The sequence below is a fragment of the Martelella sp. K41-7 genome (assembly GCF_055808365.1).
In genome coordinates this window covers 1,209,757-1,266,179 of sequence record NZ_CM147867.1, presented here as the reverse complement: position 1 = coordinate 1,266,179, position 56,423 = coordinate 1,209,757, and the positions used below count along the sequence as shown (strand labels likewise).

Annotated in this window: 55 protein-coding genes and 5 pseudogenes (2 of these 60 only partly in view); 34 read left to right on the top strand and 26 right to left on the bottom strand. The window is 58.6% G+C overall.

Annotated features, from left to right (window positions below; all coding sequences use genetic code 11):
- Positions 1-493, top strand: the 3' portion of a protein-coding gene (locus AC0L7L_RS06080) for a Crp/Fnr family transcriptional regulator (RefSeq protein ID WP_473512739.1). It extends 236 nt beyond the left edge of the window; only the last 493 of its 729 coding nucleotides appear in the window; its start codon lies beyond the left edge, outside the window; its stop codon occupies positions 491-493.
- 53 nt (positions 494-546) lie between these two features.
- Here AC0L7L_RS06080 and AC0L7L_RS06075 read toward each other — a convergent pair whose 3' ends face one another.
- Complete coding sequence (locus AC0L7L_RS06075; protein ID WP_473513795.1) at positions 547-1,170, bottom strand: LOG family protein; 624 nt, start codon at positions 1,168-1,170, stop codon at positions 547-549.
- A 182-nt stretch (positions 1,171-1,352) separates the two neighbouring features.
- On the opposite strand from AC0L7L_RS06075, the gene AC0L7L_RS06070 reads away from it, so the two are divergent.
- The 4 genes and pseudogenes from AC0L7L_RS06070 to pssA all read left to right on the top strand — a co-directional run bounded on the left by AC0L7L_RS06070 (position 1,353) and on the right by pssA (position 6,510).
- Positions 1,353-2,774, top strand: coding sequence for a LysM peptidoglycan-binding domain-containing protein (locus AC0L7L_RS06070; protein ID WP_473512735.1), 1,422 nt, complete (start codon positions 1,353-1,355; stop codon positions 2,772-2,774).
- Positions 2,775-2,926: 152 nt separating this feature from the next.
- Positions 2,927-4,814: pseudogene (locus AC0L7L_RS06065) on the top strand (ABCB family ABC transporter ATP-binding protein/permease).
- Positions 4,815-4,926: 112 nt separating this feature from the next.
- A complete protein-coding gene (locus tag AC0L7L_RS06060; RefSeq protein ID WP_473512731.1) occupies positions 4,927-5,625 on the top strand; it encodes a phosphatidylserine decarboxylase in 699 nt (232 codons plus the stop codon).
- Positions 5,625-6,510: pseudogene (gene pssA / locus AC0L7L_RS06055) on the top strand (CDP-diacylglycerol--serine O-phosphatidyltransferase). Before AC0L7L_RS06060 ends, pssA begins: the two are co-directional and overlap by 1 nt.
- A 13-nt stretch (positions 6,511-6,523) precedes the next feature.
- Here the strand turns inward: pssA and AC0L7L_RS06050 are convergent.
- Positions 6,524-7,270 (bottom strand): SOS response-associated peptidase, encoded by a 747-nt coding sequence (locus AC0L7L_RS06050; protein WP_473512729.1) that lies wholly within the window; start codon positions 7,268-7,270, stop codon positions 6,524-6,526.
- Between the two features lie 83 nt (positions 7,271-7,353).
- On the opposite strand from AC0L7L_RS06050, the gene AC0L7L_RS06045 reads away from it, so the two are divergent.
- The 7 genes and pseudogenes from AC0L7L_RS06045 (at position 7,354) to AC0L7L_RS06015 (ending at position 12,250) form a co-directional block, all read left to right on the top strand.
- On the top strand, positions 7,354-7,761 hold the full coding sequence (locus tag AC0L7L_RS06045) for an NUDIX hydrolase (RefSeq protein ID WP_473512727.1): 408 nt from the start codon (positions 7,354-7,356) through the stop codon (positions 7,759-7,761).
- Between the two features lie 167 nt (positions 7,762-7,928).
- On the top strand, positions 7,929-8,186 hold the full coding sequence (locus AC0L7L_RS06040) for a hypothetical protein (protein WP_272210849.1): 258 nt from the start codon (positions 7,929-7,931) through the stop codon (positions 8,184-8,186).
- 112 nt (positions 8,187-8,298) lie between these two features.
- Positions 8,299-9,138, top strand: a complete 840-nt coding sequence (gene ygfZ / locus AC0L7L_RS06035) for a CAF17-like 4Fe-4S cluster assembly/insertion protein YgfZ (RefSeq protein ID WP_473512722.1) — start codon at positions 8,299-8,301, stop codon at positions 9,136-9,138.
- 2 nt (positions 9,139-9,140) lie between these two features.
- A pseudogene (locus AC0L7L_RS06030) lies at positions 9,141-9,771 on the top strand (HD family hydrolase).
- Positions 9,768-10,304, top strand: a complete 537-nt coding sequence (locus tag AC0L7L_RS06025) for a tyrosine phosphatase family protein (protein ID WP_272210845.1) — start codon at positions 9,768-9,770, stop codon at positions 10,302-10,304. Before AC0L7L_RS06030 ends, AC0L7L_RS06025 begins: the two are co-directional and overlap by 4 nt.
- Before the next feature lie 107 nt (positions 10,305-10,411).
- Complete coding sequence (locus AC0L7L_RS06020; protein WP_272210844.1) at positions 10,412-11,335, top strand: mechanosensitive ion channel family protein; 924 nt, start codon at positions 10,412-10,414, stop codon at positions 11,333-11,335.
- Positions 11,336-11,401: 66 nt separating this feature from the next.
- Positions 11,402-12,250 carry an MOSC domain-containing protein gene (locus AC0L7L_RS06015; protein WP_272210843.1) on the top strand — a complete coding sequence of 283 codons (849 nt, stop codon included), beginning with the start codon at positions 11,402-11,404 and terminating at the stop codon, positions 12,248-12,250.
- A gap of 10 nt (positions 12,251-12,260) precedes the next feature.
- On the opposite strand, the gene recO is transcribed toward AC0L7L_RS06015, so the two are convergent.
- From recO to rpoZ, 9 genes and pseudogenes are all read right to left on the bottom strand, one after another.
- On the bottom strand, positions 12,261-13,004 hold the full coding sequence (recO, locus tag AC0L7L_RS06010; protein WP_272210842.1) for a DNA repair protein RecO: 744 nt from the start codon (positions 13,002-13,004) through the stop codon (positions 12,261-12,263).
- Positions 13,005-13,023: 19 nt separating this feature from the next.
- On the bottom strand, positions 13,024-13,953 hold the full coding sequence (gene era, locus AC0L7L_RS06005; RefSeq protein ID WP_272210841.1) for a GTPase Era: 930 nt from the start codon (positions 13,951-13,953) through the stop codon (positions 13,024-13,026).
- Positions 13,954-14,054: 101 nt separating this feature from the next.
- A complete protein-coding gene (gene rnc / locus AC0L7L_RS06000; RefSeq protein ID WP_272210840.1) occupies positions 14,055-14,762 on the bottom strand; it encodes a ribonuclease III in 708 nt (235 codons plus the stop codon).
- Positions 14,763-15,509: a signal peptidase I gene (lepB, locus tag AC0L7L_RS05995; RefSeq protein WP_272210839.1), complete on the bottom strand. Its 747-nt coding sequence runs from the start codon at positions 15,507-15,509 to the stop codon at positions 14,763-14,765.
- 96 nt (positions 15,510-15,605) lie between these two features.
- A complete protein-coding gene (acpS, locus tag AC0L7L_RS05990; protein ID WP_272210838.1) occupies positions 15,606-15,998 on the bottom strand; it encodes a holo-ACP synthase in 393 nt (130 codons plus the stop codon).
- Positions 15,976-16,602, bottom strand: coding sequence for a DUF2062 domain-containing protein (locus AC0L7L_RS05985; RefSeq protein WP_473512708.1), 627 nt, complete (start codon positions 16,600-16,602; stop codon positions 15,976-15,978). The genes acpS and AC0L7L_RS05985 overlap by 23 nt, the downstream gene beginning before the upstream one ends.
- Positions 16,603-16,779: 177 nt before the next feature.
- Positions 16,780-16,941, bottom strand: a complete 162-nt coding sequence (locus AC0L7L_RS05980; RefSeq protein WP_473512705.1) for a hypothetical protein — start codon at positions 16,939-16,941, stop codon at positions 16,780-16,782.
- 105 nt (positions 16,942-17,046) lie between these two features.
- A complete protein-coding gene (locus tag AC0L7L_RS05975) occupies positions 17,047-19,251 on the bottom strand; it encodes a RelA/SpoT family protein (protein ID WP_473512701.1) in 2,205 nt (734 codons plus the stop codon).
- 111 nt (positions 19,252-19,362) lie between these two features.
- Positions 19,363-19,768: pseudogene (gene rpoZ / locus AC0L7L_RS05970) on the bottom strand (DNA-directed RNA polymerase subunit omega).
- 303 nt (positions 19,769-20,071) lie between these two features.
- On the opposite strand from rpoZ, the gene AC0L7L_RS05965 reads away from it, so the two are divergent.
- The gene (locus AC0L7L_RS05965) at positions 20,072-20,650 is read left to right on the top strand and encodes a LabA-like NYN domain-containing protein (RefSeq protein ID WP_272210834.1); all 579 of its coding nucleotides are present in this window, start codon (positions 20,072-20,074) and stop codon (positions 20,648-20,650) included.
- A 97-nt stretch (positions 20,651-20,747) separates the two neighbouring features.
- On the opposite strand, the gene smpB is transcribed toward AC0L7L_RS05965, so the two are convergent.
- Both smpB and dapA read right to left on the bottom strand, forming a co-directional pair.
- Positions 20,748-21,227, bottom strand: coding sequence for an SsrA-binding protein SmpB (smpB, locus tag AC0L7L_RS05960; protein WP_272210833.1), 480 nt, complete (start codon positions 21,225-21,227; stop codon positions 20,748-20,750).
- Positions 21,228-21,262: 35 nt separating this feature from the next.
- On the bottom strand, positions 21,263-22,144 hold the full coding sequence (gene dapA / locus AC0L7L_RS05955; RefSeq protein ID WP_272210832.1) for a 4-hydroxy-tetrahydrodipicolinate synthase: 882 nt from the start codon (positions 22,142-22,144) through the stop codon (positions 21,263-21,265).
- A gap of 208 nt (positions 22,145-22,352) precedes the next feature.
- Between dapA and AC0L7L_RS05950 the strand changes: the two are divergent.
- Positions 22,353-24,415: pseudogene (locus AC0L7L_RS05950) on the top strand (lytic transglycosylase domain-containing protein).
- 62 nt (positions 24,416-24,477) lie between these two features.
- Here AC0L7L_RS05950 and ettA read toward each other — a convergent pair.
- Positions 24,478-26,127, bottom strand: coding sequence for an energy-dependent translational throttle protein EttA (ettA, locus tag AC0L7L_RS05945; RefSeq protein WP_473512699.1), 1,650 nt, complete (start codon positions 26,125-26,127; stop codon positions 24,478-24,480).
- Positions 26,128-26,338: 211 nt separating this feature from the next.
- On the opposite strand from ettA, the gene AC0L7L_RS05940 reads away from it, so the two are divergent.
- On the top strand, positions 26,339-26,665 hold the full coding sequence (locus AC0L7L_RS05940) for a BON domain-containing protein (protein ID WP_473512696.1): 327 nt from the start codon (positions 26,339-26,341) through the stop codon (positions 26,663-26,665).
- Between the two features lie 6 nt (positions 26,666-26,671).
- Here AC0L7L_RS05940 and AC0L7L_RS05935 read toward each other — a convergent pair whose 3' ends face one another.
- From AC0L7L_RS05935 to AC0L7L_RS05920, 4 genes are all read right to left on the bottom strand, one after another.
- Positions 26,672-27,376, bottom strand: a complete 705-nt coding sequence (locus tag AC0L7L_RS05935; RefSeq protein ID WP_473512694.1) for a ribonuclease T2 family protein — start codon at positions 27,374-27,376, stop codon at positions 26,672-26,674.
- Positions 27,377-27,494: 118 nt separating this feature from the next.
- Entirely contained in the window at positions 27,495-27,839 is a 345-nt protein-coding gene (locus tag AC0L7L_RS05930) for a RidA family protein (RefSeq protein WP_334312890.1), read from the bottom strand.
- 37 nt (positions 27,840-27,876) lie between these two features.
- Complete coding sequence (locus AC0L7L_RS05925; protein WP_272210825.1) at positions 27,877-28,215, bottom strand: protein tyrosine phosphatase family protein; 339 nt, start codon at positions 28,213-28,215, stop codon at positions 27,877-27,879.
- 66 nt (positions 28,216-28,281) lie between these two features.
- A complete protein-coding gene (locus AC0L7L_RS05920) occupies positions 28,282-29,118 on the bottom strand; it encodes a DUF4432 family protein (protein ID WP_473512687.1) in 837 nt (278 codons plus the stop codon).
- Positions 29,119-29,248: 130 nt separating this feature from the next.
- Between AC0L7L_RS05920 and AC0L7L_RS05915 the strand changes: the two genes are divergently transcribed.
- The 8 genes from AC0L7L_RS05915 to AC0L7L_RS05880 all read left to right on the top strand — a co-directional run bounded on the left by AC0L7L_RS05915 (position 29,249) and on the right by AC0L7L_RS05880 (position 36,220).
- Positions 29,249-30,577, top strand: coding sequence for a L,D-transpeptidase (locus AC0L7L_RS05915; protein ID WP_473512684.1), 1,329 nt, complete (start codon positions 29,249-29,251; stop codon positions 30,575-30,577).
- A 230-nt stretch (positions 30,578-30,807) separates the two neighbouring features.
- The gene (locus AC0L7L_RS05910; protein ID WP_473512682.1) at positions 30,808-30,960 is read left to right on the top strand and encodes a hypothetical protein; all 153 of its coding nucleotides are present in this window, start codon (positions 30,808-30,810) and stop codon (positions 30,958-30,960) included.
- Positions 30,957-31,403, top strand: a complete 447-nt coding sequence (locus AC0L7L_RS05905; protein ID WP_473512680.1) for a DAK2 domain-containing protein — start codon at positions 30,957-30,959, stop codon at positions 31,401-31,403. The genes AC0L7L_RS05910 and AC0L7L_RS05905 overlap by 4 nt, the downstream gene beginning before the upstream one ends.
- A gap of 70 nt (positions 31,404-31,473) precedes the next feature.
- Positions 31,474-32,904 carry a cryptochrome/photolyase family protein gene (locus AC0L7L_RS05900; protein WP_473512678.1) on the top strand — a complete coding sequence of 477 codons (1,431 nt, stop codon included), beginning with the start codon at positions 31,474-31,476 and terminating at the stop codon, positions 32,902-32,904.
- A 98-nt stretch (positions 32,905-33,002) separates the two neighbouring features.
- Complete coding sequence (locus AC0L7L_RS05895) at positions 33,003-34,034, top strand: cysteine synthase A (protein WP_473512676.1); 1,032 nt, start codon at positions 33,003-33,005, stop codon at positions 34,032-34,034.
- Positions 34,035-34,044: 10 nt separating this feature from the next.
- The gene (locus AC0L7L_RS05890; RefSeq protein ID WP_272210816.1) at positions 34,045-34,767 is read left to right on the top strand and encodes an alanyl-tRNA editing protein; all 723 of its coding nucleotides are present in this window, start codon (positions 34,045-34,047) and stop codon (positions 34,765-34,767) included.
- A gap of 31 nt (positions 34,768-34,798) precedes the next feature.
- Positions 34,799-35,650: a 3-mercaptopyruvate sulfurtransferase gene (gene sseA / locus AC0L7L_RS05885; protein ID WP_272210815.1), complete on the top strand. Its 852-nt coding sequence runs from the start codon at positions 34,799-34,801 to the stop codon at positions 35,648-35,650.
- Between the two features lie 6 nt (positions 35,651-35,656).
- Complete coding sequence (locus tag AC0L7L_RS05880; protein ID WP_272210814.1) at positions 35,657-36,220, top strand: GNAT family N-acetyltransferase; 564 nt, start codon at positions 35,657-35,659, stop codon at positions 36,218-36,220.
- A gap of 66 nt (positions 36,221-36,286) precedes the next feature.
- On the opposite strand, the gene AC0L7L_RS05875 is transcribed toward AC0L7L_RS05880, so the two are convergent.
- Positions 36,287-36,949, bottom strand: a complete 663-nt coding sequence (locus AC0L7L_RS05875; protein ID WP_272210813.1) for a PadR family transcriptional regulator — start codon at positions 36,947-36,949, stop codon at positions 36,287-36,289.
- Between the two features lie 252 nt (positions 36,950-37,201).
- Here AC0L7L_RS05875 and AC0L7L_RS05870 point away from each other — a divergent pair, with 252 nt between their 5' ends.
- Entirely contained in the window at positions 37,202-37,687 is a 486-nt protein-coding gene (locus AC0L7L_RS05870; RefSeq protein WP_272210812.1) for an Lrp/AsnC family transcriptional regulator, read from the top strand.
- Here the strand turns inward: AC0L7L_RS05870 and AC0L7L_RS05865 are convergent.
- Positions 37,668-38,255: a GNAT family N-acetyltransferase gene (locus AC0L7L_RS05865; RefSeq protein ID WP_272210811.1), complete on the bottom strand. Its 588-nt coding sequence runs from the start codon at positions 38,253-38,255 to the stop codon at positions 37,668-37,670. The two genes, AC0L7L_RS05870 and AC0L7L_RS05865, sit on opposite strands and share 20 nt — an antisense overlap.
- Positions 38,256-38,431: 176 nt before the next feature.
- On the opposite strand from AC0L7L_RS05865, the gene AC0L7L_RS05860 reads away from it, so the two are divergent.
- Positions 38,432-40,420, top strand: a complete 1,989-nt coding sequence (locus AC0L7L_RS05860; protein ID WP_473512670.1) for a bifunctional 2',3'-cyclic-nucleotide 2'-phosphodiesterase/3'-nucleotidase — start codon at positions 38,432-38,434, stop codon at positions 40,418-40,420.
- A gap of 319 nt (positions 40,421-40,739) precedes the next feature.
- On the opposite strand, the gene cckA is transcribed toward AC0L7L_RS05860, so the two are convergent.
- Positions 40,740-43,352: a cell cycle histidine kinase CckA gene (cckA, locus tag AC0L7L_RS05855; RefSeq protein WP_473512667.1), complete on the bottom strand. Its 2,613-nt coding sequence runs from the start codon at positions 43,350-43,352 to the stop codon at positions 40,740-40,742.
- 404 nt (positions 43,353-43,756) lie between these two features.
- Between cckA and AC0L7L_RS05850 the strand changes: the two genes are divergently transcribed.
- Positions 43,757-44,131, top strand: a complete 375-nt coding sequence (locus AC0L7L_RS05850; protein ID WP_272210806.1) for a flagellar biosynthetic protein FliO — start codon at positions 43,757-43,759, stop codon at positions 44,129-44,131.
- A gap of 78 nt (positions 44,132-44,209) precedes the next feature.
- Here the strand turns inward: AC0L7L_RS05850 and dksA are convergent, their stop codons facing one another.
- Positions 44,210-44,629: an RNA polymerase-binding protein DksA gene (gene dksA / locus AC0L7L_RS05845; RefSeq protein WP_272210805.1), complete on the bottom strand. Its 420-nt coding sequence runs from the start codon at positions 44,627-44,629 to the stop codon at positions 44,210-44,212.
- A gap of 407 nt (positions 44,630-45,036) precedes the next feature.
- Between dksA and AC0L7L_RS05840 the strand changes: the two genes are divergently transcribed.
- The 7 genes from AC0L7L_RS05840 to AC0L7L_RS05810 all read left to right on the top strand — a co-directional run bounded on the left by AC0L7L_RS05840 (position 45,037) and on the right by AC0L7L_RS05810 (position 50,355).
- Positions 45,037-45,555, top strand: coding sequence for a SixA phosphatase family protein (locus tag AC0L7L_RS05840; protein WP_473512662.1), 519 nt, complete (start codon positions 45,037-45,039; stop codon positions 45,553-45,555).
- 86 nt (positions 45,556-45,641) lie between these two features.
- Entirely contained in the window at positions 45,642-47,120 is a 1,479-nt protein-coding gene (locus AC0L7L_RS05835; protein ID WP_473512659.1) for a YcjX family GTP-binding protein, read from the top strand.
- The gene (locus AC0L7L_RS05830) at positions 47,117-48,199 is read left to right on the top strand and encodes a YcjF family protein (RefSeq protein ID WP_473512656.1); all 1,083 of its coding nucleotides are present in this window, start codon (positions 47,117-47,119) and stop codon (positions 48,197-48,199) included. Before AC0L7L_RS05835 ends, AC0L7L_RS05830 begins: the two co-directional genes overlap by 4 nt.
- 240 nt (positions 48,200-48,439) lie before the next feature.
- Positions 48,440-48,721: a transposase gene (locus AC0L7L_RS05825; protein ID WP_473512653.1), complete on the top strand. Its 282-nt coding sequence runs from the start codon at positions 48,440-48,442 to the stop codon at positions 48,719-48,721.
- Entirely contained in the window at positions 48,612-49,196 is a 585-nt protein-coding gene (locus AC0L7L_RS05820; protein WP_473512650.1) for a transposase, read from the top strand. The genes AC0L7L_RS05825 and AC0L7L_RS05820 overlap by 110 nt, the downstream gene beginning before the upstream one ends.
- 608 nt (positions 49,197-49,804) lie before the next feature.
- Complete coding sequence (locus AC0L7L_RS05815; RefSeq protein WP_272210798.1) at positions 49,805-50,077, top strand: hypothetical protein; 273 nt, start codon at positions 49,805-49,807, stop codon at positions 50,075-50,077.
- Positions 50,074-50,355 carry a hypothetical protein gene (locus AC0L7L_RS05810; protein ID WP_272210797.1) on the top strand — a complete coding sequence of 94 codons (282 nt, stop codon included), beginning with the start codon at positions 50,074-50,076 and terminating at the stop codon, positions 50,353-50,355. The genes AC0L7L_RS05815 and AC0L7L_RS05810 overlap by 4 nt, the downstream gene beginning before the upstream one ends.
- A 6-nt stretch (positions 50,356-50,361) precedes the next feature.
- On the opposite strand, the gene folK is transcribed toward AC0L7L_RS05810, so the two are convergent.
- The 4 genes from folK to AC0L7L_RS05790 form a co-directional block, all read right to left on the bottom strand.
- Positions 50,362-50,874, bottom strand: coding sequence for a 2-amino-4-hydroxy-6-hydroxymethyldihydropteridine diphosphokinase (folK, locus tag AC0L7L_RS05805; protein ID WP_473512644.1), 513 nt, complete (start codon positions 50,872-50,874; stop codon positions 50,362-50,364).
- Positions 50,864-51,235 carry a dihydroneopterin aldolase gene (gene folB, locus AC0L7L_RS05800; protein ID WP_473512641.1) on the bottom strand — a complete coding sequence of 124 codons (372 nt, stop codon included), beginning with the start codon at positions 51,233-51,235 and terminating at the stop codon, positions 50,864-50,866. Before folB ends, folK begins: the two co-directional genes overlap by 11 nt.
- Complete coding sequence (gene folP / locus AC0L7L_RS05795; protein ID WP_272210794.1) at positions 51,232-52,104, bottom strand: dihydropteroate synthase; 873 nt, start codon at positions 52,102-52,104, stop codon at positions 51,232-51,234. Before folP ends, folB begins: the two co-directional genes overlap by 4 nt.
- Before the next feature lie 93 nt (positions 52,105-52,197).
- Positions 52,198-52,518 carry a 2Fe-2S iron-sulfur cluster-binding protein gene (locus AC0L7L_RS05790; RefSeq protein WP_272210793.1) on the bottom strand — a complete coding sequence of 107 codons (321 nt, stop codon included), beginning with the start codon at positions 52,516-52,518 and terminating at the stop codon, positions 52,198-52,200.
- A 551-nt stretch (positions 52,519-53,069) separates the two neighbouring features.
- On the opposite strand from AC0L7L_RS05790, the gene AC0L7L_RS05785 reads away from it, so the two are divergent.
- Positions 53,070-56,423, top strand: the 5' portion of a protein-coding gene (locus tag AC0L7L_RS05785) for an apolipoprotein A-IV repeat region-like domain-containing protein (RefSeq protein WP_473512633.1). It continues 3,039 nt past the right edge of the window; 3,354 of the gene's 6,393 nt are visible here — the first part of the coding sequence; its start codon is at positions 53,070-53,072; the stop codon falls past the right edge of the window.

The window sequence follows — 56,423 nt, the reverse complement described above, 5'->3', positions numbered from 1 at the left end:
GGCGGATGGCCGCCAGCAGATTGTCGGCCTGCAGTTCGCGCCCGATTTCCTCGGCCGCCCGTTCTCACGCGAAAGCTCGCTGACGGCGGAAGCCGCGACCACCACGGAGATCTGCGCCTTTCCCCGTGCGGCGATTGAACGGATGATTGCCGATACGCCCGGCCTCGAACACAAGCTCTACGGCCAGTCGCTGAAAGAACTCGACGAGGCCCGCGACTGGATGCTGACGCTTGGACGCAAAACGGCGCGCGAGAAGGTCGCATCATTCCTGCATCTGATCGCCACCCATATCGATCCGGAAGCTGATGACGGCTGCACCTTCGATCTGCCGCTATCGCGTGCCGATATCGCAGATTTCCTCGGCCTGACCATCGAAACGGTCAGCCGCCAGATGACGAAGCTTCGCAAGGACAGGGTGATATTGGTGGAAAACAACCGCCACGTCACGGTGCCTGACATCGAACGTCTTAACGAAGCCGCCGGCAACGATTGACAGCCCGCTCGCCAAGCATATTGACGGAAGCACCCATCAGCCGGGTCTAGGCTCTAGAGCCGGCTGATGATGTGTTTTTCGCCCTCTTCATCGCCATCCCGCTCGGCCCACAGGGCCTCGATGGTCGGTACGATGTCGTTGACGTCGTCAATGAGGCGCGGACGAACCTGGTGGCTGGTGTGCAGAAAGCCCTCTCCACTCATATGTTCGAGCAGTTGCATCATCGGGTTCCAGAACCCGTCGACATTGCCGAAGATCATCGGCTTTGAATGCCGGCCGAGCTGAGCCCAGGTCATGATTTCGACGATTTCCTCAAGCGTCCCGATCCCGCCGGGAAGCGCCACGAAGGCATCGGCACGCTCGAACATGGTGTGCTTGCGCACGTGCATGTCCGGTGTAATCAGCAGTTCGTCGAGTGCTTCAAGCTGGTGGCGGGTGGCCTCCATGTCGACGAGGAATTCGGGAATAATGCCAGTCACATGACCGCCATTTTCAAGCATGCCTTCGGCAACAGCCCCCATAATGCCCTTGGTGCCGCCGCCATAGACGAGGCGGCAACCGGCGTTGGCGATTGCCGTCCCCAGCGCCTTACCGGCAGCCATATAGGCAGGGGCTCCGCCCGGTCGTGAGCCGCAATAGACACAAATGGATCGAATCGTATCTTGTTCGTTATTCATGGCTTTAATGAACCTCATTTGGCCGTTCCGGGTCAAGTTCATTGCAAAACGACCACAATCAGGCATTTACCTTGTTCACGCTTTCTCGCAAGCGCGAATGAAGACTTGTGTATAAACCACACTGTGGCTAGCGTTTTCAGGGAATTGGCGTCTTCCGCATAGCGCCGAGTCTGGAGTGACGAATGAACAAGAAGAATACACGTGTCATCATTGCGGTGATCATCCTCCTGCTCATTGCAGCCGGCGCCTATTTTGCGTTGCGCGACAAGGGCGCCGATATGGCCGATCGGCAGGCAACAGCTCCGGCTACGCAAAACGCTGACATCGCAGCTCCGCAGACCGAGCCTTCAACCGAAGCCACAGACGATACACAGACCGCGGCAGATGACCAGAATACCGGCGACCATCAGCAAGCCGTCCTTCGCATTCCCACATTCGATGTTCTGCGCGTTGAACCTGATGGCACGGCGGTGATTGCCGGCGGTGCAGAACCGCTCGGGGTTCTCGACGTCAAGGAGGACGAAAGCATCCTCGCCTCTTCCGAGGTGACCGGATCCGGCGATTTCGTCGCCATCGTCGAAACACCGCTGGCACCAGGTGATCACCTTATCTACCTCAGCGTCACAATGCCGGATGGGCGCACCGCACGGTCACAGCAAACGGCGACGGTCTCGATACCGGACGGCGACAGCGGCGAGCTTCTCGCGCTCATCACCGAACCCGGCAAGGCATCGGAAATCATCTCCGCCCCGGAACTGCGAGCCAGCCTCCCCGACAACACCATTGTTGCCTTGACCGAGACGGACGAAGACGACAGCCAGAGTGAATCTCTTGAAAACAGGACCCGCGTTTCCGACGAAGCTGGCGGTGAAAGCGGAGGGGAAACCGATCTAGCAGCCGTCAACGTCGAAACAACCGGCCAAGACGACGACGCGCAGGCCCGGGAAGCTGCGGCAGAACAACAGCCCGCAGCCGAGCGCCAAATCGTCGTTGCCACTGTCAGCATCAAGGCCGTGGAAATCGAAGACGACATAGTGTTCATCGCCGGCGAAGGCATGAACGGAGCGACAATCCGTGGCTACATCGATGATGCTTTGTTGGCGGAAAGTTCTGTGAATATCGAAGGCAATTACGTGCTCGAAGCCAAGTCCGAGGTTTCGGTCGGACTTCACACCATCCGGGTCGACATGCTGAACGAAGACAATCAGGTCGTCGCCCGCGCCGTTGTGCCGTTCGATCGGCCGCCGGGCAACCAGATTGCCGCAATTTCGACTGATACAGCCGGCATCAGACAGCGACAGACCGATGGAACGCAGACCTTCGTGCAGCCTCAGCTTCAGGGCAGCGACGAGGCCGTCATCATCCGGCGCGGTGACAATCTCTGGCGCATTTCGCGCCGGGTCTATGGCCGCGGGGTGCGCTACACCACAATCTATCTTGCCAACGAGACCCAGATCATCGACCCCAATCTCATTCTTCCCGGGCAGGTGTTCTCGTTGCCCGGTCAGCCGCTGTCCGACAGCGAAGCCGAAATCATTCACCGCCGCCTGCTGGATGGCATGCCGGTGGGGCCGGAATACAAGTTACCGCAGGGCGACCAATAATCATCGAGGGGAGAAGCGTTCCCCTCTCGCCATTGCAATCGACCGCAATCAACCTTATCTCGCATGGCAAAACTACGCCTTGTGCGTGGTTTTCTCGTCTTTGAATATACTTATCATGGCTCGGCCGCACCGCCTTGAGCCGGGGGATTATCATGGCAGATCGCCAGAAAACCGTTTCCGCGGACTCCGCCAGTCCGTTTCAAACCATCATCAATCTATGGCCCTATATCTGGCCTTCGGCGCGCCCGGACCTGAAGCGTCGTGTTGTCCTCGCCACGATCGCCCTTGTTATCGCCAAGCTGGTGCTCCTGCTCGTGCCCTATTCCTTCAAATGGGCCACAAATGCGCTAACAGGCGAGCTTGAGATCAACACCATCCTGCCGGCCTTCCTGTTTGGCGCGGTCACGCTGGTTCTGTTTTATAATCTGGCGCGCATCGGCCAGCTCGGCTTCAACCAGCTCCGCGACGCGCTATTTGCAAGCGTCGGCCAATATGCCGTGCGCCAGCTTGCCCATCGTGTGTTTGTTCACATGCATCGGCTGGCGCTGCGTTTCCACCTTTCGCGCAAGACCGGCGGCCTCTCGCGCATCATCGAGCGCGGCACCAAGGGCATCGAGACCATTGTCAGGTTCACGATCCTCGCCACCATGCCGACCGTACTGGAATTCCTGCTTGTCGCGATCATCTTCTGGTGGGGTTACGGCTTCGACTATCTGGCCGTCACTGCCGTCACCGTCGTGCTCTATGTCTGGTTCACGATCAAGGCGAGCGACTGGCGCATCGCCATTCGGCGCGAGATGAACGACAGCGATACCGATGCCAATACCAAGGCAATCGATCTCGCTGCTCAACTACGAAACCGTTAAATATTTCGGCAATGAGGATATGGAAGCCAGCCGGTTTGATGGCTCCATGGCCAAGTACGAGGCGGCGGCAACGCGCATCTGGACCTCGCTTGGCTGGCTGAACTTCGGTCAGGGCCTGATCTTCGGCGCCGGTATGACCGTGATGATGGTGCTCTCCGCAATTGCGGTCAAGAACGGCACACAGACGATCGGTGACTTCGTTTTCGTCAACGCCATGCTGATCCAACTGGCGATACCGCTCAACTTTATCGGTTCGGTCTATCGTGAAATCCGGCAGGGCCTGACTGATATCGAGCAGATGTTCGATATCCTCGAAGTCGATCCGGAAGTCGTCGACAAGCCCGACGCCGAGGAACTGCAGATCCGTCAGGGCGGGATCGCCTTCAAGGATGTGCACTTTTCCTATGATCCCTCACGCCCGATTCTGAAGGGCGTCTCCTTCGAGGTGCCGGCCGGCAAGACGGTTGCTATCGTGGGACCGACAGGTGCCGGTAAATCGACAATTTCAAGGCTTTTGTTCCGGTTCTATGACGTCAACGACGGCGCGATCACCATTGACGGTCAGGATCTGCGCGCTGTGCGCCAACACAGCCTCAGAGAGGCGATCGGCATGGTTCCGCAGGATACTGTGCTGTTTAACGATACAATCGGCTACAACATCCGTTATGGCCGAACCTCGGCGACTGACGAGGAAGTCAATGCGGCAGCGGAACTCGCACAGGTCGGTGATTTCATCCGACAGCTTCCGGAGGGTTTCGAAACCCAGGTCGGCGAGCGTGGACTGAAACTCTCCGGCGGCGAGAAGCAGCGCGTGGCGATCGCCCGCACCATCCTGAAAGCGCCGCCAATCCTGGTTCTCGACGAGGCCACCTCCGCACTCGACACGCACACCGAACGCGAAATCCAGGCCGCCCTCGATGTGGTTTCGAAAAACCGGACCACGCTGGTGATCGCCCACCGACTTTCCACCGTTATCGGCGCCGACGAGATCATCGTCCTCAAACGCGGTGAAATCGCCGAACGGGGCACCCATGACGGCCTGATTGCCCAGAACGGGCTTTATGCACGGATGTGGGAACGCCAGCGCGAAGCGACACTCGCCGAGGAACACTTGCGCGAGGTGCGCGAAAGCGACGACATGGGGATCATCATGCGGCTCGATCCGGCAGATTGAGCCCGCACCTCCCCTCGTCAGGACAGCCATTTTCAAGTCTTTGTGGAACCTGTAAGGTTTCCATGCGTCAAAGATATAAGCCGCCGATATAGCCCGGGAGCCAGATAAACACATGACCGTTTTCGATTCGATCAGGAAGGCCATCGTGCCCATCCACAAGGAGGGCTATCCCTTCATTGCGATCTTCCTTGTCGCGACGCTCATTCTCGGCTGGATCGCCGATCCGCTATTCTGGATCGGCCTCTTCGCCACGCTCTGGTGTGCCTATTTCTTCCGCGATCCCGAACGGGTCGTGCCCCAGGACGATGACATCGTCATCAGCCCGGCGGATGGCCGCGTGTCTTCCATCAGCGAGGAAATACCGCCGCAGGAAATGGGGCTCGGAGATCAGCCCATGCTCCGGATCTGCGTGTTCATGAACGTGTTCAACTGCCATGTGAACCGTGCGCCGATGGCCGGTACGATCCGCGGCATCCATTATCGCCCCGGCAAGTTTCTGAACGCGGAACTCGACAAGGCGAGCGAAGACAATGAACGCAACGGCGTGGTGATAGACACCAGCCATGGCGCCATCGGCGTGGTCCAGATCGCCGGTCTGGTGGCGCGTCGGATCGTTTGCTTTGTCGAAAACGATGATGCCGTCGACGCCGGCGAGCGCTTCGGTCTGATCCGATTCGGTTCCAGACTGGACGTCTACCTGCCCGCCGGCACCACACCGCGCGTTGCCGTCGGCCAGATGGCAACGGCCGGTGAGACCGTTCTTGCGGCATTTGGTGACTTTGATCTGCCTGTTGTCGGACGGCGGATCTGATGCAAGGCAGCGACAACGAAAACCCGCTTTCAACGCGGGTAACAGCCGGGTCGGACCGTTCGGGACGCGGGCCGCGCCTGCGCGAAATCCCGTTTCGTCTGATCGTCCCCAATCTCGTCACCGTACTGGCCATTTGTGCCGGGCTATCGGGCATCCGGCAGGCAATCGAGGGAAAATTTCCCGAAGCCGTCATGATGCTGTTGATCGCCGCATTTCTGGACGGCGTTGACGGCAGGCTGGCGCGCCTTTTGAAGGCGTCATCGAAATTCGGCGAACAGATGGATCTCGCTGGCCGATATCGTCAATTTCGGGATCGCACCTGCGCTCGTCTCCTATATCTATCTGCTGGACGATGCCGGCACGCCCGGCTGGATTGCTGCTCTGCTCTACGCCATAGCCGCAGCCCTCAGACTGGCGCGCTTCAATGTCATGGCCGAGCGCAAGCGCAAGGCCAGCTGGCAGGGGGAATATTTCGTCGGTGTTCCCGCGCCTGCCGGTGCGATTATCGTGCTGTTGCCTGTCTATCTCGGCTTTCTGGGCATGCAGTCGAGCCGCGGCATCGCGCTGGCCTGCTCGGTCTACACCGTGCTTATCGGCTTCCTGCTGATCAGCCGTTTGCCGGTCTGGTCGGGCAAGAGCCTCGGCCTCAATGTGCGCCGCGAATTCGCGCTGCCACTGATGCTGCTTGCTGTCCTCTCCGTCGCGCTGCTGGTCGCCTATACCTGGCATGTGATGATTGCAGGTTCGGCGCTTTATCTTGCCGCCCTTCCCCTCGGCGCCCGTGCCTGGCACTCAAAATACGGCACGCTGGTGATGGAAGAGGATGACGATGAGGACGACGACCCGGATCACCCGCGCAAGAACCGGCTCGATCTCGATATCTAGGTTCCGCCGCCCTTCAGAACAGATCCATCTGTGCGCCGGAACCGGCATCCGGCTGATCGGGTTCAAGTGGCGGACCGATGGGCTCGATCAGATCTGCGCCGAGATTGCGTGCATTGCTGACGGCCTTTGAAACCGGAAAGGCCTCGAAAAAATCATCCGGCGGCGGACTCAGCAGATCGGCCACATGCCGTGGCTCCAGCGTGCGGCAATCGAGCCAGCGCTCGAAATCCTCCGGCATGACAATCACCGGTGAACGGTCGTGGAGCTTTGCCACCACACCGCTGGCCGCAGTGGTCAGGATCGCACAGGTATCAAGTTCTGTGCCATCAGCCCCCTGCCAGGGCGACATCAACCCGGCCATGGCAATCAGCCCTCCACTGCGCGGACGGATCCAGTAAGGCTGGGCCGTACCCTTGCCGCCGGATTTGCGCCATTCGAAGAAGCCGCTTGCCGGTACCAGCGTGCGGAAGTGGCGCATGGCACCGCGAAAAGCCGGCTTTTCCGCAGCGCTCTCCGAGCGCGCGTTGAAAAGCAGCGGAAAATCACGGCCATCCTTGACCCAGGCGGGAATCAGGCCCCAGCGCACCAGAACAGCCGTGCGCCCTTGCCCGCCACCAGTCAGCTCCGAGGCGTTGACCACCATCAGGACCGGCTGCGAGGGCGCAATATTGTAACGCGGCGGAAACGGATCGACCCCTGTCAGGTCGAAGGCTTCCGCAACCGCGTCCGGGGCTGATATAAGGCCGAAACGTCCACACATTGGCCATTGATTTCATCTTGCGCGATGAATGACAAGGGCTACTGAACTGACCGTGAAGCCATCGCAATGCCGGAAGGAAGCCCATGCCCGTTTCACCCAAACCCGCCTCGTCCGTGATCGTGCGTCGCGGCGGGAAATTCCTTCTGGTGCGCCGCGCCAATCCGCCGGCGCAGGCGATGTATGCCTTTCCCGGCGGCAAGGCTGAGGCAGGAGAAACTGCAGAACAGGCCGCGTTCCGCGAACTGGCCGAGGAAACGGGCCTTGTTGCAAACCAGGCAGACCTTTTTGCCGTATATGACCTCATAGACCGTGATGATGCCGGTACAGTCACGAGTTTCTATCGGCTGAGCGTGTTTCTAGCCGATGTGGACGGTTCAGCGGTGGCCGCTGCCGCAGACGATGCCGATGACCTTGGCTGGTACGCCCTTGAGGACATTCGCACCATGAATGTGCCCACAAGCGTGCTCGAATGTGCCGAAAAGCTCGGTTAACCGCCAAAACTGTGGCGGCTACGACACATGCGCGCCGCAACAGAAGCAACTTGCCCCGTCCGTTAACCGGCTGTTGACTTTTTATGTCAGCAACGCTGACAGACAGGGGCAAAACTTGATACGATGATAGCCGACCATCAAGGATGAGATGCCAGCAAGGAATTGTAATGAAGCCGAATGCCAATGAAATCGACGACATAATCGTGCAGGAAAAGATGCAGGCGGCTCTCGAATACCAGAACGAGGCATGGGCCGACGGCGTCGCTGACGGCATTGAACCCGAGATCATTGCCGACGCAGCACTGGCGCTGGCCATGCGCGAGACCGTGCGAATGATTGGCGAGGAAGGCGCGGAAGCCATGCTGGAATCGCTGCGCGAACGTATGCTGGCCGGCGAGTTTTCACCCGAACGCATCCTGCAGTAATCGCCGCTTTCCGCCCAGACCGGCCACCCTCCCGTATTGACGAATGCCGCCGCCCGCGTGACAAAGCAGTTCGCGATTCGATCAGCGACTTCAGCGCATGAAAGGGACGAAAATGGCATCGATCCACCTTCCGGACAGAGCCCTCATCACGCTTGACGGCGAGGACACAGAGGCTTTTCTGCAGAACCTGATCACCACCAATATCGAGGGCATCGCCCCCGGTGAGGCCTGGCCCGGCGCGCTTTTAACACCGCAGGGCAAGATCATGTTCGACTTCCTGATTTCCCGGACACCAGAGGGTTTCCGGATTGAGGTTCATGCCGACGACACGGCTTCCCTCACCCAGCGGCTGACGCTTTACAAGCTGCGCGCAAAGGTCAGCATCGCAACACCGGAACATGACGGTATCACCGTGATCTACGGAGAGGACGATATTCCTGAAGACGCAGTTTCGGACCGTCGCTTTTCGCAGCCCGAGCTTCCGCTTTTTCGCCTGCCCGGACGCTCTGCCGAGGCGCAGGACGATCCGGAGACCTATACCGCGCTCAGGATTGAGGCCGGCGCTGCCGAAATGCATATGGACTTCGCTGCGCAGGATGCGTTCCCGCATGATGTGCTGTTTGATAAAAACGGCGGTCTGAACTTCCGCAAGGGCTGCTATGTCGGCCAGGAGGTCGTCTCCCGCATGCAGCACCGCGGCACGGCCCGGCGCAGGCTGGTGCATCTGGAAGCGTCAGAGCCGTTCAACACGGACGAAGGCGTGGTTGAAGCCGGCGGAAAGACCGCTGGCAATCTCGGCTCGGTCAGCGGCAACACAGCGATGGCGATCGTGCGCACGGACCGGATTGCATCCGCTGCCGGCGACGTCAGTGTCGGCGGCATGCCCGTGAGTGTTACGCCATATGCCTGGAGCGGTGTTTCGCTCGAAGCCGCAGGCGCGGAGCCCGAGTGACAATGCCCAAGACCGACGCCCGTGCCTGGCAGCGCATGCTTTCCGGCCGCCGCCTCGACCTGCTCGATCCCTCGCCGCTCGATGTCGAAATCTCCGATATTGCCCACGGCCTTGCCCGCGTCGCCCGCTGGAACGGTCAGACAGTCGGCACCTACGCCTATTCCGTGGCGCAGCACAGCCTGGTGGTCGAGACCATCTTCGTGCATTGCTATAAGGCAAGCCCTGAAGACTGCCAGATGGCGCTTCTGCACGATGCGCCCGAATATGTGATCGGCGACATGATCTCGCCCTTCAAGGCGGTTGTCGGCGGCGGATACAAGAGCGTGGAGAAACGGCTTGAGGCCGCGGTTCACCTGCGTTTCGGCCTGCCTGCCCACCCTTCCCGTACGCTGAAAACGCGAGATCAAGGCCGCCGATCGCATCGCAGCCTATTTTGAGGCGGTCACACTCGCCGGGTTTTCAAGAACCGAAGCAAAACGCTTCTTCGGCGAACCGAACGGTGTTTCAATCGACATGCTGACGGTCGAGCCGATGGCCACCACGGACGCCCAAGCACGGTTTCTCTCACGCTTTTCAGAGATCGAGGCCGAACGTGCGAGCACCCCGGCGACGGCGAAACGGAACGGCGGATGACCGCCCGGATCGTTGTCAGCCCGCTGTCGCGCGTCGGCGAGATGGCCGCCCGGCACGGTTGCCGGCAGATGCTGTCACTGATGGCGAACGGGCATGATTTCTCCCGCCCCGGCATGATTGACCCGACCCGTCATCTGACATTGCGCATGAACGATATTGCCTTTGCCGGAACAGACAAGCTGGTTGCTCCGCAATCTTCCCATGTTGAGCAGATCATCACATTTGCACGAGAACCGGCCTTTGACGGCCCCTTGCTGATCCATTGCTGGCTCGGCGTTTCGCGTTCGCCCGCAGCCGCACTGATCGTTGCTCTGGCGCTTGATCCAACGACCGACGATTTCGCGCTGACGGAAGCGCTCAGGGCGGCCTCGCCTTTTGCCACGCCGAATGCCCGGCTCGTCGCTCTCGGCGATGAGGCCCTGGGTCGGCAGGGGCGGCTGATCGAAGCCGTAAAGGCGATCGGCCGCGGGCGCGACTGCCAGCTCAACATTCCCTTCGTTCTGGAGCCAGCGTTCTGGAGCCAGGGCTGTTGAAAGACGAGGCGCGCCGTTGCACCAGTCATGAAGTTTTCGTAACATTGAACTACGCTTAAGAAGCCAAGACAGGCAAAACTCCAACTTCTGACCACAAGGCATTTTTAATGGATAAAGTAGAGCAGCAGGTCAGCGGCCTTTTCAAAGCCTCGAACGACTTCGCAGACGCGATGTGGGCACTGGTCATCACCTACACATTTTCGGTTCTCGGCGCGATCATCCTGCTGATCGTCGGCTGGATCGTGGCCGCGCTCGCGCAGCGGTCTGTCAAAACCGCCTTCCTCAAATTCGAGAATGTCGACCGCACGCTCGCCGGCTTCTTCGGCAATATCGCGCGCTATGGCATTCTGACCATCGTCATCATCATGGTGCTTGGCCAGTTCGGCGTGCAGACGGCTTCGATCCTTGCAGCTCTCGGCGCTGCCGGCCTGGCTATCGGTCTGGCTTTGCAGGGCACGCTGCAGAACATAGCCGCCGGTATCATGCTGCTGGTGCTGCGCCCCTTCCGCGTCGGTGAGTATATCAGCACCGGTTCGATCGACGGTACAGTTCAGGAGGTTGGCCTGTTTGCAACCGAGCTGAAGACCTTCGACGGTCTTTTCCGCCTCGCACCGAACTCCACACTCTGGAACGTCTCGATCACCAACTACTCGCGCGTGACCCAGCGCATGCACGAACTTGCCATCGGTATCGGCTATGATGACGATCTCAAGCAGGCAATCGAGATCATGCTCGACCTTGCCAAGAATAATGAGAATGTTCTGGCCGATCCGGAGCCTTACGCCTTCGTCAAGGAGCTTGGTGACAGCGCGGTTGTGATCGCCATGCGCTACTGGGCGCCGGGTTCTGTCTGGTGGAAGACCACACACATCATGACCCGCGACGCGAAACTCGCCTTCGATGAAGCAGGCATCTCCATCCCGTTCCCGCAGGTTACGCTGTCGTCCCTGGACGAGGATGGCAAGTCCACCGAAGAGATCGAGGACAATGCGGACAAGCCTGCCCAACAAAAGCCAGCGAAGAAAAGCTAAAACAACACGCAAGATGCCGGCCTCGCGCCGGCATCTTTTTTCATCGCGCCTTTCGGAAGCCTCGACATGAAAATCGCCGCCCTCAATATCTATCCGTTGAAAAGTGCACGCGGCATCGCGCTCACCGAAAGCCAATGCGGCCTTTCAGGCCTAGCGGGCGACAGGATTGCGGTGATCACCGACCCCAAGGGCCAGTTCATCACACAGCGCGAACTGCCCGCACTCGCCAGACTTTCTGCGCAACTGCGCGACGATGGGCTGGTGCTGGACATGGATGGCGAGGCGCCGATTGCCGCCACGCCTCAAGGTGCTGATCGCTTCAACGTCACGGTCTGGAAGGATACCGTCAATGCCGCCGGAGCGGCAGAAACAGTCAATGAAAAGCTGTCCGAATGGCTTGGGCAGCCTGTCCGCCTCGCCTTCTTCGACCAGCATGCCGCCCGGATCGCCAGCACGGAATGGGTGGAAACCGAGACACCGGTTTCCTTTGCCGACGGGTTCCAGATTCTGGTAACGACCACCGGTTCGCTGGCGGCCCTCAATGCCGACCTTTCATCCCACGGTGCTGAAACCGTCGGCATGGAGCGTTTCCGGCCAAATATCGTGCTTGATTGCGAAGAGCCCTGGGCCGAGGACGGCTGGAGCGGCATAGAAATCGTCGGTATCCGGCTCGATTTCGTAAAACCCTGTGCCCGCTGCATCATGACCACGCAGGATCAGACCACCGGTTCGCGCGACGGCGCAAACCCTATCCCGGCGATGGGACGGCTCAGGATGTCGGCGGACCGACGGGTGCCCGGCCCGCTATTCGGCTGGAACGCCGTGCCGCGCGGCGAAGGCCTGTTGAGCGTCGGCGATACTGTGGAGATTACCGGAATGAGGGACGAAAACTGGCCGCTGAAGAAGCGGCGGTGAACGGGTCACCTCAGGCCATCTGCTGCTTTTCAAGTGCTTTCAGCGTCGCGATGATGAAGCTCTCGCGGGCATTATCCGGCGTAATCCCGCGTGGCTCGTAGACATGGCGGTCAAGAAAGAAACCAGTCAGACGAAAGCCCGCTTCAAGACCAGAAGGGTCGGCGGTCTCGTTGAGATCCGTCCGAAGAAAGTCCGGTAGCGCAAGCATGCGGTCGGCATAGGGCGCTCCTGCCGTTTTGGAAACCGCCCTGCCCGATTTCGGTGAGACGTAGACGAGGTCTACCGCCGATCCGTTGGCCGCACAGCGCGCAAGATCGAGCCCAAAGCCAAGTTCGTTCAAAAGCGCGAGTTCGAACCGGACGAAAAGCTCACCCGCCGAGGTGGGATCGTCCAGATGCGCAATAATCACCTCGACAGCATCGCAAAGGTGACGATGCGGATCGCGCTCCGGTAACAGCCGCAGCAGCGCCGCCATAGCCCGCATGCCGTGGAGTGCTGCCGCCGACTGCATCAAAAGCCCGGCACGCTGGCTGACAGGCTCAACGCGGAATTCTCCGAGATGTTCGGAAAGCCGTGCCCGCCATGTCAGCGAAACCCGGTTACCGGGCTGCAGCACGGGCCGCATCGTGCGCGAACGCCCGCCACGCACCAGCCCCAGATGGCGGCCATGGGCAAGTGTCATGACCTCGGCAATCGCGCTGGTTTCGCCGTGGCGGCGCATGCCCAGAACTATGCCTTCATCTTGCCACTCCATCGGTTCTCGTCCAACCTGGCTACTTCGAATAATCGAGACCCATCTCGCGATAGCGCTCCGGATCGTCGCCCCAGTTCTCGCGCACTTTCACGAACAGAAACAGGTGAACCTTCTGACCCAGAATTTCGGCAAGTTCCTTGCGCGCAGCCATGGAGATCGACTTGATCGCATCGCCATTCTTGCCGAGCGCGATCTTCTTCTGGCTGTCGCGCTCAAGATAGATCACCTGCTCAATCCGAACAGATCCGTCCTTACGCTCTTCCCATTTTTCGGTCTCGACATGCGAGGAATAGGGCAATTCCTGATGCAACCGCAGGAACAGCTTCTCACGGGTGATTTCGGCAGCGAGCTGTCGCATTGGCAGGTCCGAAATCTGGTCTTCCGGATAATACCAGGGCCCCTCCGGCAAGGTCTTAGCCAGATAGTCCATCAGGTCGTCACAACCGGAACCATTGGTCGCGGAAATCATGAAGGTCTGATCAAAGCCGATCGCTTCATTGGCGGCAGACGCCAGCGCCAGAAGATCCTCGTGGCGCACACGGTCGATCTTGTTCAGAACCAGAATTTTGGGCTGCCGGACCTCTTTCAGACCGGTCAGAATGGCTTCGGCATCGCCCTTCAGCCCGCGCTCGGCATCGACAAGCAGCATGATCAGGTCTGCATCGCGCGCACCGCTCCAGGCCGCCATGACCATGGCCCGGTCGAGCCGCCGGCGTGGCTTGAAAATGCCGGGTGTATCCATGAACACGATCTGGGCGTTATCATGGATTGCAATGCCACGCATGGTGGCACGGGTGGTCTGCACCTTGTGGCTGACGATCGAAACCTTGGCGCCGACGAGACGGTTCAAAAGCGTCGACTTGCCGGCATTTGTCGGACCGATCAGTGCCACGAAGCCGGAGTGGGTCGCAACCGCCTCTGCGCTATCTGCAGATTCACTCTCGCTCATTTGTATCTCCTGCGGCCGAAAGGTAACCTCGGGCCGTTAAAATCTATTTGATTTCAGTCTTCTGCAACGACGTTCAAAACCAGTGCATGAGCACGTTCACATCAATTTCCGGGCGACCAGACACCTTCACGCTCCAGAAGCTTCGTTGCAGCCACCTGCTCGGCGGCGCGCTTCGACCGGTCAATTCCAATCTCAGGAGCAACGCCCTTGACCGTCACCTTCACAGTGAAACACGGCTCATGATCAGGACCGGAACGGTCTTCAACGTGATAGGCTGGGGTTTCGCCGTGATTGGCATGTGCCCATTCCTGCAACTCGGTCTTGGCATCCCGCCTGAGAGTCACACCATCTGCGAAAAGCGGCTTCCAGTGCGTTTCAACAAAGCGCCGTGCGGGCTCCAATCCCCCTTCGAGGTAGATCGCGGCGATCACACTTTCGACCACATCGGCCCGGATGCTGAGCACGCGTTTTCCCGTCAGCTTCTTCACGTCCTGACCGGTCTTGATGAAACGGTGAAGGCCGAGATTGTCTGCAACACGTGCGCAGGCCTCTGCACTGACAAGTTGGTTGAGCCGGACCGAAAGCTCACCCTCGCTTGCTGTCGGAAACAATTTGAACAGGTTTTCGGCAATCACCAATCCCAGCACACGGTCGCCCAGAAATTCCAGACGCTCGTAATTGCCGTCCTTGCCGTTCCGAGCGCTCGAATGGGTCAGTGCCCTTGCTATCCGCTCAGGATCAGAAAATTCGAAGCCGATCAGTGCCGCCAACTTACCGGCTTCATCTTGTTTTGCACCCAGCGCCGACATTCAGCCACCGATAACCTTGAACAGACGGTCCCAGCGCATATTGAATGGCCATTTCCAGATCTCAGCAAAAGACGTGTCATTGCCGAGCGAGAAGAAAATCAGGCTGGCACGGCCAACGAGGTTTTGGGCTGGCACAAAGCCGACGTCGAAGCGACTGTCAAGCGAGTTGTCGCGGTTGTCGCCCATCATGAAATAGTGGCCTTCCGGCACGATGAATTCACGGGTGTTGTCGCCCGGTGAATTGCGGATCTCGTCGAGTGTGTCGTAGCTCACGCCATCCGGGAGCGTCTCACGGAAAACCGGAATATTCCTACCTGGATCGCGGCCGTAATCAGAGGTAAAAGTCCCGTCGGCCGTGCGCGAGACCGGCTCGTTATTCAGGTAAAGAATGTCGTTTTTGACCTGAATCCGATCACCTGGCAGGCCGATAACACGCTTGATGTAATCGATGCTCGGGTCCGGCGGGTAGCGGAAAACAACCACGTCGCCGCGATCGGGATCGCTGCCGAAAATCCGCCCCTCGAACAGGTTGGGCGAAAATGGCAGCGAGTATCTCGAATACCCGTAGGAAAACTTGTTCACGAACAGATAGTCGCCGACCAGAAGCGTCGGCATCATCGACCCGGAGGGAATGGTGAAGGGCTGGAACAGAAATGTCTTGATCACGAGCGCCAGAAGCAGCGCCTGAACAATAACCTTCACATTGCTCCAGAGCGAGCTTTCCTGCTTTTCTTCTTCTTCGGCCACGCAGTGCTTTCCTTCTTCCACCCAAGCGTTTCGATTTGCCTGAGCTTTAGCCCCTTCGTCCCGCCCGGGCAATGATTTTAAGCGAAAATGCCGAAGCTACACCGCTTCGATGATCACGAATGCCTGGGCAAGCGGATAGTCATCGGTGATCGTGATATGAATACGGGCAACACAACCATCCGGGATCATGCGGGCAAGCTGGTCGGCCGCACCGCCGGTTAGCTTCATCGTCGGCTTGCCGCCCGGAAGGTTGACCACCCCCATGTCGCGCCAGAAGACGCCCCGGGCAATACCGGTGCCAAGCGCCTTCGCGCAGGCCTCCTTGGCAGCAAAACGCTTGGCATAAGATGCCGCACGATTGCGGCGGCGATCTGACTTGGTCCGCTCTATATCTGTAAAACAACGCCCGGTGAAGCGTTCGCCGAAACGCTCGATGGTTTTCTCGACACGCCTGATATCGATTAGGTCACTGCCCAGCCCGACAATCATTTGTTCTCTCCGTGTTGGAAGGACGCAGTTCGGCCGCTGACACCTTCTTATCGTCCGGCTTGACGCCGCGCTCGGCAAACATCGCCTGGCGGCGCTGCTGAAAGGACTGTACGGCAAAATAGGACAGGCCGTAAAAAAGCGCACCGCTCAATAGCGCCGGTATTACGGCGCCCACAGCCATCGGCTCCAGAAGCGGCCGCCACAAGTCCGATAGTTCGAACCGGTGCACGAGATCGACAAGGTCGATATGGTCACGCTCCGTGGCGTTGCGGCCAAGAAGAGTGTCACCAAGCCGCCAGGTCGAAAGCCAGATGAAAGGAAAGGTCAAGGGATTGCCGAAGGCCGTGCCGAGAGCGGCGGCGGCATAATTGCCGCCAAACAGAAAGGCAAGAAAGAAAGCCGAAAGAAAATGACCGCCGATGAACGGCGTCCAAGAAACAGCAACACCGACGGCAATGCCCATGGCTATAGCATGCGGGGTCGCCCTGAGGCGAACGGTGCGGTGATAAAGATAAACCGGTACGCGCCAAAACCCTTTTTGGGGCCAGATAGCGGCGCGGAACCGTTGCCAATAATTTGCCTTGGAACGTCTTTTAAAAAGCATCGCCTACTTTTGACACCTGCCAGCGTGATTGCAAGGGACCGGAGCGTGTCAAAACAACAAACATTGCAAAGAGTGCGTTTTGCAGACGCCGCTGTGGCTTGCAGCAACGCGCGATCCATAAGCAATACCCATCCCGTCACCCGCTCCGGATATCGACAGCGATCCCGGCCTGAGCTGTCAGTCTTTCTCGTGCCGATCGGAATGGCGCTCCGGCCTCGGGCGGCCGGGGTCGAAACTATGATCGATGTTCTCGATCACGTGCCTGACGCCATCGACCTCTTTTTCGGTAACTTCAGGACGGGTAAAACGCTTGAAGAAGCGCATCAGACGATCCGACATCTCATATCTACCTTTCCTCGTTTCCCTTGTCCCTGGAGGGACATGAACCGCTAGCAGCAAGACGTGGCAAAAACGAGGAAAGTTCCAATTTGGTCAGAAATTCGCCTAATCGTACAAGCGGTTCACCGTGGCCACACAATCCAGCGCCTTGAGCTGGTTCAGCGCCTGGGTCAACTGGCGCAGGTCCCAGACCTCCATATCCATGGTGACCTCGGCAAAGTCTTCGGCCACGACTTTCATCTGGATCGAACGAATGTTGACGCTGAGTGTGGCGATTGTCTCAGTGATCCGGGCAAGCGTTCCGGGTTCATTCAGCACGCTCACTCCGACACGAGCGCGAAAGCGTTTGTCGTTGGTCGAATCAATATCCCAGCGGATATCAATCCAGCGATCGGGCTCATCGTCGAAATATTGCAGGTCCGGTGACTGGATCGGATAGACCGTAATACTGCCATCATCGCCGGCAATGCCGACGATGCGGTCTCCGGGAACAGCACCCGACGGGGCAAAGCGCACGGTCGCACCGGCGTTGAGGCCGCGCAACGGGAAACGGCCGGCGGCGTCTACACCCTCGGCTGCGTCGGGAAGCTTGAATGCCATGCCCTCGCCTTTTGGCAGGTTGACCCAACCTTCTTCGCTGCTGGGCTTGATGGTGACACGCTCATCCTTGTGGTCGGGGAAGACAGCCCGCAGCACGTCGGTTGACGACATTTCGTTGCGCCCGACCGCGGCGATTACATCCTCGACATCACTCTGGCCGAACCGGTGCAGCACGGTTGCCAGCACCTCCCGCGAAAATGTCTTGCCAGAACGCGCAAAGGTGCGCTCCAGAATACGGTAACCGAGCCCGCTATACTGTTTGCGAATTGCCACCCGCGTTGCCCGGCGTATCGCCGCACGGGCCTTGCCGGTAACCACGATCCCTTCCCAGGCCGGTGGCGGAACCTGGACGCCTGAGCGGATGATTTCCACCTCATCGCCATTGTTGAGCCGGGTCACGAGCGGCATCATCCGGCCGTTGACCTTGGCGCCGACGCACGTGTCGCCAACATTGGTGTGCACCGCATAGGCAAAATCGATCGGCGTGGCATCTTTCGGCAGCGCGATCAGCTTGCCTTTCGGCGTAAAGCAGAACACCTGATCCTGGAAAAGCTCCAGCTTGGTATGTTCTAGAAATTCCTCGGGACTGTCGCCTTCGGCCAACGCTTCGATGGTCTTGCGGAACCAAGAGAAAACGCTTGTCTCCTCATCTTCGGCCTGCCCCTTCACGGAGCGGCCATCCTTGTAGAGCGCGTGGGCGGCGATGCCGTATTCCGCAACTTCGTGCATGTGCCTGGTGCGGATCTGTAGCTCGATCCGCTGACGCATAGGCCCAACAATTGTGGTGTGCAGCGACTGGTAGCCATTCTGTTTGGGGTTCGAGATATAGTCCTTGAACCGCTCCGGCACCATGCGCCATGTGGTGTGCACCAGACCAAGCGCGCGGTAGCAAGTCTCGACTTCGTCGACGATGATGCGAAAACCATAGAGATCCGACATCTGCTCGAAGGAAAGCGATTTCGACTGCATCTTGTTGAAGATCGAGAATGGCTTCTTCTGACGTCCCTTGACCTTGACGTCTTCAAGGCCCTGCTCCAACAGCAGCGCCATCAGTTCATCCTCAACGCTCTTCACCAGGGCTTCATTCTGACCGGAAAGATCCTGAAGCTTCCCCTTGATGGTCTGGTAGGCATCGGGATTGACGTACTGGAACGACAGCTCCTCCAGTTCCTCGCGCATATCCTGCATGCCCATGCGACCAGCCAGCGGCGCGTAGATTTCCATCGTTTCCTCGGAAATCCGACGGCGTTTGTCGGGGCGCATGTAATAGAGTGTGCGCATGTTGTGCAGGCGGTCGGCAAGCTTGACCAGCAGCACCCGCACATCATCGGCAACCGAAAGCAATAGCTTGCGAAGATTTTCGGCCTGCTGGGCTTTGCGCGAAACCAGGTCAAGCCGCTTGATCTTGGTCAGCCCCTCAACGAGCGCGCCGATCTCCTCGCCGAAAAACGCGTCGATATCAGCACGCGTAGCGGACGTATCCTCGATTGTGTCGTGCAGGAGCGCAACAGCAATCGTGGACTCGTCCATGTGTAGATCGGTCAGGATCGCGGCGACTTCGAGCGGATGCGAGATATAGGGATCGCCGCTGGCGCGCTTCTGCCGGCCATGTTTCTGCATGGCGTAGACATAGGCCTTGTTGAGCAACGCAATGTCGGCGTCAGGCTTGTATTTCTGTACCCGCTCAACAAGTTCGTATTGCCGCATCATGGCTGAAAAACCAGGCCCGATCGGGCGTAATACGGGTCAGGCGCAGCCCGTTCTGACAGAAGTAGGAAGGGAAACGCGTTGCGGGGATCAAGCACCCCGCAGCGCAGACGATCAGTAATCGTCGCCCTTCTCCGGCGGAACCAGCCCTTCGATGCCGGCACGCAGTTCTTCTTCCGACATCTGGTCGAAAGGAATAGCTTCCGGTTGATCGGGACGGTCTGCTGTTTCTTCGTTGACATTGTCATCGGAAGACGCGCTCTGTGTCAGAATCCGCCTCCGGCTCATCCACTTCGACATGACGCTGCAGGGAGTGAATCAGGTCTTCCTTGAGGTCGTCGGGCGAGAGTGTTTCGTCAGCGATCTCACGCAGTGCGACAACAGGATTCTTGTCATTGTCGCGATCGACAGTAATCGATGCGCCCTGGGAGATGAGACGCGCACGATGTCCGGCGAGCAGTACAAGATCGAACCGGTTGTCGACTTTGTCGATACAGTCTTCAACTGTCACACGTGCCATTGACTGTCCTTTTAGGTGATTTCTTTGGAAATTTCTCTCATAGAGATTCATAAATTGGAATTCAAGAGCGCAATTGCAAGCGGCGGCGAATGAATTTACATTCGAATGCCGATCGACTGAGCCCAGACCCTTACTATGGGTTGAATAAATTCGATACAGTGATTAAATCGCTGCCAACATGGCTACCATGGAAAATGGCAGGTAGCAGCAATTGTTAATTTGATGGGATGTTAGCCGAAGCCCTCACATTCAGGCCCGATCGGCAAATGATTTTTCCGGCTTTATTGAAAGGCTATTTTCTTAATGTTTGATCCGCGCGAAAAAATCGCACTATTTATCGATGGGGCAAACTTGTATGCCGCCTCGAAAAGCCTCGGTTTTGACATAGACTATCGTAAGCTGCTAAAAGCCTTCAACAACAAGGCTTACCTCCTGCGTGCTTATTACTATACCGCATTGATCGAAGACCAGGAATACTCTTCGATCCGCCCGCTGATCGACTGGCTGGACTATAATGGCTACAAAGTCGTCACCAAGCCCGCCAAGGAATTTACTGATTCCATGGGACGCCGGAAAATCAAGGGCAATATGGATATCGAGCTGGCAATCGACGCTATGGAGCAAGCCTCCACAGTCGACCACCTGGTCATCTTTTCCGGCGATGGCGACTTCACCACACTTGTTGAAGCGCTGCAGCGCAAGGGGCGCAAGGTTTCCGTTGTCTCAACGATGTCAACCCAGCCACCGATGATCGCCGATGACCTGCGCCGCCAGGCCGACCATTTCATTGATCTCGCATCGCTGAGATCGGAAGTCGGTCGCGAGCCGTCCGAGCGCCCGCAACGTGTAGCCGACCCCGTTTCCGCGGACTTCGACGACTAAACGAAGTCCCGGCCATTCGTGGCGTCGCTCAGGAGCCGCTTCAATGACAGCGCCATCAAACACCGCGAAAAACGACACTCTCTGGATGAACCTGAGATCATCCAAGCTGCTTTAACAATCTTCCCTTTTCACGATTCCAGTCGCGCTTCTTTACCGTCTCGCGCTTGTCGTGCGCCTTCTTGCCCTTACCCAAAGCCATCTGCAGCTTGGCAAGACCCCGGTCATTGAAGTAGAGCTTCAGTGGGATCAGCGTCATGCCTTCGCGGTTCACGGCGGAACGCAGCCGGTTGATCTCGCGGCGGCCAAGCAGCAGTTTGCGGCGACGGCGCGGCTCGTGATTGAAGCGATTGCCCTGAAGGTATTCAGGCACATAGGAATTGATCAGCCACATCTCGCCGTCTTCGTCAGAGGCATATGATTCGGCGATATTGGCCTTGCCCTCACGCAAGGATTTCACCTCGGTTCCGGTCAGAACCAAGCCAGCCTCGAACGTATCGAGTATTTCGTAATTAAACCGCGCCTTGCGGTTTTCGGCGACGGACTTGAATGTGCCGCCCTTGCTGCCTTTCGGAGCCATGGTCTTTTTCCGTTCTTTGGGCGGCGCTTCTGCACCTAGGCGATCAGGCCAGCATACCGCAATGCGGCATCAATGGCTTCTGCCGTTCTGTCCTCAACGCCGAGCAGTGGCAAACGTACCGCATCATTCATCCGGCCGATCTTCTTCAATGCATATTTAGTGCCACTGACGCCGGGTTCAAGAAACAGCGCCTTGTGCAACGGCATAAGCTGATCCTGATAGGAAAGCGCGGTTTTGAAATCGCCCCTGAGAAGCGCCGACTGGAACTCGGAACAGAGCTTCGGCGCCACATTGGCGGTGACAGAAATGCAGCCAACGCCGCCATGCGCAACAAAGCCGAGCGCCGTCGCATCCTCACCCGAAATCTGGATAAAATCCTCTCCGCAAGAAATCCGCTGTTCAGAAACACGCTCGATCTTGCCCGTTGCATCCTTCACGCCGACAATGTTGGCGTGCACCCTGGCAAGTTGCCCCATCGTCTCCGGCAACATATCGATAACCGAGCGCGGCGGAATATTGTAGATAATGATCGGCAGCGCAGTGGCTTCAGCAATCGCAGAGAAGTGGGCGTAAAGCCCCTTCTGGGTCGGCTTGTTGTAATAAGGGGTCACCACCAGAACCGCATCCGCGCCGGCAGTTTCGGCATGTTGCGCGAGTTCGACCGCCTCACGGGTGTTGTTCGAGCCTGCACCGGCAATGACGGGAACACGCTTGGCCGCAGCCTCAACGCAAAGATCAACAATGCGGCGATGCTCGTCATGGCTCAGCGTCGGCGATTCGCCAGTGGTCCCGACCGGAACAACCCCATGGCTGCCCGCCTCGATCATCCAGTTAACGTGATCGACAAACCCCGCCTCGTCCAACGCACCATTCGGTGTGAAAGGGGTGACAAGGGCGGGCATGGACCCCTTGAACATGCAGTTTCTCCTGGCAGCCTTCTTTTTAAAGCCGCATTCCTGTTTCAAAATCGAGCGCACCATAATGCCGGACATGGGGCACTGCAAGCATTGCGTTCGGGAATGGTGGGTCTTCAGCCTGCCTTGAAATTCGTCAGAGTTAAGCCGATTTTAACTGTGAAGACCGAAGATATCAGGTGCTGTTGAATTCGACCCCCGGGACGCTCGAATGAAGAAAACCCTGTTGATGCTTTCGCTCGCCACTTCCGTGGCCGTGACAAACTTCGCGGTTGCCACCGCGCAGGAGTTTCCCTCCGTCGCACCAATTCCCTATGCAAGGCCTGATCGCGCTCCAAGCGCCCCTCCCTGGAGGTGACCGGCGCCATCAATCAGCCGGTGGCAAACCCGGCATCGAGCTCGGTCCTGAAACATGGGCTGGATGCGCTCAAAGGAAGCGACGTTTCTACAGCGCTTCGGGACCGGAACCGTCTTCCTGAAGGCTCGCTCGATCACCAGATCATGAGCTGGGCCATAGCGCTTTCCGGCGACAAGGGCGTCCCCTCCTCTGAAATCGCCGAAGCTCAGCAGGAGCTGCGCGGCTGGCCGGGCCTGTCGTCACTGAGGGCGAACTCCGAACGCGCCTATGCCGACGAAAATCCAGCACCCGGCGCTGTTGTAGCGGCATTTGGGAACACACTGCCTGTCACCTCCGAGGGCACGCTGTTGCTCGGCAAATCGCTGCTTGCGACCGGCCAACGAAAAAAGGCGCACGATATCGCTGCCCGCGCGTGGACCGGATGGGCGCTCGATACAGCGACCGAAAACCAGTTCCTGAATGCCTTCGGCTCGATCTTCACGCAGGAGGATCACAAACAGCGCATGGTCTATCTGCTCTACCGCGACCGCGCGACGCAGGCAAAGCGCTTTTCCCAACTCGGCAATGCCCAGTCATACTATAACGCCTGGGCCGCCGTCATCCGACGGCAGTCCAATACCGACAGCCTGATCAACGCCGTGCATTCTTCTTGGCGCAGCGATCCGGGCTTTCTCTATATCCAGATCCGTAACGCCCGACAGAAAGACCGTTTCGACACGGCAGCAGCGCTCTTGAAGAAGACGCCACGCAATCAGGCCGCTCTGGTCAATCCCGACCAGTGGTGGGATGAAAGCCGTATCGTCGGCCGCCATTTCTATGAGGAAGGCAATCCGCGCCAAGCCTATCAGCTCGTGTCCACCGCCATGCCCGACGGCCGGCTGGACCGGTTGGATGCCGCGTTCCACTCTGGCTGGATCGCATTGCGCGGCCTCAATGACGGTCGCACGGCCTCCGGCCACTTCGCCGATATCGTGAAGATTTCGCCGACTCCGATCTCGTCTTCGCGTTCGTATTACTGGCAGGGCCGTGCTGCAGAGGCCGGAGGGCCCGGCAATGCGCGTGATTTCTACCGCAGAGCCGGTCAGTTCCCCACCACATTTTACGGTCAGCTTGCCCTGCAAAAACTTGGCCAGACCCAGTTCAATGTCAACTATCCGAGCCCGACCCCCGCTGATCGCGCCAATTTCCAGAAGAACCCAGCCGTTCAGGCTATCAACAGGCTGCAGTCGGTTGGTCATGGCTGGCGCGCGGACAGGCTATACCTTGCACTGGCAGACGAACTGACAAGCCCCGGCGAGCTTGCCATCCTCGCCTATCAGGCCGAACAGGATCGCACCCACTCGCTTTCGCTGCAGATTGGAAAGATCGCCTATGGACGCGGGATCGACGTCGCAGCCCTTGCCTTCCCGATCGGCGTGATCCCGACCGACGCCAATATCTCCGGTTCGGGTATGGCTCTCGCCTATGCAATCGCGCGGCAGGAAAGCGCCTTCAACCCCGGCGCCGTCTCACCAGCCGATGCCCGCGGCCTTCTGCAGCTTCTGCCGACAACGGCACAGCGCGTGGCAAGTCGTCATGGCCTCTCCTATTCCGCAAGCCGCCTCACGACCGATCCGGCCTATAACGCGACGCTCGGCGCCCATTATCTTGGCGAACAGATCGACCGGTTCGGCGGCTCCTATATCCTGACCTTCGTCGCCTATAATGCCGGCCCCGCCCGCGTGCCTCAATGGATTGAACGTTTCGGCGATCCGCGCGGCAAAAACCTCGATTTCGTGATCGACTGGATCGAGTCGATCCCCTATCCGGAGACGCGCAACTACGTCCAGCGTATCATGGAAAACTACGAAATCTACAAGGCCCGCCTCGGCCAGCCGACCGATATCGCCCGCGATCTGATTTACGGACGGGCGTGAGGGCACAAAAAAAGCCGGAGGCGACGCCTCCGGCTTTTTAAATTCAGACGACCGGTGAGAAATTAACGCGTCAGCCGCTTGTACGACACCCGGCTCGGGTTGACGCTTTCCGGGCCGAGGCGCCGGATCTTGTCGGCTTCATAGTCCTCGAAGTTACCCTCGAACCACTCCACGTGGCTGTCGCCTTCGAAGGCGAGAATATGGGTTGCCAGACGGTCGAGGAACATGCGGTCATGGCTGATGATCACGGCGCAGCCGGCGAAGGCTTCCAGCGCGTCTTCCAGCGCACCCAGCGTCTCGGTGTCAAGATCGTTGGTCGGTTCGTCAAGCAGCAGAACGTTGCTGCCGGACTTCAGCATCTTGGCCAGATGAACGCGGTTGCGCTGGCCGCCGGACAGGTTTCCGACCTTCTGCTGCTGGTCGCCGCCCTTGAAGTTGAAGGCGCCGCAATAGGCACGCGAATTCATCTCGAACTTGCCGAGCTTGAGGATGTCATTGCCATCGGAAATCTCTTCCCAGACATTCTTGTCGCCATGCAGCGAATCGCGGCTCTGGTCGACATAGCCGAGATCGACGGTGTCACCGATTCGGATATCGCCGGCGTCAGGCGTCTCCTGACCGGTAATCAGCTTGAACAGCGTCGATTTACCTGCGCCGTTCGGCCCGATGACGCCGACAATGCCGCCGGGCGGCAGCTTGAAGGTCAGGTCTTCGAACAAAACGCGGCCGTCGAATGACTTAGACAGGTTTTCGGCCTCGATCACGACATTGCCGAGACGCTCGCCAACCGGAATGACGATCTGCGCATCACTGGGACGGCGGTTTTCGGCGGCATCCACCAGTTTGTCATAGGCGCGGATACGGGCCTTGGACTTGGCCTGACGGGCCTTCGGACTGGAGGCAATCCATTCCTGTTCGCGCGACAGCGCTTTCTGGCGGCTGCCGTCTTCGCGGGCCTCCTGGGCCATGCGCTTGGCCTTGGCCTGCAGATAGGCCGAGTAATTGCCTTCGTAGGGAATGCCGCGGCCCCGGTCGAGCTCGAGGATCCAGCCCGTCACATTGTCGAGGAAGTAGCGGTCATGGGTGACCATCAGGATGGCGCCCGGATATTCGCGCAGATGCTTTTCGAGCCAACCGATGGTTTCCGCATCGAGATGGTTGGTCGGCTCGTCGAGCAGCAGCAGGTCTGGCTGGCGCAGCAGAAGCTGGCACAGCGCCACGCGGCGGCGCTCACCGCCGGACAGGGTGTCGACGCCCGAGTCGCCCGGCGGGCAGCGCAGCGCGTCCATCGCCATCTCGACCTGGTTTTCCAGATCCCAGAGGTTCTGCGCGTCGATCTCGTCCTGCAGCCGGGCGCCCTCATCCGCCGTTTCGTCGGAATAGTTCATCATCAATTCGTTGTAGCGGTCGACGATCGCCTTCTTGTGGGCGACGCCTTCCATCACGTTTTCGAACACGGTCTTCTCGGAATCGAGCTTCGGTTCCTGCGCCAGGTAACCAAGTGTGGCGCCATCGGCGAGCCAGGCATCGCCGGTCCACTCCTTGTCGAGACCGGCCATGATCTTCAGCACCGTCGACTTACCTGCGCCGTTCGGACCGAGAATGCCGATCTTGGCATCCGGATAGAACGACAGATGTACGTCCTCGAGAACCTTCTTGTTGCCGTAAGCCTTGTTGAGGCCTGCCATGTGATAAATGAACTGACGTGCCATATGCCGAATAATCCTGATTTGAAATGCTTGTCGTGTCTTGGCCGCTATTTAGGCGAAACACAGCACTTTCACAATGCACCCGCCGATAATTGACGGTTCTCGTCCCTGCCTTGAGAGGGTCGCGATCACGCCAAAGATTGAACAATCGCCGCCGCCATACGTTTTGCTGACAGTCGAAAATCAGAAAACAAGAAGAGGAAAGGACGCAACCATGGTACATAAAAAAGCAGCCTTCTTCGGCACACCAGTGGAAAACACCGAAGCGTGGAAGGAAAGCGCCCGCAAGGAAGACGCCATAGCCACCGAACTGGCCGCTTCCGGTCTTGTGGACGCAACCGAAGTGCAGGTCGCTGTGGACGGCGACGAAGCCCGGCTGATGGGCGATGTCTACCTCCGCGAAGAGATTACCACCGCTGGCAATATTGCGCTCGGCGTAGAAGGCATCAACCGCGTGCGCAACGCCGTAAAGCCGCGTGAACGCTTGATCCAGAGCAAGGGTAAGGAAGCAGATGCCCGCGCCCAGACGCGCACGCTCTGACCGCTCTCAGTCGATCCCTGCGGGGTCGACGATACCGCCCCCGCAGCCAAACGAGGTGCTGCCTGCCGACTGGATAAGTGCGGTAAGCGGACTGTCGCGCTGATAGTGGGCGCCGAGGCCGATCGTCAGTTCGGTAATAAGATTTCTGCCATCGTCCTCCCGCCGACACTTCATTTTCACACGACCGGACGCCCCCCTTCCGAACGCATCGTCAAAAGCGGCAGCAATGTCATCTGCAGAAAGATAACCACCGATATTTTCGGCAAACAAATCGGCGACGACGGAGCGGTTCAGATCCTGCATCAGCGAAACAGAGCGGACATAATAAATCTCCGCAGTCATGGTACTGCAGGTGCCGTGTTTGATCCATTCATGGCGATGAAGCCCCGACTGCGTGCCGGGCATCACCTCTTTGAGCGCAGCGCGGGTGTCGGGATCAAGGTCAAGAGCGGGAAGCTCCAGCCAGTCTCCTGCTTTGTCCATCGCGCGCAGCCTGCCACCCACACCGCAATAATTATCGACCATGGGCCACAATCCATGCAGCGAAAAGCGGCTGGCGTCGAGGCGGTCTTCTGTCTGGCGGCGGCATTCGGGTTTTTCCGGGCGTCCCTCGCAGAAGGCCGGCTGCCAGCTGACCGCCAGCAATGCTTCAGTCCTGCCCGCAAGCGCCGGTGTCGCCGAAACGCCGACGATCAGAAAAGCAAGCACCATAATTGCACGCTTCCAGACGCGTACCGACGCCACAGGCTTCCCCAATATGCCCTCCCAACACAAACGGCCTCCGCGAGATCTTCGCCGGAGGCCGCCTGATCATATCAAACGCCTGCAATCAGTCGAGGGCGGCCACGACCGTGAACTCAACCAGGATTTCCGGCTTGGCGAGCTCAGCCTGGCTGGTGGCGCGCGCCGGCGGATTAGCGGGATCGACCCAGTCCTTCCAGACGGCGTTCATTTCGGCAAAATCACACATATCCTTCAGATAAATCAGGGTCTGCAAAAGCTTCGACTTGTCACTGCCGGCAGCAGCCAGAAGCGCATCGACCTTGGCTAGGCAATCCTTGGCCTGCTCGGTCACGGTTGCTCCCGCTCCGGTCTGGCCGGAAAGGTAGACGGTGTTGCCATGGACGACGGCACCGGTCATTAGCGGTCCAACTTCAATACGTTTTACAGTCATTTACTGGTTCTTTCTAATCTTCTTCATCAAAACAATCTCAACCCCGGAGGCGCTTTGCCTCTTCATAGATCCGGGTTGAACGGGCACCAGAACGACAATAGCCAAGCACCGGCTTTTCGAGATCGTCCAGCGCATCAACCATGCCGGTCACGGCATCCGGTGTCAGCCCCATGCCGCCAACAGGCACATGGGCAACATAAAGGCCTTGCTTTTCAGCGGCAGCAGCAATTTCGGCAAAGGCAGGCTGACCGGCCTCTTCATCGTCGGGCCGATGGCAGACGATGGACTTGAAGCCCTGTGCCTTGATGTCGGCGATGTCTTCCGGCATGATCTGTTCGCTCACGGCATAAAAATCATCGATAGGTCGGATGTTCATTCCGGTTCTCCTTGCGCTTTGGCAGGAAAGTAAGCGAGCAGTCCGACAATGCAAGGGCCGTGACGCTCATGAAAAATGGATACGCAATCTGAATTGCCGCGATTGTCCTGGCGCAAGCAGTGTCAGCTCACCGTCTTCGGCAAGCTTTCTGCGGCTCGTCCAGCGGTGCGAGGCCGGTTCAATGCCGACGATATGGGCTGGTGCTTCCTGATTTCGCCAGATCTGAAGAAACGGCAGCGTTGCCGTATCGATCTCGAGATTGAACGAAAGCCCGCCGAGCGCTTCGAAAGGGCCGAAACGTATTCCCGACCAGCCGTCGTCGCCGGCAATGGCGGGCACACAGAAAATTCCATGCTCACCCTCACCGAAACGCCAGGGCAGCGCTTTCTCAGGTAATGACTCGCTTGTGAGTTGCACGCCGTCATCGAGATGTTTCGCGCCGAAATTGATATGATACATCATCATCGCCGGCAGCGGCATTTCCGATTTGTTGATCACGGTGTCAGTCAGTTCAAGTACACCGGTTCCACCATCCAGCATCCACACACGCGCAATCAGCATGTCGCCGCCATTGGCCGTTTTGACAGGGATATGGCAGACGCATTCCGCTCCTGAATCGCTCACCTCGAGCGATTTCACCACCGCAGCATTGCCGGACGCAGAGCCATGCAGCGGAAAAAAACGGCTTTCCTCGCCCTCGATCGGCTCCGGGTGACGGATGTGATCGGGCCCGCAAGTGAACAGAAATCCTTCAAGCGAATGGTCGATCCGGGCATCGCCGTCGTCGGGGATCGCGCGTTTCGGCGCAATGTCCACACCGGCGACAACGCAGCCGGCAATATCCATGACCGAGGTCGGATCAAGAAAAATACGTGGGCCATTGCTGGCGGCAAATTCGATCATCTTTTTAACCAAGTCTGCTGGTAGCGGAAACAAGCACGTTCAGAGAACGTTCATTCCATGAGAGCGAAAATTAACAAGTCCGAGGCTAGGCGAAAGGTCTCGCCAAAGACAGCGGCAATGCGTTGAAACCATGAAAAAAGCGACCTTTTACACCATTCTGTTTTCGATCACCCCGGCCCTGACGCCGCTGTCTGGTGCAGTTTGGGCGCATGAACCACTCTACAAGAATGGCCAGCAGATCTTTCTGGTCGCGCCCGATGGACGTCAGCTCGATTATATTCCCGAATATGGCAGCGTGGTGATGGGCACGGACGCCGATGGGCGCCAGATCCTCCTCGACAGCAACAACAACCTGGTGGCAACGGAGATGTCGGCGCGGGAATACGGCCAATACCGCGATGGCGGGTATCCAAGGCCGCCCAATAGCGGCTGGGGCAGCAATGACCGGCAGCAGAATGGCCGTGTTTTTTCCACCCCGCCGAACCGGCCCGGCCCGCAACGCTGGAATGAAGGCCCGCTCGGCCGTGACAGCTTTCCGCAGGCACCCGAAATTCCGGCGCCAGCCACCCCAGATACCAGCAGAACCCCGAAAACCGCGCAATCCAGCGCAAAGCCGGATATGAATGTCGTGGCCCTTCAGGTATTTCTGGACCGCAACGGCACATCACCCGGCGTTATCGACGGCCTGATGGGCGAAAATGTTCGCAAAGCGCTCAACGCCTATGCCGAAAAGAGCGGACACACCATTGAACCGAACGCGGAGCGCGAGGCCATTTTACAATCGCTCTCTCTTGAGGGCGGCCTGCCGGTGAAGACCTACACCATCACCGCAGAAGATGCTGCGGGCCCCTTCGTCGCAGCCATTCCCTCCGACTATGGCGAGAAGGCCCAGCTTGCGGCGATGTCATACACCTCGGTTTCGGAGATGCTCGCGGAAAAATTCCACATGGACGAGGGTTTTCTGAAGACGCTCAATCCGGATGCTGACTTTACCCGGCCGGGAACGATCATCAAGGTGGTCAATCCCGGGGCAAAGCAAAAGGGGACCGTCAGCCGGATCATCGCCGACAAGGGACGCAAACAGCTTTTTGCCTATGACGCGGCGGGAACGCTCGTCGCGGCCTATCCTGCAACAATCGGCTCTGCGGACACCCCCTCACCTTCCGGTACGGTTACGGTCGAGCGGATCGCGCTTGATCCGAACTACACCTACAACCCGCAAAAGAACTTCAAGCAGGGCAATAATGACCAGGTGCTCACCATCAATCCTGGGCCCAACGGACCTGTGGGCAATGTCTGGATCGCGCTTTCGAAGCCAAGCTACGGCATTCACGGTACGCCCGATCCAGATAGAATTGGCAAGACCTCCAGTCATGGCTGTGTGCGGCTCACAAACTGGGACGCTCAGGAACTTGCAGGCATGGTGAGCCCTGGTGTCACCGTCGAGTTCGTTGATTGAACGGCGTACCGGGGACCGAGGATTCATCAAATATGGGTTTTCGGATATGACAGATCGCAAAAACCGGTTTCACACGTCTTCGCAAATGCAAAATACTCAGCTATGCTCATACGATGATTTAATGCATTCGAAACATTTATTGTCTTTAGGGCTGCCGCTTATGCGTCAGCCCAACATTTCAGCGGTCTCATCTCGATATGAACGATATTACGTCATTCGAAATCATAGGTATGTTTTCCGAAATCGCGGCATCGGTCTCCCGCAATAGCCTCTGGCTCAGCCGTCTCGACTCTATCGCCGGTGACGGTGACCACGGAGAGGTCATGGCGGCAACCTTCATGGCTATGGAGCATCAGCTTGCCGCACTTGACCCTCATCCGTGACACCCGCAAGGGTGTTCGATATGGCGGCAGAAACCTTTCTGATGACCGACTCGGCCTCTGCAAAGCTTTATGCTTCCGCCTTCCGGCGCGCTGGCAGCCGCCTTCCCGGCCGCAATGTCATCACAGTGGACGAATTCCACCTTGCTTTCCAGGCGATGGCAAGTGGCATCATCGACCATGGGCAGGTGAATGCACCGCACAAAAACATGGTCGATGCGTGGCAGCCGGCATTGGTGGCCTATGATGCTGCGCGCAACGACGGAGGCGATCTTGGGCACTGCCTGACCGCGGCGGCAGACGCTGCACTTGCCGGTGCAGAGCCCGATCCGGACAGCACACAGAGCGATACCCTGCCCTTCGCCCATCCCGACAAGGTGATGGATCCCGGCTGCGCTTCCGCGGTGCTGATCATGCGGTCTATGCGTTACGCCCTGCAGGAATAGAGGGCGGCGGCCTTTTCTCGCACGCGGCGCTGCCCTACATCATGGCCATTCATTGCCGTGACGGGATATCATGCCGAACAAGACACCTGCCATCTACTGGATCCGCAAGGACCTGCGCATCGCAGACAATCGCGCCCTTTCAGCCGCCGCTGAAAACGGACGTCCGGTCATCCCGCTGTTCATCCGGGAAAATGACACGGCTGGTGCGCTCGGTGGCGCTCAATGCTGGTGGCTGGAACGTTCGCTTGCCCACCTTGCGAAGGCTTATGAAAATATCGGTTCACGGCTTTTACTTCGAAGCGGAAAGCCTCAGGGCATCCTGTCCACGCTGATCGCGGAGACCGGTGCCAGCGCCGTTTACTGGAACCGACGCTATGATCCCGAAGGCATCGCGACGGATACGGCACTGAAGCGGGCGCTTCAGGATGACGCGATCGACGTTCACAGCTTTGCCGGGATGCTCCTCCACGAGCCCTCGAAATTCCGAACCAAGTCCGGCGGCCCCTACAAAGTCTATACGCCCTTCTGGAAGGCGTTTTCGGAAGAAACCCATGTCCCCGACCCGCTTGATGCACCCGAAACGCTGACGCAGCCTGCAAAAATGCCGGCATCCGAGCGGCTTGAAGACTGGAAGCTATACATCGGGGAACCGGACTGGGCCAAAGGATTCGAGGACATCTGGACACCCGGCGAGGAGGCAGCGACCGAAAGGCTCGACAGGTTCATCGAGAAGATAGCCGCACAATACGCCTCGTCGCGCGACCGGCCTGATATCGAGGCGACCTCCGGCCTTTCGCCACACATCGCGCTCGGGGAAATTTCGCCGGCAACAATCTGGCACCGAACCGAAAGGGCCAAAAGTCTCTCGGTGAAGAATAGGAAAAAATTCCTGCAGGAACTGGTCTGGCGCGATTTCTGCTATCACCTGCTGTTTCATGCGCCCGGTCTTCGCACGAAAAACTGGAACGACCGCTTCGACGGGTTCGCCTGGCATGACGACGATGAGGCTTTTAAAGCCTGGACGCGCGGCCAAACAGGGTACCCGATTGTCGATGCCGGCATGCGGCAACTCTGGCAGGAAGGCACAGTTCACAACCGGGTGCGGATGATTGTTGCCTCGTTCCTGATCAAGGATCTGATGATCGACTGGCGCAAGGGCGAAGATTGGTTCCGAGACACGCTTGTCGATGCCGATCCGGCCTCCAACCCGGCAAACTGGCAGTGGGTCGCAGGCTCGGGTGCCGACGCCTCGCCATTCTTCCGCATCTTCAATCCGGTGCTCCAGGGTGAGAAATTCGACCCCAGGGGCGACTATGTCCGTCGGCATGTGCCGGAACTTGAAGCGATGCCGACAAAGCACATCCACGCGCCGTTCGATGCACCGGAAAAGGTGCTGGAGGCGGCAGGCGTGAGGCTTGGGGATACCTATCCGATGCCGCTTGTCGACCACAAGGCCGCCCGCAAGCGCGCGCTTGCAGCGTTCGAACAGATCAAGAGCTGAAATGGCTTTGCGCAAATGAGGACAAACGCGCAATCGGATACCTTGCCGAAAACGCGCCAAAGTGTTCATAGCAAGTCAGAAATCAAGGATTTTCGACCATGACGACACCCAATTCGGTTATCGATCTTATCGGCAACACGCCGCTCGTTAAACTCAAGGCGGCTTCCGAGGCAACGGGTTGCGATATCTACGGCAAGGCTGAATTCCTCAACCCCGGCCAGTCGGTGAAGGATCGTGCCGCGCTCTACATCATCCGCGACGCCGAACGGCGCGGGCTGATCGCGCCGGGCGGCACCATCGTCGAAGGCACGGCCGGCAATACCGGCATCGGCCTGACCATGGTCGCCAATGCGCTTGGTTACAGAACCGTGATCGTTATTCCCGAGACCCAGGCCGAGGAAAAGAAGGACGCGCTGCGGCTTCTCGGCGCAAAGCTGGTCGAGGTGCCGGCCAAGCCCTACCGCGACCCGAACAACTATGTAAAACTTTCCGGACGGCTGGCAGAGCAACTGGCAAAGAGCGAGCCGAATGGCGCGATCTGGGCCAACCAGTTCGACAACACCGCCAATCGTGACGCCCATATCAAAACCACGGCGGAAGAAATCTGGCGCGACACCGGCGGCAAGATCGATGGCTTCATCTGCGCTGTCGGCTCGGGTGGCACGCTTGCCGGCACCGCCATGGGCCTGAAGGCGAAGAACAGCGACATCAAGGTCGGGATTGCCGATCCCGAGGGGGCGGCACTGTTTGAATATTACAGCAATGGCGAACTGAAAAGCGAGGGCGGCTCGATCACCGAAGGCATCGGACAGGGCCGCATCACCGCCAATCTCGAAGGTTTTACACCCGATTTCGCCTTCCGCATCGCAGACAGTGAGGCTTTGCCGCTGATATTTAATCTGGTCGCCCGCGAGGGCTTGTGCCTCGGCGGTTCATCGGGCATCAATATAGCTGGCGCCATCCGGCTTGCACGCGAACTCGGCCCCGGCCACACCATCGTCACCGTGCTTTGTGATTATGGAAACCGGTATCAGTCGAAGCTCTACAATCCCTCATTCCTCTCGGAAAAGGGCCTGCCCGTGCCGGAATGGCTGACGGCGAAGACGGAGATCGCCGTACCGTTCGAATAGAAAGTGAACCATGCCTGTTGATGCCCTTTACCGCGAAGACTTCTACCTTGCCGGGTGCGATGCGGTGGTCACAGCGGTGCATGACGATGGCACATTCGAAACGGACCGCACCTGCTTCTACGCGACATCCGGCGGTCAGCCGGGCGATACCGGTATCGCCCGGCGCGCCGATGGGTCATCGCTTTCCCTTGACGTGACCCGTCACGGCGAAGGCAAGGACGTGATCCTGCATGTCCCGGCTGATGGTGAGGCACCGCCTGACGCCGGTGAGGCCGTGACCCTTGAGCTCGACTGGCCGCGCCGGCTGAAGCTGATGCGCATGCACACCGCCTGTCACCTGCTTTCGGTCATCTGTCCCTATCCCATCACCGGTGCTTCCGTCGGAGAAGATGAATCGCGCGTCGATTTCGACATGAGCGAAACCGTCGACAAGCAGGCGGTGAGCGACAAGATGATGCAGCTGGTTACCGAAGGTCATCCAATCTACGTTCAGTGGATCAGTGATGAGGACCTCGCCGCCAATCCCGATATCGTCAAATCAAAGAATGTCCGCCCGCCGACAGGGATGGGCCGGATTTCGCTTGTGTGCATCGGAGAGGACTCGTCGGTCGACAGCCAGCCTTGCGGTGGCACCCATGTGCGCTCGACAGCCGATGTCGGCCAGATCCATATCGGCAAGATCGAGAAAAAGGGCCGTGAGAACCGCCGTTTCCGCATCCGCTTTAGCGCGTGACCCCCATGTATTTTCGAGGAGTATGATCAGTATGAGTGCAGAAAGCCGGTTTGTGGTGTCACCGGAATGGGTGGCTGAGCGTCTGGGAACGCCGGGATTTTCCGTGGTCGACGCATCCTGGTACCTGCCCGCGTACAAGCGCGATGGCAAGAGCGAATATGCGCTGAGCCATATTCCCGGCGCGGTTTTCTTCGATCACGACGAAATCGCCGACACGACAACCGGCCTGCCGCACTCCCTGCCCTCGCCAGCATTCTTCGCCTCCGAAATGGCAAAGCGCGGCATCAGCGAGACGGACACGATCGTGGTCTATGACGGGCCCGGCTTTTTCTCGGCTCCGCGTGTGTGGTGGATGCTGAGGATCATGGGAGCAGGTGATGTCTACGTGCTGAACGGCGGGTTTGATGGCTGGAAGTCCGCAGGCCGGCCGATTGAGGCCGCGACACCGGCGCCGGAACCGACAACATTCATCCCAGATTTCAGACCTGACAGGGTTACGTCCTTCGAAGACATGCGCAAGATCGTTGCCTCAGGCGAGCGTCAGACCGCCGATGCCCGCGGAAAGGGCCGGTTTGAGGCGGCTGAGCCGGAACCCCGCCCCGGCATGCGCTCGGGCCATATGCCGGGTGCCAGAAACCTGCCGGCAACAGCCTTTTCAGAAAATGGACAATTCCGCTCAATTGATGAACTGAAGGCGATACTCTCTGAAGCCGGGCTCGATCTCGAAAAGCCGGTTGTGACAAGCTGCGGCTCCGGCGTAACGGCGGCGATCATCACGCTTGCACTGGAAAGTGTTGGCCACACGGACAACAGCCTTTATGACGGTTCCTGGTCGGAATGGGGCAGCCGCGACGACACCGCTATTGTGACCGGAAAGGCGTGAAGCAAAATGGATAGCCAACAGCAAACACCGATCAGCGTCCACGTCACAGAGCTGGAAATGACGGCACCGCCGAAGGCGCACATCATCGCGCCATCCAATATGCATCTGGCGCTGATGCGTGTTCCGGAAATCCCGCTGCCCTTTTACCGGTTTCTCTATCGTCAGGTCGGCACGCGCTGGGAATGGGTCGACCGGTTGCGCATGAACGACGAAGAACTGGCCGCCAATATTCACAACGAACGCACCACGATCACCGTGTTTTATCTCGAGGGCGCACCGGCTGGCTTTTATGAATATCAACAGCAAGATGGCGGGATCACCGAGCTCGTTCATTTCGGCCTGTTCGAGCGCGCGCTTGGCCTTGGCGTCGGCAAATGGTTTCTGCTGCAGGGTTTGAAAGCAATCTGGGCCGACAAGCCTCAAAAGATCATCACCGCCACCAACAGTCTGGACCATCCGCGCGCGCTGCAGCTCTACCAGCAATTCGGGTTTTCGCCGGTCTCGACCTATGAAAGCAAAATTGTCCCGCTTTCGGACGCCGAACTGCTTGCGTTTGCGCGCAAGCTCTAAGACGCGAATTGAACAGATGAAAACAGCCCGCGGCCGAGTTCCGGTCGCGGGCTGTTGATTTTGTGATTAGTCCTGAGACGACGCTCTGTCTTGATCGGTCTTGCCGGTGTTTTCAATCCTTTCGGCAAGCCCCAGAAGCTCGCCGACGATGGCGCCGGCAGCGCCTGCATCCTGCTCCAGACGGTGGTCGATCACTTCACGCAGATTAAGAAAAGCCGCCTCGATGCTGCGCGGCAGATTATCGCCGCCGCGCGCGCGTTCACGCTTGTGCTGGCGGGCGCCAAGCCGTTCGGCAACCGCCTTCAGTGCCTTGACCGCCAAGGCGGCTTCCGGCGCCTGCGCATCAAGATAGGTCTGTCCTCTGTCCGTGATCGAGTAGGATTTCTTGTTGCCATCGGCTTCGGCCACCACATAACCGCCGTCCTCGAGATAGGAAAGCGTAGGATAGATCACACCGGGACTCGGTGAATAAAAACCGCCACTCAACTCCTCGATTGCCTTGATGATTTCATAGCCATGGCGCGGCTCGTCGGCGATCAGCTGCAGCACAAGAAAGCGCATCCGGCCATGGCCAAGAAATCGGCCCATGCGGCCACCGCCATCCTCGTCGCCAAACCCGCGCCTGCCTCCGCCACCGCGGGCTCCGTGGCTCGGTCCCCGCCCCATGGCGAAGAGCGCCCGCACATCGCAATTGCGTGCATCGTAGCACTTGCCAAAATGGTCATACATGCCAAGACTTCCTTTAGTCATGTTTTCGATATATCGAAATATAGATCGATTTCCTCAAGACGCAAGGATTTCGATATATCTAAAACATGTTTTGTCCTGAATTTTACGATCGACGCTACCGATGCCACTCCTGCGGCCCCTTATGTCGCCGACAATACCAAACAAAGTTTCCTTGCTTGCAATGACTTGTGCTGGCGCGCAAACAGACTATTATTCGAAGAAGAGCAGCAAAATTCGCAGGGAGTTCGAAAATTGGACCTGGACGATATCGATCGTGCGATTCTGAAGGCGCTTCAGAACAATGGCCGCATCACCAATGCGGAGCTCGCGGAAACCGTGGGCCTCTCACCGTCCGCTTGCTCGCGCAGGCTTGACCTCCTGGAAAAAAGCGGCGTGATCGAGGGCTACACCGCCAAGATCTCGCCCGAGGCGCTCGGATACAAGATGACAGCGCTTGTCCACATCTCGCTGTCCGGCCAGTTCGCCCGTACGCTCGCCGAATTCGAAGAGGCGGTCAGGCAGTGCCCGAATGTAATCGTTTGCTACATGGTTTCGGGCGCATACGACTATGTACTGCGCGTGGCAGCGAAGGATCTGAAGGATTATGAGCGCATCCACCGCGACTGGCTTTCCGCCTTGCCGCATGTTGTCCAGATCAACTCATCCTTCGCGCTTCGCCCGATTATCGAACGCCTGAATGTCGATGTTGACGAGGCGTTTAGCGCTGCGCCGGTTTGACCATCAAAAGCCAGTTCCCGCCATCGGCCCGCCAGTCAGGCGCAGTTACCAGCGGCTGGCGCGCCACCTCCTTGAAGCCGAGCCGTTCATAAAAACGTCTGGCGGGGGCGTTGGCATCCGATACAATCAGGCTGATGGCGCTGTCACCGCAAATCCGGTCTGCCTTGTCCAACAGAACCGAACCAAGACCGCGACCGCGATATTCCGCGTAAGCCGCCAGCACACGAAGATAGTATGTACCTGCCGCCTGCCGCTTGAGTTCGCGCAGCGGCGCGAGAACAGGATGATCGCCGGCGCAGATGCTATGCTGAACCTCATTTTCAAGAGGATAAGCAATCATCAGCGCCGCAACGTCAGACCCGAGCGTGGCGACCGTACCATTGGTCCAGGAAATCGCGCCGTCTTCCCGCGACGCGCTCTCGCGCCCGGCCTGCCATGGATCTTCGGCACCGCCCTCAAGCTGGGCCCAGCACCAGAGCGGCAGACCGTGTGCAGCAATATTGATCAGCCGCACCATGTCCGGCACATCCTCGCGGGCCGCATTGCGGATCGTGAAACTGGTAACCAAACGTCTCTCCCGTATTGACGGTCGGCACGCCCTCCGAATAGCCTGCCTCCGTTTCATTTAATCGGCATAAGGTTGGTGCTCTTTCACACCCGATGTCAACCGCCTGTCACAGGACGGTGCGAAGCGGTACTCGTGTTCCCACATTTTCCGCGCAAGCGATGAACCCCGGAGCTATCATGTCCACGCACATTCTCTTGCCTTCGATATCACGCCGCGCCCTAATCAAGGGCATGTCCGCCGCATCGGCCCTGATCGCACTGCATCCCTTCGCCGCAAGAGCGGCAGGCAACCAGGCGCATCTGAGACTGATGGAAACAACTGATATCCACGTCAACGTGTTCCCTTACGACTACTATGCCGACAGGCCCAATGACACGATGGGGCTGGCGCGCACGGCCTCGATCATCGACGCCATCCGCGCGGAGTCTGCCAATTCGATGCTGATCGACAATGGTGACTTCCTTCAGGGTAACCCGATGGGCGACTATATTGCCTATGAGCGCGGCATGAATGAAGGCGATGTTCATCCGGTCATCAAGGCCATGAACGTGCTCGGTTATGATGTCGGCACACTCGGCAATCACGAATTCAATTATGGCCTCGATTTCATGCTCAAGGTCGTTGGTGGTGCCAACTTTCCCTTTGTCTGCGCCAACCTGACCAAGGGTAGCCTTGCCAACGATCCGCGCAATGACGAACTGATGTTCGCCCCCTATTTGATCAAGGAAAAGATGATCAATGATGGCGCCGGAAATAAAAGCCCGGTCAAGATCGGCTTCACCGGGTTCGTTCCACCGCAGATCATGGTCTGGGACGAAAAGAACCTCGCCGGCAAGGCCAATACCCGCGATATCGTCGAAGCAGCGAGGGCCTGGGTGCCGGTGATGAAAGAGGAAGGCGCCGACATCATCATCGCCCTCTCCCATTCCGGCATAGATGGTACCGGCCCGTCGGAACTGATGGAAAATGCCTCGCTCTATCTCGCCGGCGTTGATGGCATCGACGCGGTCTTTACCGGCCACCAGCATCTGGTCTTCCCCGGCCCCACCGATTTCCAGGGCATTGCCGGCGTCGACCCGGAGAAAGGTACGCTCCAGGGCAAGCCCGCCGCGATGGCCGGTTTCTGGGGCTCGCATATGGGTCTGATCGACCTGCTTCTGGAAAAGGACGGCAGCAGCTGGAAGATCGTCGACTTCTCCACCGAGGCGCGTCCGATCTATCATCGCACCGAGGACCGCAAGGTCGTCGCCGACGTCTCATCCGACACCGCCGTTATCGCCGCCGCCAGCGCCGATCATGAGGCAACGCTTAAATATGTCCGCACCCCCGTCGGCAAAACGTCGGCAGCACTGCAGTCCTATTTTGCGCTCGTAGCCGACGACCCGTCCGTCCAGATCGTCTCCAAGGCACAGATCTGGTATACAAAGGACATGCTGAAAGACAGCGAATACAGGGACTTCCCCGTGCTTTCCGCCGCAGCCCCGTTCAAGGCCGGCGGTCGCGGCGGTCCGGACTACTATACCGAGGTCCCGGCCGGCGACATCGCCATCAGGAATGTCGCCGACCTCTATCTCTATCCCAACACCGCCCGCGCCGTGCTGATCAACGGCGCGCAGGTGCGCGAGTGGCTGGAAATGTCGGCAGGCATGTTTAACCAGGTTGAACCGGGTGCCAAAGACGCACCGCTCCTGAACCCGGATTTTCCATCTTACAATTTCGATATCATTGACGGCGTGACCTACAAGATCGACCTGTCGAAGCCGGCGCGTTATGCCAAAGACGGCAGCCTCGCCAACCCGGACAGCCACCGTATTGCCGACCTTTCCTTTGACGGAAACCCGATAGACCCCGAACAGCAATTTGTGGTGGCGACCAACAATTACCGGGCCGGCGGCGGCGGCCACTTTCCTGACATCGATAATGACGTCGTCGTCTTCGTCGGCCCCGACACCAACCGCGATGTAATCGTGCGCTATATCGTCGATCAGGGCACCATCAACCCGTCTGCCGATTTCAACTGGAGCTTCGCGCCGATGCCCGGCACCACGGCGATTTTCGAGACCGGACCGCGCGCGCAAACCTACATTGTTGACGTCAAGGGCGCAAAGATCGAGACCGCCGGCGACGGCGAGAACGGCTTTTCGCTCTACCGGGTTGTTCTTTGAGAACCGACTGCGAAGAAAACTGATGATGCACAAGGGCGGGCTTCGGTCCGACCTTGTGCTCTCAGAGCCGTTCCGGCTGGTGAAGAGTAGTGCCGAACGACGCTATCTTCCCGCCTCTGTTCCAGCACCGATAGAAACGCATTTGTTGAGCAGCGGTCAGCCCGTTCCACCACCAAACGAATCCGGCATGGCCGAATTGACCGTGCGGTTTTTCAGGATTGCACCACAGTGCGGCACAGACGGCCCGAAGCGCGAGACAGCCGGGCGGCTACTCGCTCGTGTCGAAAATCGATGGGCCGGACCCCGTCAAACGTCCGCTTTACCCTTCGCGTAGCATTTCCCAAACGGAAGCCACGAGCTGTTTTAGGTTATACGGCTTCGGCAGGAAGCCGAATTTGGCGTCGTCCGGCAGATTCTTGGCAAAAGCATCGTCGGCATAACCGGAAACGAAAATGAATTTCAGTTCCGGATACGCCTTGCGCGCCTCACGCAGAAGCGTTGGTCCGTCCATTTCCGGCATGACGACGTCGGAGACGACAATATCGACCGCGCCATCGAGCTTTTCGAGGATCTTCAGCGCATGAACGCCGGTATCGGCCTCATGCACGGTGAAGCCGCGCATTTCCAGCATGCGCTTGCCGGAACGGCGCACAGCATCCTCGTCTTCGACCAAAAGCACCACGGCGGATTGACCGGTCAGATCCATATCCTCCTCGCGCGGCGCTTCGTTGTCACTCTCATTGCCTTCGGAAAAGGCCGCGGCAATCGTCTGCCCCTTGTGGTCCTTCGGCGCATCGACCGTGTGCGAACCCGCAGCATTGGCGTGGCGCGGCAACAGGATGACGAATTTTGTCCCCTTGCCAACTTCGGATATCGCGTGGAGATAACCGCCGGACTGGGTGACGATGCCGTAGACCATGGCAAGGCCGAGACCGGTGCCCTTGCCCACATCCTTGGTGGTGAAAAACGGTTCGAATATCTTGTCGAGCACATCCGGGGCAATGCCCGTGCCGGTATCGGCAACCTCGACAGCCACGAATTCCCGCTCCGGAACTTCGCGCAAGCCGAGCGAGGCCACCTCGTCGGCAGCGACATTGCGAGTGCTGACCGTGAGCTTACCGCCGTCCGGCATGGCATCGCGGGCGTTGACGCAGAGATTGGTAATGACCTGGCCAAATTGCCCCGGGTCGGTTCTGACCGGCCAGAGATCACGCGCGAAATCGGTTGTCAGGCGGATATCGGACCCACCCGTCAGCCGCTCGATCATCATCCGGTTATCGCCGATGACATCATTGAGATCGACCACTTCGGGCCGCATGGTTTGCTGGCGCGAAAACGCCAGCAACTGTCGCACCAGCCCCGAAGCCCGGTTGGCATTGCGCTTGATCTCGACAAGGTCTGCAAACTCGGGATCCGAAGCCCGCGATTGCAGCAAGAGGTGATCTGCGGAAAGCAGGATGGCCGTCAGCACATTGTTAAAGTCATGGGCGATACCACCGGCAAGGGTGGCAACAGCATTGAGCTTCTGCGTGCGCGCCATCTGCGCTTCCAGCGATTTCTGTTCGCTGATCTCGATAACGTAGACCAGCGCCACCGCGTCCGGTCCCGCTCCGCGCGCGGCATGGACAAAGAAACGGAAATGGCTGTTGTCATCAGTGGCGTGGCACCCCTCGAATGGCGGAATTTCGCCCTGCCCGTCAGCAGCAGCGGCCAGCGCATCGCGCATGCGTGCCCGGCCCGTCTCCTCGAGCAACGCCTCAATGCGCGCACCATGCCCGATTTCCTCGCGGCGCAACACACCGGAAAAGGCCGTCAGGAAGCGGGTATTTGTTTTTAAGAGCCTGCCCTGACGGTCGACGGTGGCGATCGCCATCGGCGTATCATCAAAGAATTGTCCCGGTCCGGAATCGGCTGGGCCGTCGACGGATGATTCCTCGCGCTTGAGCACAACAGTGCGGCTTTCCGAGAGCTGGCCGTCCCGTCCACCGGTCACATCATGCAGCAACCGGACAGGCAGGTAGCGCCCGGAGGCAAGGCGCAATTCCACATCGAGCGTTTCGCTCACGCGTTGTCCCGGGCCAGCCTCAACAGCACTCACAAGCGTCATGCCTTCGCCGCCGACGACCTCCGACAGCCGAACAGAACCCGTTGAAAAGCCCGCAAGGTCGATTTCCAGCCATCCGGCAAGCGTCGCATTCAGATAACGGATCTTGCCTTCTGCATCGCAGGTCATGAATCCGACCGGCGCATGATCGAGATAGTCGATCGCCCTTTGAAGCTCCCGGAAATAGCGCTCCTGTTCCTGCCGTTCCTCGGTAATGTCCGAAATCTGCCAGATATTGAAATTGCGCGTACGGGCGCGAGTATCGGTCACCGGAAAGAACCGCGCGCTCAGCCTGTACCACCGTGCCGTGCTTTCCCGTTTACCCGAAAGCGGTCGCGTGAGGCGGAACTCCTCGTGGTCGTCTTCCCCGCCACGTACAGACTGGGTAAGACGGTATAGCACCTCCGAGCTTTCAGGCTCTTCCGAAAGCAGCGCCTCCAGACTCGGTGTCGGGCCGTTCTCGCCATCGTCAGTCAACTCTCGATAGGCAGCATTGGCATAGACCACCCTGTCGCGATGATCGGTAATGACGACGGCTTCTGGATAGTGATCGAGAAACGGACCGGCAAAGTGATTCTGCCTTGCCCCCGGAAAGAGCTGCGCCAGCCCGGTCAGGGCCGCGAGAACAAAAAACACACCGAGAACCGCAAACAGACCCAAAACCGCAAGGAGAATATCGTCCGGAAGGTAGCCGCGATACTGGTAGCCAAGGATAATGATCACCGCCAGTATCAACAACACCAGGGCCAGTTTCGCCAGAGCGCCGGAGCCCGGGCCGCGGCTGATCACCGGTTTTCCGGTTTTGTCGCCCTTTCGATCCAATGTCATCGCAACCTCATTCTCCGCACAATCCGGCCGTATGAAAAACACTCAGGGCCGCGAACGGCAGCTCAGCGAGAGCATATCGTTGCCAACGCTGATGAACCCATCTCCGCGGCAATCGCAGAAAGACCCCGTAGCTGCCCCCGGACTGGCTTTTGTTTTCAGCCGGCCCAATGCACGGGTTACCGGCTCTCGTGCGGGAACAATAGCCGGAAATGCTTAATTTTGGGTGTTTTGCGAGCAAAACCGTGGACGGAACAACAAGGCCTCCGGATCGACCTTGAAGCCACAAGATGAAAGCTTGATATATCGAGCACAAACACATACCAAAATCAGTGCGTGAAATTTGAATCACACCACAACCGAGCTGAAATCAAGGTGACACTCGAATGCCGAGCGAAAGGTAAACCATGGGAGACACGACATTCAGCAACGCCCTATTCGATTTCCCGATCCTTTCCATCGGCATCATCGTTCTGGCTGTGCTGGCAATCTGGTATCTCCTGCGCCACCGTCCGCCTTCTCCCTTCATCAAGGGTGGGAAAAACAGGCGCCCGCGGCTTCTCGTCGTTGACGCAGCAGCCGTCGATGCGCGCCGCCGTGTGGTCTTGATCCGGCGAGACAATGTCGAACATCTGGTCATGATCGGCGGGCCGAACGACATCTTGCTTGAAACGCGCATTCCCGCGCCCATCGGCACTCGCCACAGGGCGGCAGCCGAGCAAAATGCCGTAAAAGCCGAAGATCAGAAACAGGCTGAAGGCCCGCGTACTGAGAGCACGTGATACGCCGGGGCCCGGCAGAACAAGTCAGCAAACCAAAAGGCCGCGTCCTGATCGGGCGCGGCCTTTTGGTGTGTCATGCTATTCGTCGCGGTAGATTTTCTCGCGTCGCTCGTGACGCTCCTGCGCCTCAATCGACAACGTTGCAATCGGTCGCGCATCAAGCCGCCGCAAGCTGATCGGCTCGCCTGTCTCCTCACAATACCCATAGGTCCCTTCGTCAATCCGACGCAGTGCCGAATCGATCTTGGAAATCAGCTTGCGCTGACGATCTCTCGCCCTGAGTTCGATGGATCGGTCGGTTTCGGAAGAGGCCCGGTCTGCAATATCCGGGAGATTGGCATTTTCGGCTGCCAGATTGTCGAGCGTTTCGCGTGCTTCCCGCAAAATATCGTTTCTCCAGGCGATAAGTTTCGCGCGAAAATAGGCCCGTTGGTTGGGATTCATGAACTCTTCGTTATCGGAGAGAACATAGCTACTAAGATCAATGTTCTTGTTCAAAGCCATTCTCCTGAACAACACCCCACGGCCGCTGTATATCCTAAACAACCCAGATTATTCAAGCCTCTGCATTAAATTTAAGCAGTAAAAACTCTGTCGAAAAAATAGGCCACTTTTTTAAAATTTAAGCAACGCAGGGCAGAAATTGCACAGAAATGATGCCCTTCACTGCATTGCGACGGTTATGGACGTTCTCTCACCGCGCGAACTCGCCCGGACGGGCAGAACGTGCAACCAACACGAATTCCAACGTGACCCGGTTGGGTTTTCAAAACCATGCGGGCGCGGCAAAAAAATCGCAGGGGCTTGCGGAAATTTCGTGCTAAAGACATCTTCGAACCAGCGGATCTGCCGCAATTGCGGATGCCGCCCAGCCGAAACCGCTTCATGCCGCTTCGAGATGAGCAATGTCGACGATCAGCCCTCACCCTGAACGGATCTACCTTTTCCGCCACGCCCAGGCCGTCTGGCCTGAACCAACAATGCGCGATTTCGAGCGTCCGCTCTCCAAAAGCGGTATTGATGATGCGGCCGCCATTGCCGCGCGCCTGAAAGCCGAAGGATATCTACCCGAGGTCATACTCTCGTCGTCGGCCATGCGCTGCCGCCAGACGGCTGACGCAGCCTATCGCGCGCTTGAGCGCAGGCCTTCATGCCGTTTCATCGATGATTTCTACCAAGCCGCGCCGATTACCTATATCGAGGCCATTGCAGACCATGCGGATCGCCAATCGGTCATGATCTGCGGGCATAATCCCGGTATCGAAGAAATGCTTTTGATGCTCGTCGGTTACGAAGCCTTCAATGCAACCTGCCCCTATGGTTACCCGACCGCAGGTATCGCGGTGCTGGATCACACAGGCGCGCCGATGAGCACCCAAAATGGCGCGCCCGAATGGAAGATCACCGCATTTCTTGCGCCGTGAGCAAGCTGCCGCTTGTCCGCTCACCGCCTTTCATCGTGACCCACGCTTACCTATATTGCGGTTTGAACCGCTAGAGGAAGCCGCACTTGATGCCCATCCATACGTCGCTCGGCGACAACGCAAGGCTTACGCTCGATACGATCGCCGATCGTGCAACGGATATTGTCCAGCCGACACTGCGGCTCGGCGTCACCGGGCTTTCGCGTGCCGGCAAAACCGTCTTCATTGCCTCGCTGGTGCACAATCTTATCCACGGCGGACGATTGCCGATGTTCGAGGCCATGCGTTCAGGGCGGCTTTCGGACGCGCGGTTGGTCGAGCAGCCGGATGACCAGGTGCCGCGTTTCGACTATGAAACCCATATCGACAAGCTGGTGGATGAACGGATCTGGCCCGAATCGACCAGGGCGATCTCCGAACTGCGCCTGATCATCGACTATGAAAGCGCCAGCCGCTGGAACCGGATGTTCTCGCGCGGCCGGCTTGCGATCGACATTGTCGACTATCCGGGCGAATGGCTGCTCGACCTCCCCCTTCTCGGTCAGGATTTCCAGACTTTTTCCAGAGAAACTGAAGCGCGCGCCAGTTCGGGTGCCCGCGCATCACTTGCCAGCGAATGGCTGCAGCTCAGCGGAAACGTCGACTATGATGCCCCGGCCGATGAAAAAACGGTGAAAGCACTGCATGAGACATTCACCGCTTATCTCAGAGCCTGCCGGGCAGACGAACACTCACTGTCTACCCTGCCACCCGGCCGTTTTTTGATGCCCGGTGACCTCGAGGGCTCACCGGCACTGACCTTCGCTCCGTTGCCAGGCCTGGGCGAAGGTCCGGCAAAGCGTGGCACACTTGCCGCCGTGATGGAGCGCCGCTTTGAGGCCTACAAGTCCGTAGTCGTCAAGCCATTCTTCCGAAACCACTTCGCCCGCCTCGACCGCCAGATCGTGCTGGTGGATACGCTGCAGGCGTTAAGCCGCGGGCAGGAAGCCGTTGCCGATCTCGAACACGCGCTTTCGGAAGTTCTGGCCTGTTTCAGGCCAGGCCGCAACACCTGGCTTTCATCCCTTGTCCGAAAGCGGATCGACCGCGTTCTGATTGCCGCGACAAAGGCCGACCACCTGCATCACGAAAGCCATGACCGGCTGGAAAAGCTCACCCGCCGCCTTGTCGATGACGCAGCCAGATCCATAGGCGCTGCGGGTGCTGGCACCGAAGTCATGGCCATTGCCTCTGTCAGGGCAACGCGCGAAGCAATGGCAGACAGCGGTTCGATACAGCTTCCGGTGATCGTAGGAACACCTATATCTGGCGAGAAAATCGGCTGTGAAGTCTTTGATGGAAAAAGAAAAACAGCAATTTTCCCGGGAGACCTTCCTGCCAATCCCGATGCGTTTTTCAGGCTATTGAGGCGTGGAGGAAAAACACCGGAAAATCTTGCGGACGTCAATGCCGTGCGTTTTCGCCCACCGGAAATCGACGTTGAGAATCAGGATGACGGAATTTCGATCCCGCATATCCGTCTTGACCGCGCCCTGCAGTTTCTACTGGGAGACCGGCTGGCATGACCCCGAGCACCAACGAGCCACGAAAGCCCGCCGTCTTCGATATCGCCGAAGACGACCGCCGCGGCGACAGCACCCAGCGTCGCAAGCCACGTCACTTTGACGACCCCGATGTGATGATGACACCCGACGAGGAAGATCCTTTTTTCAGCGATGCTGGAACCATTGCGGACGATGAACTCGATCCGCCGGTCGCAACCATGAAGAAGCGGCGTTTTTCGTTCGGCAAACTTGCGACGGTTGCCTTTGGAATTGTGTTTTCACTGGCGCTCGGGCTCTGGATCGATGACCTCGTGCGCAGCCTGTTCGCCCGCGCGCCCTGGCTAGGCTGGCTGGCTCTGGGCGCCGTGATGGTCGGCGGCCTTGCCGCCGTCGTGATCGCCATCCGCGAGGTCGTCGCGATTGTCAGACTTGGTGCAGTCCAGAACATCAAGCTTCAATTGGCGCAGGCCCGTGCCGGAAGCGACACAGGTGCGGCCCGCAAAGCGGTTGCAGAACTTGCGGCTCTCGTCGCCGGAAAGGCAGAAACCGCTCGGGGCCGGCAGCGCCTGAGTGAACTTGACAATGCCGTTGTCGATGCCCCGCAGCTTGTCGATTTCTGCGAGCGCGAGATGATGGCGCCGCTCGACATCAGGGCGCGTTCGCTCATTCTCAATGCTTCCAAACGGGTATCAGTGGTTACGGCCATCAGCCCGCGGGCCGCGGTGGACGTTCTATATGTGTTTTACGAATCGATGCGGCTGGTCCGCAACATGGCCGAGCTTTATGGCGGCCGTCCGGGTTCTATCGGCATGTTCCGGCTTATGCGCGACGTACTGGCCCATCTCGCCGTAACCGGCTCGATTGCGGTCGGCGACAGCCTCGTCCAACAGGTGCTGGGTCACGGTCTAGCCTCAAAGCTTTCCGCCCGCTTCGGAGAAGGCATGATCAACGGGATGATGACCGCACGGATCGGCATTGCGGCGATGGACCTATGCCGGCCTATGCCGTTCAACGCCCTGAAACGCCCCGGCATCAGTGATTTCATCAACGACCTTGGCCCGGGACAAAAACGCGACCTGTCCAAATCTGACGCGACCTAGATGTAATGAACCGCAATCATAGGGGTTTCGAACTGCAAACATCTGCAGTACGCCAGATGGGAGCCTTCTGGAAGCCGCCCCTCAAAGAGCCCAACTCGAAAAGAGTTGAGCGGTTTCAGTGGCTTGTGATTCAGTTCTGTCGTCAAACCGAACGGAGCCACACATACCCTGGACTGAAACCGCCTGCCGCGAATATCGCCGCAACGCGCCACGTTACGCAAGCGAGCTGACGAACGATGAATGGGCGTTGATCGCCGCGATCATCCAGAACCCAGGCGGCTCGGGCGTCCACGCATGACCGATCTGCGGGAGGTCATGAATGCAATCCTCTATATGGCAACGACCGGCTGTCAGTGGGGCCAGTTGGCGAAGGACCTGCCGCCTATTCGACGGTTCAGCACTATTTCTACGATTGCCGCGACAACGGCCTGTTGCAGGCTATCCGTTTCCACCTTGTCCTGGAAACGCGGGAGCTGGAGGGGCGCGAAGCCTCGCCGACTGCAGGGGTCATCGACAGCCTGAGCGTCAAAACCACGGAAAGCGGCGGGGTTCGCGGTTTCCACGCGAGCAAAAAATCGAGGGTCGTAAACGGCACATCGTCTTCGACGCTATCGACCTCATGGTTGGCCTTGTCGTCCATGCCGCCGATATTCAGGACCGCGATGACGCTCCTGCCGTTCTCTCCTCCGTCCGGAGGTCCTGCCCGTGGCTGCGCCATATCTTCGCCGATGGCGGCTATCAGGGACCGAAACTGCGCGGCGCGCTCAAGAGGATCGGCCAATGGAGCCTTGAGATCGTAAAAGCTTCCAGGTTCTACCGCGCCGATGGGTGGCCGAGCGCACATTTGCGTGGCTCGGACGATGCCGGAGACTGGCAAAGGAGTGGGATAAATCCATCGTATCAGCCGAAGCATCGATCAACGTCGCCCATATCCGTCTCACAACAAGACGCCTCGCAAGGTATTGCTATTATTCATAGAATTTCGAGCCGGGCCTAACGGCGTCCGTATCCCGCGCCTGATCACAATCAGCCTAGCATAGACATGCCCCAAACCTTCATAATTTCGGCAGGGTGTGCTGAAAGAATATAACCCATTGAAACATATACATTAAATCCGACACAAACGAGCGTCTGTGGCGGCATTTCTGATGGTCCGCTGTACCAACGATGCGATCCGTGATTTTTGACTGCACCAGTTCAAACAATTGGGCTTATGTTCCCAAAACTGCCGGACTAAAGCGTTTGGGTACGGTACGAAGGAGCACGACAAGAGCAGCAAGCGTGCCCGCTGAGGTGATAGAAAAAAGAGTAGTAAATTCAAATAAATTATTGTGCCCCAGACATTTACGGAAGTTTCTTTGCTAGTGGATTGATCCTATCAATCCACTAGCAGGCACAGCACAGTAGACCGAAGCCTCGCCGCGCCTATTCAAAATATGGCCGCAAACGTGAATGTCGCGGGTGCGATTGGTGAGCAGACCGGAAAGCCAGCTTACACCGCACGCGCTGGCGTGATCCGACAGCAAGCAAACCAAAGCTTAACGTTTCCGCGCCATTCTGCCGCCTCAACCAAAACGTGCTCTGAAGCTTGAATCGGGACACCGCATGACGAGACGACCGGCCGCGTGCCGTATTTTCCCTGCACTTGTCGCCGCGGCGCTCGCGGTGGCATTGCCATCCGGCGCGGCGGCCGATGGCGATGACGGCACGTTTTTCCGGCAGGTCGCTGGAAAATGGTCCGGACCGGGCAAGATTGTCGAAGGCAAGATGAAGGGAACCCGCTTCCGCTGTGAACTCGACGGCCTCGCGCTCGAAGACAGCCAGGAGGGGTTCAGACTCGAAGGCTCGTGTCGTGCAGGACTTTTTCCCATCCGATGACGGCGGTGTTCATCCGTGACGAAGACGGTTATCGCGGTCGTTTTCTCGATGGTGAGAAAGGCGATGGTCTTGAGGTCACCGGCGGTTCAGTCAATGACGGCAAGGCCGTGATTTCGCTCAAACGCGAAGATGTCGAAGGCGCGCTCGTCACCCGTCTTGTCAGCGCAGATGACCTGAACATCACACTCCTGATCAAGGGCAGCACACGGTATGTGCCGGTGATCGGACTATCACTGAAGCGACAAACCGACCCGCTTGCGGTCGGGTCGATCGACTAGCGCTTTTCAGGCTTTCCACCAGTTCCCGTTGTCGCTGACCGGGTCGATACCCTGTTGATCGGTCTCTGCGCTCCATGCGGCGATGCTGCGCCCCTCGACTGAAAACTCCGGTGCTATTTCCGATAGCGGAATGAGCACGAAACCACGCTCAGTCATGCGCGGATGCGGCACCGTCAGCAGTTCGCTCTCGCGCGACAGGGTGCCGAACGTGAGGATATCAATATCGATGAGCCGCGGCCCCCAGCGCTGATCGCGGACCCGCTTCAGATCTTTTTCGACGGCAAGGCAGAAGCGCATCAGCGCTTCCGCAGAAAGACCGGTATCAACGAGCGCACAGCAATTGACGAACGGCGGCTGCGCGACAGGCCCCCAGGGCGGCGTGCGATAGAGACGCGACACCGCAGCGACCCGCGACTGCGGCTCCGCATCCAGCATCTTCAGGGCGCGCGCCATGGCCTGCGCCGGGTCTCCCAGATTGCCGCCAAGACCGAGCGCGGCACGCACCTTATCAGCGCACATCGTAATCCACCCGTGCCTCGGCATAATCAAGCACTCCGGGCACCGGCGCGGATGGCTTGCGCACCGCAACCTCGGCCCGCCGTATCGCCGGATAGCGGGCCGTCACAGTAACAGCGATTGCATGCGCCAGCGCTTCTATCAGCTTGAAGCGGCGGCCGGTCACCACTTCGCCGATCAGGCGATGGACCTCGCCATAATCGACCGCATGCGAGAAGTCATCACGAAGACGCGCGGCATCGTCCTCGATCTCCATGACGATATCGACATAGAAGCGTTGGCCGAGCCGCTCCTCCTCCTTCATAACGCCATGCGTGGCAAAAAAGGCGCAATTCTTCAGTGTGATGGCATAACGTCCGTTCATGAGAGACCTCCATGATGCCTGGCGATGATGTCGTCGGCAAAGGCCAGCGCGGCGCGGCTGGCTGCGACATTGTGAACGCGGAAGAGTGCTCCACCGGAAAGACGCATCAAAGCAGTCGTTGCCGCCGTGCCGAAATCCCGAGTCAGATTATCCTCGCCCCCGCTCATTGCTGCGACGAAGCGCTTGCGCGAGGTCCCGATCAGGATCGGCAAACCGAGGGCGTGCAGCACATCAAGACGCGCCATGATCTCAAGATTGTCAGTCGTCTCCTTGCCGAAACCGAAACCAGGATCGATGACGATCTGACTTTCGGAGAGCCCCGCCTCGGATGTAGCCCGAAGCGCCGGCTTAAGAAAGGCGAGTTGGTCGGCGACGGCATCTTTAAGACAATCGCGCCCCCGGCTTGTGTGCATCAGACAATAGCCTGCGCCAGTCCGGGCTGCGACAGCAAGAATATCCGGTTCTCCAGATCCGCCGGTCACGTCATTTATGATGTGAGCACCGGCGTCAATAGCCAGTCGCGCGGTCTCGGCGCGCCAGGTATCGATGGAAATCAATGCATCGGTCTGCTCGGCCAGTGCCGCAATGACGGGCAAGACACGTGCCTGTTCCTCGTCAGCACTAACGGGTTGTGCACCGGGCCGCGTTGATTCTCCGCCAATGTCGAGAATAGCGGCGCCATCCGCCACCGCGCCAAGCGCGAATTCGACCGCCGCAGACTCATCTGCAAACCGGCCACCATCGGAAAACGAGTCGGGCGTCACATTGACAATCGCCATCAGCCCGCCCCTCGGACCGAGCGTCAGCATCCGGCCGTTGGCGCAATCGAGATGGCGTAATCTGAAAAGTTCAGCCTGGGCTGGTCTCATAAACGACCCTTCCCTTGCAGGCGTGGCCCGCCGCCGCGTTCCGGCTACACAAGACAATCCCTCGTCCGGAACCGAAACCGAGACAGGGGCCTGTCAGCCCTGTTCGTCGGGTATGCGCACCGTCAGTCCGTCGAACTCCGGTCGCATGTTGATCTGGCAGGAAAGGCGAGAATTGGCCCGGACATCGATTGCAAAATCGAGCATGTCCTCCTCCATCGGCTCAGGCTCGCCGACCTTAGCTATCCATGCCTCATCCACGTAGACGTGGCAGGTGGCGCAGGCGCAGGCTCCGCCGCACTCGGCCTCAATGCCCGGAACGCCGTTGCGGACGGCGTTTTCCATAACCGTGGAGCCTTCCTCTACTTCCAGGTCATAGACGGTATCATCATTGCCGATGAATTTCAGTTTAAGCATTTCCTGGACCTTAGTGTTTGGGATGCTGCAAAGGCGTTGGGATTTGCCAGTTCTTCCTCCATAACGGTCGGACAGTCAATATTTACGTCCGATATCCGGGTGGCTATCAGCGGATCGCATGAAAACCAGAGGCTCGAAAAAGCACTTGTCTTTGAAGCGGCCTCAGAAAAGGCGCATTATGGTTAATATTTGCTAAATGACGGAATTTGATCGCTTTTTGGTGTTCATATCGCTGCTTATGTCCAGATCTTCATCCACAGCTGCCAGGCTGCAGACGCGGATAATGTTGTGCGGCCTTTGCGAATATGCGATTGGAAACGGGGGTAATCCCTTGAAATAGAAGACATTTGCTCGTCTTTTGCTGCTGTTCTTCAAAGCGAGAGGCACTGTGAGAAAGGCATTTCGACACTATTTCACATGTGTGCCGGAAACTGCGGAATGTCCCTTCGGGGAGTGACCGGTTTGCGGCTGAAAGAGTTTTCAGGTCTTCCTTTGCGGGTCTCGCATGTCGCGGACGCAAAGGTAAGGTCCTTGTGTCACGAGGCGTATCCATGGCGAAACAATCTGGCGGCTCTTCGCTCGATGATCAGGCACTCAATGCTCTTGAAAATGCGCTGTCTCCGGACACGTTGGACAATGATTCGAATGCCGGTGCAACATCGGAGGCCAGGGATACTGAAGCAGAGGGTCAGGAACCGGCCCGCCCGCAGAGCAGTCAGTCCAATGCTCCGAGGCCCAAATCACCTGCCTTCCGACCCGCCAACGATCCCGGCTTCCTGTCATCGCAACGTGTGCTGCGCGCTTTTGAACGTCGTTCGACAGTCAAGGCGCTGCGGAATTCCACAATCATGTCGGCTGGCTGGCTCAGTGTTGGCATAGCCGGTTCGCTGGTAGCGTTCGGCAGCCAGATCTTCAACGCAACCTCGTTCGCCGATATATTGAGTATCGACGGGATCGGCCTTGCAGCAGCCCTCACCGTTGCACCGATCTTCGTGTTCTATGCCTACAATATCATGCTGGCGCGCGCCCGCGACATGCAGGAGGCCGCCCGCTCGATGGCTGAGGTCGCACTGCGGCTTTCAGATCCGGACGAAAACGCTGCCCAGCAGGTCCGCAGTGTCAGCCAGGCCGTCCGTCGCGAAGTCTATGCCATGAACGAGGGTATCGAGCGCACCATCGCCCGCGCTTCCGAGCTCGAAAACATCGTTCACTCTGAAGTCAATGCGCTCGAGCGCAGCTACGCTGACAACGAGATGCGCGTGCGAAATCTTGTGCAGGAGCTTTCCGCCGAGCGCGAAGCCGTGGTCACTCACGCCGAGCGGCTCAAGACATCGATTCTGGGCAGCAATGATCAACTCAGAAACGAGATCACAACTGTGATGGAAGAACTCACCCGCAAGGTGAGCACGGCCGGCGACGGTGTGGCAGAGATGCTGGAAACCCGCGCAGCCATGATCGACGAAAACACCTCCAGGGCCGTTTCAAGCATCGGCGACCTTCTCGAAGATCGTTCAAGCGCCCTGAGAAGTGAATTCGACCGCAGCTATGGTGCGCTCTCCGAACTGTTCGACAAGCGCTTTGACGACCTCGGCACGCGTTTTGACGAACGCGGACGCACGCTGATCTCCGATTTCCACGCCAGCGCAACTGCGCTTAACCAGGAAACCGAGCATCTGACTTCTGCTCTAGAAACAAGCGGAAGCGCGCTCGACGAAATGCTCGCAAAACGCACCGAAGCGTTGCGCGAAGTTGCAGAAACCAGCGAAGGGTCCATGAATGCCGCGCTTGAACGCGTCGTCGGCGGACTTTCGACAACGCTGAGCGAGACACAGGCCAGCTTCAACCAGAAGATCAGCGAAACCGAAGCGGAAATCAGCCGCCAAGTGGAAGAACGCCGCGAATATGTGGATCAGCGTCTGGAGGCAACCCTTTCGCGCCTCAGCACCGATATCGACGGCAGGCTCGACGGCTTTACCAGCGCCCTCGAAGGCAGCGGCAACACACTCGAAAGCCGCATCGATAACACGCTGGGCCGCTTCAACCAGACCTTCAGCGAAGGTGAGTCCAGTATTGATTCGCTTCTGTCGGCAGCATCGGATCGCCTTCAGGACCGGATGACCGAACACACGCTTTCATTGGCGACCGTCCTTTCGGCGAGCACCGAAACGCTAGACCTGTCAATCAAGGCCCGCTCCGAGGAGATCGGCGACACATTCGACCGGGAACATGGTCGGCTTGAACAGGTCTTCGGCGAGGCATCAACCCGCCTGGACGACAAGCTCGCACGCTTCAACCGGCAGATCACCGATGGTGAAGCCAATATCGGAACGACGCTCTCGGAGGCCGGAGACCGTCTTGGCGATCGCATGAACGATCAGGCAATCATGCTGGCGACGACGCTTTCCACAAGCGAGGAAACCTTCGCGCTGTCACTCGGTTCGCATGCAGCACTTGTCGAGAGCAAAATGCGAGAAGGCGCCGAGCGCCTCGACGGATCGCTATCGGAGGCATCAGAGCGAATCGACCTGCAGCTCGGCCGGTTCAACGAACGCGTCGGCGACGGCGAGACCGGCATCACCGCCGCAATCTCGGCTGCTTCGGAGCGGCTCGGCGAACAGATGAATGAGCAGTCCCTCATGCTTGCCGCCACACTTTCGGCAGCCGAGGAAACTTTCGGGCAGACCATCGAATCCAGCTCAACCAAACTTGAGGGAACACTGCGCAGCGGCCAGGACCGGCTTGGTCAGGCCATTTCCGACGCGACCGGCCATTTCGACAGGGAGCTGACACAGTTCACGGATAGGCTCGGCAGCGGCGAAGCAAATATCACCTCGGCCCTTTCCGGCGCCACCGAACACCTTGAGGCCCAACTTGAAGAAAAGGCGGGCCAGCTGTCGCATACACTGTCGTCGGCCCAGTCGTCTCTCGAGCAGACCCTTGATCAGCATGAGCAAAGGCTCGGAGAAACCGTCGGCCAGGCAGGTGTGCGCGTGGGAGCGACACTCGACAACGCTCAGCAGCGCCTCGAAGACCGCCTGAACGATCATTCCATCGCGCTCGCGACGACGCTTTCGACCAGCGAAGACAGCATCGCCCAGACGCTCGATTCCACCACGGCCCGCCTCAACGAAACGCTTTCGGATAGCCAGACACGGCTTACCGGCTCCTATGAGCAGGTTGCCGCCCGGCTTCACGAAACGGTCGTTGAGCAGACCACAACGCTCGATAAACGGATATCCGATATCGACGACCAGGTTTCCCGCACGTTCGCAGCGCGTGAGGAACGCATTCGCAACGCCTATCAGCAGGGACAAAGCCACCTCGAAGACGCGCTACGCGAAGGAACCGGTGCGCTCGAGGAAAAGCTGAGCCAGGCCAGCACGAACATCTCCGGCATTCTGACGGAAGAGACCACCAGCATTTCGGCAACCATCGCCGCGTCAAGCAGCATGCTCGAAATGTCGCTGGAGGGCCGCGAATCGGCCCTGCGCGACACGATCGACAAAGCCGGCATGGCACTTGAAGGGCGTCTGCGTGATTCAGCTGGCGCGATCGCCGGTAAAGTCTCCACTGCCGCAGGCCTCATCAGCGAGTCGGCAAAGACCATGACCGAGCGGGTCGAAACATCCTTCGGCGCGCTCGGCGAAAGCCTCGAGCGTCACGGAGAGGCTGTCGAGAAAGGCGCGCTGCGGATCGAGGGACTGGCTGAAGACACTGGCCGCCGTCTGAACAAGGCGCTCAACGATCACGCAACGACTATTGAAACCACCGGTGGGGCTGTCGAAAGCCGTCTTACCTCTTCGCTTTCCCATCACATTGAACGGCTTGCCGAAACCGGAGAGACGACGCAAACGCAGCTTGAGAAAACCCTTTCCGAACGCAGCGCCGCTTTTGAGCACGCAACC

What these genes read in the sequence shown, in the direction of transcription:
- AC0L7L_RS05965 (WP_272210834.1), top strand. Translation starts at nt 20,072, where the DNA reads ATGTTTGATCCGCGCGAAAAAATCGCACTATTTATCGATGGGGCAAAC.
- AC0L7L_RS05935 (WP_473512694.1), bottom strand. Translation starts at nt 27,376, where the DNA reads ATGGTGCTTGCTTTTCTGATCGTCGGCGTTTCGGCGACACCGGCGCTT.
- AC0L7L_RS05815 (WP_272210798.1), top strand. Translation starts at nt 49,805, where the DNA reads ATGACGAGACGACCGGCCGCGTGCCGTATTTTCCCTGCACTTGTCGCC.
- AC0L7L_RS06075 (WP_473513795.1), bottom strand. Translation starts at nt 1,170, where the DNA reads ATGAATAACGAACAAGATACGATTCGATCCATTTGTGTCTATTGCGGC.
- AC0L7L_RS05895 (WP_473512676.1), top strand. Translation starts at nt 33,003, where the DNA reads ATGACGACACCCAATTCGGTTATCGATCTTATCGGCAACACGCCGCTC.
- AC0L7L_RS05875 (WP_272210813.1), bottom strand. Translation starts at nt 36,949, where the DNA reads ATGTATGACCATTTTGGCAAGTGCTACGATGCACGCAATTGCGATGTG.
- AC0L7L_RS05880 (WP_272210814.1), top strand. Translation starts at nt 35,657, where the DNA reads ATGGATAGCCAACAGCAAACACCGATCAGCGTCCACGTCACAGAGCTG.
- acpS (WP_272210838.1), bottom strand. Translation starts at nt 15,998, where the DNA reads ATGATTGTCGGGCTGGGCAGTGACCTAATCGATATCAGGCGTGTCGAG.
- AC0L7L_RS06015 (WP_272210843.1), top strand. Translation starts at nt 11,402, where the DNA reads ATGAAAATCGCCGCCCTCAATATCTATCCGTTGAAAAGTGCACGCGGC.
- AC0L7L_RS05890 (WP_272210816.1), top strand. Translation starts at nt 34,045, where the DNA reads ATGCCTGTTGATGCCCTTTACCGCGAAGACTTCTACCTTGCCGGGTGC.
- AC0L7L_RS05925 (WP_272210825.1), bottom strand. Translation starts at nt 28,215, where the DNA reads ATGAACATCCGACCTATCGATGATTTTTATGCCGTGAGCGAACAGATC.
- AC0L7L_RS05915 (WP_473512684.1), top strand. Translation starts at nt 29,249, where the DNA reads ATGAAAAAAGCGACCTTTTACACCATTCTGTTTTCGATCACCCCGGCC.
- sseA (WP_272210815.1), top strand. Translation starts at nt 34,799, where the DNA reads ATGAGTGCAGAAAGCCGGTTTGTGGTGTCACCGGAATGGGTGGCTGAG.
- AC0L7L_RS06070 (WP_473512735.1), top strand. Translation starts at nt 1,353, where the DNA reads ATGAACAAGAAGAATACACGTGTCATCATTGCGGTGATCATCCTCCTG.
- folB (WP_473512641.1), bottom strand. Translation starts at nt 51,235, where the DNA reads ATGAACGGACGTTATGCCATCACACTGAAGAATTGCGCCTTTTTTGCC.
- AC0L7L_RS05810 (WP_272210797.1), top strand. Translation starts at nt 50,074, where the DNA reads ATGACGGCGGTGTTCATCCGTGACGAAGACGGTTATCGCGGTCGTTTT.
- folP (WP_272210794.1), bottom strand. Translation starts at nt 52,104, where the DNA reads ATGAGACCAGCCCAGGCTGAACTTTTCAGATTACGCCATCTCGATTGC.
- folK (WP_473512644.1), bottom strand. Translation starts at nt 50,874, where the DNA reads ATGTGCGCTGATAAGGTGCGTGCCGCGCTCGGTCTTGGCGGCAATCTG.
- AC0L7L_RS05930 (WP_334312890.1), bottom strand. Translation starts at nt 27,839, where the DNA reads ATGACTGTAAAACGTATTGAAGTTGGACCGCTAATGACCGGTGCCGTC.
- AC0L7L_RS05985 (WP_473512708.1), bottom strand. Translation starts at nt 16,602, where the DNA reads ATGCTTTTTAAAAGACGTTCCAAGGCAAATTATTGGCAACGGTTCCGC.
- AC0L7L_RS05825 (WP_473512653.1), top strand. Translation starts at nt 48,440, where the DNA reads ATGGGCGTTGATCGCCGCGATCATCCAGAACCCAGGCGGCTCGGGCGT.
- AC0L7L_RS05940 (WP_473512696.1), top strand. Translation starts at nt 26,339, where the DNA reads ATGGTACATAAAAAAGCAGCCTTCTTCGGCACACCAGTGGAAAACACC.
- AC0L7L_RS06045 (WP_473512727.1), top strand. Translation starts at nt 7,354, where the DNA reads ATGCCCGTTTCACCCAAACCCGCCTCGTCCGTGATCGTGCGTCGCGGC.
- AC0L7L_RS05830 (WP_473512656.1), top strand. Translation starts at nt 47,117, where the DNA reads ATGACCCCGAGCACCAACGAGCCACGAAAGCCCGCCGTCTTCGATATC.
- ettA (WP_473512699.1), bottom strand. Translation starts at nt 26,127, where the DNA reads ATGGCACGTCAGTTCATTTATCACATGGCAGGCCTCAACAAGGCTTAC.
- AC0L7L_RS06050 (WP_473512729.1), bottom strand. Translation starts at nt 7,270, where the DNA reads ATGTGTGGACGTTTCGGCCTTATATCAGCCCCGGACGCGGTTGCGGAA.
- smpB (WP_272210833.1), bottom strand. Translation starts at nt 21,227, where the DNA reads ATGGCTCCGAAAGGCAGCAAGGGCGGCACATTCAAGTCCGTCGCCGAA.
- era (WP_272210841.1), bottom strand. Translation starts at nt 13,953, where the DNA reads ATGAGCGAGAGTGAATCTGCAGATAGCGCAGAGGCGGTTGCGACCCAC.
- AC0L7L_RS05850 (WP_272210806.1), top strand. Translation starts at nt 43,757, where the DNA reads ATGGGAGACACGACATTCAGCAACGCCCTATTCGATTTCCCGATCCTT.
- AC0L7L_RS05900 (WP_473512678.1), top strand. Translation starts at nt 31,474, where the DNA reads ATGCCGAACAAGACACCTGCCATCTACTGGATCCGCAAGGACCTGCGC.
- AC0L7L_RS05860 (WP_473512670.1), top strand. Translation starts at nt 38,432, where the DNA reads ATGTCCACGCACATTCTCTTGCCTTCGATATCACGCCGCGCCCTAATC.
- recO (WP_272210842.1), bottom strand. Translation starts at nt 13,004, where the DNA reads ATGGAGTGGCAAGATGAAGGCATAGTTCTGGGCATGCGCCGCCACGGC.
- AC0L7L_RS06040 (WP_272210849.1), top strand. Translation starts at nt 7,929, where the DNA reads ATGAAGCCGAATGCCAATGAAATCGACGACATAATCGTGCAGGAAAAG.
- AC0L7L_RS05790 (WP_272210793.1), bottom strand. Translation starts at nt 52,518, where the DNA reads ATGCTTAAACTGAAATTCATCGGCAATGATGATACCGTCTATGACCTG.
- cckA (WP_473512667.1), bottom strand. Translation starts at nt 43,352, where the DNA reads ATGACATTGGATCGAAAGGGCGACAAAACCGGAAAACCGGTGATCAGC.
- ygfZ (WP_473512722.1), top strand. Translation starts at nt 8,299, where the DNA reads ATGGCATCGATCCACCTTCCGGACAGAGCCCTCATCACGCTTGACGGC.
- rnc (WP_272210840.1), bottom strand. Translation starts at nt 14,762, where the DNA reads ATGTCGGCGCTGGGTGCAAAACAAGATGAAGCCGGTAAGTTGGCGGCA.
- AC0L7L_RS06025 (WP_272210845.1), top strand. Translation starts at nt 9,768, where the DNA reads ATGACCGCCCGGATCGTTGTCAGCCCGCTGTCGCGCGTCGGCGAGATG.
- AC0L7L_RS05980 (WP_473512705.1), bottom strand. Translation starts at nt 16,941, where the DNA reads ATGTCGGATCGTCTGATGCGCTTCTTCAAGCGTTTTACCCGTCCTGAA.
- AC0L7L_RS05920 (WP_473512687.1), bottom strand. Translation starts at nt 29,118, where the DNA reads ATGATCGAATTTGCCGCCAGCAATGGCCCACGTATTTTTCTTGATCCG.
- AC0L7L_RS06020 (WP_272210844.1), top strand. Translation starts at nt 10,412, where the DNA reads ATGGATAAAGTAGAGCAGCAGGTCAGCGGCCTTTTCAAAGCCTCGAAC.
- AC0L7L_RS05840 (WP_473512662.1), top strand. Translation starts at nt 45,037, where the DNA reads ATGTCGACGATCAGCCCTCACCCTGAACGGATCTACCTTTTCCGCCAC.
- AC0L7L_RS05910 (WP_473512682.1), top strand. Translation starts at nt 30,808, where the DNA reads ATGTTTTCCGAAATCGCGGCATCGGTCTCCCGCAATAGCCTCTGGCTC.
- AC0L7L_RS05975 (WP_473512701.1), bottom strand. Translation starts at nt 19,251, where the DNA reads ATGATGCGGCAATACGAACTTGTTGAGCGGGTACAGAAATACAAGCCT.
- AC0L7L_RS06060 (WP_473512731.1), top strand. Translation starts at nt 4,927, where the DNA reads ATGACCGTTTTCGATTCGATCAGGAAGGCCATCGTGCCCATCCACAAG.
- dapA (WP_272210832.1), bottom strand. Translation starts at nt 22,144, where the DNA reads ATGTTCAAGGGGTCCATGCCCGCCCTTGTCACCCCTTTCACACCGAAT.